This is a genomic window from Stenotrophomonas sp. NPDC078853 (assembly GCF_044901215.1).
In the GTDB taxonomy this organism is placed as follows: domain Bacteria; phylum Pseudomonadota; class Gammaproteobacteria; order Xanthomonadales; family Xanthomonadaceae; genus Stenotrophomonas; species Stenotrophomonas lacuserhaii.
Window position 1 is genome coordinate 1 of the sequence record NZ_JBJDOQ010000024.1, and the last position, 56,550, is coordinate 56,550.

Genomic DNA, 56,550 nt, shown 5'->3' on the forward strand with positions numbered 1-56,550 from the left:
CATCTGTGCGCGATGGACGCGCGAATGATTCGCTCTAGCATGGGGCGTCCTTAGTGGTCGTGGCTTGCGCCGGACTTTTCGATGTCGGCACGAATCAGGTAGCTCTGCTCGGACACGTAATGGGTTCCCGGCTTCAGTCCTTTCAGAACCTCCACGCGCTCGCCATCGCGCCTACCCAATTCAAGCATCCGCACCTCATAGCTGTCGCCCACCTGGGCGAACACCACGGTGAAGTCCCGGAAACGCTGCAGGCCCGATTCTTTTACCGTCAGCGGGACTTCCGTCTCTGCGATGACGACCTCGGCGGATACGGCCATTCCTGGTCGCCACTTGCCTTCGCTATTGGCAAGGGCCACACGTGCCACCACGGTCTGGCCCGCGCTGGCCAGCGGCAGGAGGCCCTGCAGCTTTCCCGTTGCTTCCAAACCACCTGTCGCCGAACGGATGGTCACTGCTTGGCCCGGCGACAGTCGCTCTGCATCGCTTCCCAGCGCACGCAGGTCCACCCAGACCTCGGAAAGGTCAGCAATCTCGAACAACGTGTTGTCGGCAGCGACATCGCCTACTGATGTGTTGCGTGCGAGCACCACGCCACTGAAAGGCGCCGTGACGGAGTAGGTCCGCATGCTGTCATTGCCCTCCACCGTGGCCAGCGTCTGGCCGGGCAACACGCGTTGTCCCATCTCGACCGCCACACTGCGGACCACGCCCGGGAAGCGTCCCTTCACCGCAGCAAATCGACCGGTGTCGACCGCGACGTTGCCCATGAGGGAAACGGTGTCCCGGATGACCCCTGGTTCAGCGGACTCAACCACGACACCTGCGTCGGCAGCCGCTTTCGGATCTATGGTGGTGCGCCCTTCGTACGAGGCGTAGGCCCAGGTGTAGTTTTTCCCACCCACCACCGCGTCGGCTTTGACGTCAAAGGAGTGCGGTTCGACCACCTCCCCGTTGCCCACCAGGTAATCGCTCTCCGGAGCAAAGCTGAAGTTGTTGACTTCGCCGTCCAGTCGCTTGAGTTGCATCGTCGCTTTGACTTCGCCAGGTGCAAGCGGCTTGTCGTTGCGATAGGCATACAGCCGGAACTGCGGCGGGGTATTGGTTTCGTAAACAGTCACTTCAAGGGCGAAGTCGCCGTCGCGAAGCATGCGCCCGCGATGCGGCCCTCGCTCGTAATCGCCTGCGGCCGCAGCAGTGGCTTCAGGCTTGTCGCCCTGCGCTGGTTCGTTGCCGCCACATGCAGCCAGGGCGAACGGGAGCAGGATCAGGAATACGTATCGGTTCATGGGCGGATGTCCAAGGCAGAAGCGGTGAGGCGGTCGGCCTCGACCAGGAGGCGGAGATAGCGGGCGGCGGATTCGACTTCCCGTTCGCGAAGGTCGAAGAGCCTCTGCTGCGCCTGGCTGAGCACCAAGAAGGAGAAGCGGCCTTCCTCAAAGCCCCTGCGGCTCTGGTCAAAGGCCTGCTGGGCCTTTGGCAACTGGCGCTGGCGCACTGACTCCACTTCGGATTGCGCTTGCTTGAGCTGCTGGTAGATGCCAAACAGCTCCTGACGCACCTCCAGCATCTGCGCCTCGCGCCTGTACTTGAGGGAGGTCAGCTCGTAGTCCGCTTCGGCGACGGAGAAGTCCGACCGCCGACGGCTCCCCACCGGGACAGAGACGGACATCACGAGGCCGCTGTCCTTGGTGGCCTCCAGTCGGCGAATGCCGAGGCCAACGCTGATATCCGGCTTAGCGCTGGCTCGGGCGATCTCACTTCTTGCACCAAGAACCCCGGCTTGAGCGTCCATGGCCCGCTGCTGTGGTGTCGTGGCGAGGCGTAGGCTCAGATGATCAAAATCATCCAGAGGGGGAAGGGTCTCGGTATCTCCTGCAACCGAGCCGAAGTCCGGGCTGGGTGCCCCCCACGTGGCCGCCAGTGACATCCGCGCGCCCTCCAGGGCCTGCAATGCCTGCTCCCGCCTCAGCTCGGCATCGAGCAGGGCAATCTCGGCGGATCTCAGGTCCGAGTCCGGATTGCGGGCGGCCGCTACCCAGCGGGCCACTTCACGGCGCATGGCTTGGGCCATTTTGATGCGCTCGTCGGCGTGCTCGACATGCTCCTGAGCGGCCAGCACGTCGACGAAGCGCCCCGCGGCCAGGGTGGCGATGGCGATACGGGTGACGTCCGCGCCGCTTCGGGCGGCGTCCACCTCCGCGCCACCGAGTGCTTGGCGCGCTGCCCGCTTCCCACCCAGTTCCAGCACCTTGGAGACGCGAAAGGTGGATTCGGCGGCGTCCAAGCCGCTCAGGCCACCTGAGCCAGCCACGTTCTCAAGCTCGCCGCCCAGCACAAGCGGCGTAGGCAATGCCTCCCGGCCCGCACGGCTTCTGACAGCTTCTAGTTGAGCAGCGTCTGCCTGCACGCTGGGATGGGTGCCCAGGGCACGGGCAACCGCATCCTCCAGACGCAGCACTTCAGCGGCGTGGCCAGGCACGGCCACACCGCAGGCGCCGGCAATAGCCAGCGCCCACAAACTACGTAATTTCACGGAAAATCTCCGACAAATAGTCATGACGATGCGCTGCCAGCCACCATTCGGTGGACAGCGCGCTCAGGCCGCTACAGCGCGGCAGGAGTCGTCAGACGATCGGAGGTCTGAAAGGTGAGCCGCGATGGCCAGAGGGCTCATCAACGGAGTGCAGACCGGGCAACAAAGATGCCGGGGGAACCGTAGCCAGGTTCAGATTCGAGGACACCAGCATGCCGGCAAAGCTCACATCGGCTTGGTGAAGGACGCTGTGGACGCCTGATGCATGCTTCGGATCTACGTTGTCGCCATGTCCAGGGGCGTGTGAGTGCCCATGCTCCGCCGTTGCAGCGATGTCGTGCTCGGCAGTGTGGAGCTCGCCCTGCTGGATCACAATCGGCCGAACAACAACGCTCAACAGCATCAGCACAAAAATGCTGAACCGGATGAGTCGACGGTGGCGGGCCGAGAAGGCGGACATGAAATGAAGAATAGTCGTACCGAACCTTGGTTGTCGAGAGCCTTGAGTTGGGGGGAGCGGGGCCTGCTCCAATATAGACTCGCCTCTCGAGGAACGCGTCGCTCACGCCCGCTCCGATCAACCTTGCCTCAGGCGTGGCCGCCCAAGATGTCCGGTTCTGGCCGAAAGCGGACACTGTTCAGTTGCGGATCAATAATGGAGACGGTTCTGTCGTCTGGGTGAAAAATCCATGGCAGGCTGGTCCGCGGAACACATCTGGTAACCAGCCAGACCGGCCCATACTTGCGGGTAAGAGGGAGTCAGGGCGTCAAAATGCGGCTAAAATGCGTCTTGGATGGCTATTAGTGAGGTGTCCTATGTCAGATGAACGCTCTCGACGGGAGGCTTTGGTTGCGGCGCAGGGATCTCTTCAAACGGAAGGATTGAGCTTCAGCAAGAAAGGACTTGCGTTGATGGAGTCTTGGGTTGCTGGAGACATCGACTCTGAGCAGCTTAGGGACCTCATGCTTCGGCTTTGGAGCAGGGTTTCAGATGAAGGCAAGTCTTCGTTGCCTGGATGAACGGACGGCATGTCGGCGGGAGGCTGAGTTGATGGAACTAGGAGCTCTTCGCAAGACTTGCCTTGGTTTCGGAGCGGCAGCCAATTTGACAGTTCGGTGAGGCAGATGGGGCAAGGTAGGCGCCTAGCGGGCCTCCAGGCGGAGCAGGAAAGCCATCTAAGCTCGATTAGTCGATCCAACGACCTTTCTTACTAGATGCAATGGAGCTCCGGACTCGTGGGCGACGAGTCTTGTGAATGTTTTGACCGTCAGCTGCTTTCCCCTCGCTTGCAAACGTTTCAGAGTGCTCTTGATGTTCTTAAGGTGTCTCTTAGACTCCCCTTCTTTCCAAGCGTGGTGCCTTCGACTTAGCTCAGCGGTCAGATCTGGGAATGTGTTTCTAGCAGAATCCACGTTGTAGTCTCTCGTTCGGCAGAGCTCGGCGGTGGATGCGTAGGGTGGCCCGGCAGCGATAGCCGCAATGAGTTGATCTTTCAGCCATAGAGTGCGGCTCTTCCTCAGGTGGGAGGACGGTCTGCGTACTCTGCGTGGGCTCGCGCTCCCAAGCTTCAGCACGGCTTGTTTGGCGGCCGCCTCGGGCTCCGTGAGCAATTGCATCAGGTCTACGTTGAAACATGTTGCTACAGCGATGAGAGACGTAAGTTGGGGGCGTGCGGGATGGCATCTGGCATGAAATATGTCGCCCAGTTCTTTCGTAAGTTGGCGATCCGTGACGTCAACGCTGCTCAAGAATCTGCTTAGAGGATTTTCAGCAGTTTCATGCAGGCTGGACAAATGGGCCACAAGCCACTCCGTCTGCACCTCCCCAAAAAATGGTTTCGCCACGTAGTCGCGCTTCGAAGGTTCAATGTTCAAGAGGTCACCACAAACGGCGCACATGTGGAGATCGACCCACGTTTTGTCTCGAAACTGGCTTGACCCACAATGTGCGCACGTTCTAGCTAACCTGAGCCGATGCACGCTGCAACGCTCAACGCCCTGAATGCGCCATAGCAAGCGATCATATGTTGGGGCCCCAGCCGCAATGTCCTCAGCAAAACAGCCGGGGCACCAGCTACGCTCGTGCTTGATCGAGCCGATGCAGTTTCCTGCGCACGCGTCCCGAAGGGCAATGAGAGTAGTGTTGGAAAGCGATTGACCCGTTGCGTGCTGCAATGCTCGGAGGGCGGTGGCCACGTTGGGGCTGTAACCATCCCATCGAAGTTCTTGGCACCTCGGTAAGTGCTCCCCGGTCTCAGCGACCCACCAGCGCTGGAGGTGGGAGACGAGCTGATATCGAGTCACACCGTGTGCCACAGCCAATCGATGAAGAAAGGAGGAGAGGCACTCGACTTGGAGAGTGCCCATGCCGATAGGCGTTAAAGGGAAGTATGGCCTCATGCGCCGTGATCCTGTTCTCCAACCCGGTCCCTTTTTGGCAGTCGCTTTCCCGGCCGCCTCTTCTGAAGTCTGCTGCCGCCTCCCTTTTCCGCTCTATCTACAAGGGGGCGCTCAGTGAGAGCTAGAAGACCCTCAATCGGCCTTAGCGCAGCCTCACCGAACTCGATGTCTGCGCAGATCTCTTCTAGTTGCTGTTCGTAGCGGGCCTGCTTGAAGTGATCCATACGCAGGCGTGATGCACCCGTCGCCGACATCCGCGCAAGAGCGAGCAGAGTCCAATTTCCGACGAGCCCGCAGGAGCCCAATGATCCTGCATATACAAATTCTCGCATGTCGAGAAGCGAGTGCCCTTTTGCCCAGGGGAGCAACATGTCGTAGGACGCGAGAATTCTATCGAAGCACTGGATGTCGGCTGCGTTCGTTCCGTATCTTGCCAGGTGTAGTATCGACAGTCGTCCATTCAGGTGGGCAGAGCAGAAGCACTCTTTCAGAAGCTCATATCCGCCAATCAACAATATCAACGCGCCGGTCTCGTTGCCCAAGCACTTCAATGACTCAAGCGCTGCTTCGCGTCCGGATCGACTCTTGACACGTAATAAATGGTGGGCTTCATCGATAATGATGAGCTTGGTCTGTCGATGCTCAATGGCTCGTCTTAGTTGAAGCCTTGCGTTGGTCTCGGTGAGGTTGAGGCGCAGAGAGTGCTGCCCGTCGCCATAGAAAGGGTGGCCGAGCTTCCCAAGCAGGTCCAACGTCAGGTATCGCATGGAAATGTGGCCTACGTCGGTACGACTGCAGTCCGCGATCACATAGGGGACAGTGTCTTCGGCTGCTCGCGGGTAGACCTCCTTAGCAGCCGCACGGCCTGCTGTACTCTTGCCGGCTCTGGGAGGGCCGACCATCGCGATCACCGATCCGGAGCCGCTGAAGGTGATCAGGCCTACGGCTGCCCTGACTGCGTCGACATAACGAGGGTGCGGAAAGCGTGCGTTATTGATGATGTCCCGCAGGCGCGCGCTCACTTGCTGTCTCCTGGCTGATAAGGCCTCACGTCAGCGTGCTTGGCGGGCAGTGTGATGCCTCCGCGTTTTAGACGTGCAGGCTGTCTCGGAGGCGATGCCGCGGTGGCCGGAGCTACATTGCGCCTGGTGAGCTTGGCTGTCTCGATCGCAGCGGCCTTGGCGAGCAGGGCTCGTCCCCTAGCACTTCCCAAGAATCGGATGGAGTCCAGTGCCGGTGTGAAATCGGTTGTAAGGTCAGCCGCGCGAATGGAGCCGTGGCGACAAGCGATGCGCTCCCCATCGATCAACACGTACAGCGTGTCGATGTCCCAAGGCTCTACATAGGCTTCCGCAGGTTTTTCATGGAAGCGATGCTGGAAGAGCAGAGGGTGCCTATACCACCGGCCGTTGTGCCTTACTCCGCGTGCTCGGTCTACCTTCAGGTGCCGAGGCAAGGGCAGGGCCGTGCATGCCAGAAGCTGAGGGTTGTATGGGGCGTCGACGCCACTCTCAGGAAATGCCTCCATGCGATCCGTGAAAATTCCTAGGCGGCTCTGAAGTCCATCACTGGCTGCATTTACGTTGTAGATGCCGAAGATGAACTCGTCTATCGCGCGATAGGCGTCGGGCAATGTCCACTGGGTGCGGTGATCTCCTCTGTGCTTTCTGCTCGAGCCCCGTCCGCGCGCATTGTTGTTTGTGCTGCCTCGTTGCTTGGTGAGGTACGCCTTCAGGGAGCGAAACCACCCTTCGATCTGACCGCCGAATCGGGGCTCGCCGGGTGGGCGACTCTGCTTTGAAACTGCCAGGCTGGCAAGCGTCGTTTCAAAGTAGGTGGAATTGAACTCTGCCCCGTTGTCTACCACGATCGTCTCCGGGAGTTTTCCCCACCGGCGCGCGCAATCACGCAGGAGTTGCAAGACGCTGTGGTTGCTAGGGCTGCTGAAGCTTAGGGAAGTTGCAAGGACCAGCCCTGTCGCTTGATCACGGAGAGCCGTGATCCACGGCTTACTGGTGAAAGGTGTCGCCGCGTCGCATACGATGACGTATAGATCACATAGGTAATGGTCGGTGTGCGCACGCTCGAACGCTCTGGCTGGCGCAAGGCTCGCTTGAGCGGGATCAACGGGGGCCACATGCGCCGCTGCGGCCCTTGGGCCACTCCTGGCGCCTGCGATATGGTCGGGTGGAAGTTGCTCGCACCTGCGCCGGAACGTCTCGTAGCAAACAGCACGTGAGGTTTGACGCAAGGTGCCACTATCCACGGCAAGCTGATGATCAAGCAGGTACTGGGCATGTGCCGCGGACCGGGCTATGCAGTCGGGATTGAGAAAATGCGTGTGGATCGAGTCATCTAGCACCTTCGTCTCTTCTGCACTTATTCGAGGCATGCGATTACCCTTGGAGCTATGCCTAGGACGTAGGCAGCACGGGTCTCCATGACTAGCCGTCATCTGCGCACGCCACCGCCTTTTCGTTCGCTCGCATCTGTCGGTCTGATGACCCTCCCGAATGACGAGAAGCCGGTGAGACACTTCGCTAGCCTCTTTGGCAGAGAGTTGCACCGGTCTCTTTGCTGCAGCTGCAATCTGATCTAGGCGAAGTAGGTGCGAGTCGACGACCTTTTGGGTCCTGGATACGAGGCAACCTGCTGGATCAGCAAGGCGGCATCGACGGAGATCGGTGAACAGCGTGCCGTTTTCAACCAGCCTGGCGATGCTGCTCCCGGTTGGGATGTCGGCCATCTGTAGGAGCTGGGCGGCGCTAAACACTTCTTCTTTGCCCAGTGAGACGACAGCTTTAGCGAGGCGCTCTATTTGCTTTTCGGGTGCTGCTGTCCGCTGGAGGCCGAGAAGCAGCAGACAATTCTCGGCAAAGATCTTGCGCTGGCTTCCATCCGCAACCACCCTGTGCTCTAGGCCAATGTCGCTGAAGTAGGCCTCTGCTGCCAGATCCGCAGCGACCGCACCATCCCACGTCCACCGATTGGGATTGCCTGCGGCAAGCTGGGCGCAATCCTTAGCTGTTTTGACCTGGGCTGCCCAGACTCTTTCCTGGCCCAAGACAAGAAAATCGGGAACGTAGCTAGCCCTTCTCATCCTTCCGCGTATGTCTGCAATGCTTAAGCTCACACGCGCAGGTTGTTCCCAATACTCAAGCACGGAGGTGTCGTACTCGAGCTGGGCAGCGTAGGTATGTTCCTCGGTACTCTCGAGAGCCAAAGCGAATTGCATCTTTCGACTCGGATACCTCCACACCGTGTTGTGGCGACCGAAGGACCCAACAGCTCGGGCGGGAAGGTTCTCCCGCGTCGTCGAAATGTAGTCAACTGCAGCCTTCTGAAGATGCAGCCTGCTTACGTAGGATTGGAACTCATCTGAGGAAAAAGGCATCAGACCTCCAATGCCGCGCCGTGGGACGGAGCGGCAGGCAAAAGGGAAGCGCGCGGCGCGGCCGCGGGGCTTGACTTTCCGGGAGGGCTAGGCTCAATATCAGGCAACGGACGCGAAAACCGTTTGCCATATCGAAGGCCGCACACTGCAAATGTGCGGCCTTTTCTATTGAGGGCCCAAGGGGAATCAACTCATTGGGCTGCCTCCTCTTTGTTCAGGGACTGGTGCAACCAACTGCACACCTCCTCACGGCGAGCGAACCAACCTCGCCGCCCGGGAATCTGAAACATCGCAATAGAGAGGCGCCCCGTGCGGCGGGCCTTCGCGAGCGCCTCGCGAGTGGGGAAGCCCATAAGGCGTGCTGTATCCAGTGCAGAAAGGATTGGACTGTCGGGAATGGAGACCCCCGGTGGGGACGGACTCCATAAGGCGGCGTTGGGGGGAACTGTTATCGTCTCTAACGCGCTGGACATGGCTAAGATCGCTCCATCCGGTATCGACACCTGAAGGTATAGACCTGTTTGAGCGATGACGCAAGTAATTGATATGTATGATATATCCATATCGAACTAGAGCGCCGTGAGTCGCTTTGCCACACTCGAGCGAATCTGACCGCACGCAGGACAAGCGCCCTTCCTCAAGTTTCCGAAGACCGGACGGCTTGCCCGTGGGTACGGAGCAACCCGCGTTCTGATGAAGGCGGCTAGCTGCCAATAGCTTGGAGCAGGCCGTTCGCTGAGGCATGGGTAGCTTTCAGACGCCTTTTCGCGCGCGCGGAGCCGCGACCATGGTCTTTCGGACTTGAAAGAGGCGGAGATCGAAGCGTTTACCAAAATGTTTGCGCACGTGAACAATGTTTTGAAGTGGTCGAGAGCCACTGTCGTGTGTCGTCGCATGACCTGCGACGACAACAGCTATGCACGGGCACCTGGCAGCCGGAATCCGCGCGATGCACTATTCCACCCAGTTGTACGCCGCTCCTGATGGGCTGAGCCGAGCATTGACTGCTTCTTGGCATGCATACAGGAGCAAAGGCTGGGGCTAGCTGATGTGGAAGGCTTGGTGGGGTGCAGGGCGCTCGTTCTGAACTTGAGCGTTCCGTCGATGTAGGACTATCCTGACAGACGAGGTGCTGCTACCTGACCCAGTATTGGGGCAGCCGCAAGCTGCGGTTTACAGAAAGGGGGGGGGGGCGTAATGGCAAATGCCAAGAAGGCGGTTGCAGAGAAAAAGCTTGCGGCTGAGGATCAGGTTGTTCCGCGGGCTCGAATGCATAGACTAGTAATTAAGAATTTCCGTGCCATAGGAAAGCAGGCTGTTGAAATCGAGTTGGACGACATCGTCGTTCTGGTAGGTGCCAACAACACCGGAAAGAGCTCTATCCTTCGCGCGTACCAGCTTGTAATGGAGTCTGGTGCGAAGGGAGATCTGTTAGCTGAGGACTTCCCTGGCGGCTACGTCGCTGATTCAGTCCTGAAAGACGAAGACATGCCGAGTATCGAGCTGGAGACCGTCCTCTTCGAGAATAGTAAGCCGCCGGCCGACAAATGGATTGATGTCCGACCAAATGGCGATCGACATGTGAGGGAGCGTTGGACCTGGCGTGTGCCAGGGAAGCCTGAGAAGAGAGGATTCAACGTTGATCTGAAGGCGTGGGATAAAGATCACGGACCTTGGGGAACTGCATCTGTTGCCCAGGCCAATCGGCCCGAGATGCACAGAATTGAGGCCTTCGACGATCCTAAGAAGCAAGCCGATAGTGTTATTTCCCTTCTGGAAGAGGCAACCAAGCAACGCGTCAAGACGCTTACGGAAGAAAAGGGTAAGGAGGGCGCATACTCGAAGCTCCTTGCTGGAGTTGCAGAGCTCCAAAAGACGGTGGCAGTTGAGGCAATGGAGGCGATTGAAGAAGTGCGTCTCGAGTTGGTAAGGGCTATGGCGGATGTGTTTCCCGGCTATAGCATTTCGCTGGATGCCCGCCCGGAAGACGATTTAAGCAAGAGCATATCTTTCTTCAAGGCGCCGCCAGTTCTTAGGATGGGACCGGCCGATGGACACCAGTCAGATTTGGAGCGGCAGGGTAGCGGAACTAGGCGAACACTCATGTGGAATGCGCTTAGGATCATTGCAGACCATAAGGCTGGCGCGAAGGGCACCGACAGGCCTCATGTGCTTCTACTGGATGAGCCGGAGCTGTGTCTTCATCCTGCTGCTGTTCGTGACGCGTGCAACGTGCTCTACTCGCTACCCGGCGGAAACGCTTGGCAGGTAATGGTGACTACGCACTCACCCGCCTTCATTGATCTCTCGCGGGACAATACGTCGATTGTAAGAGTCGAGCGATCTAACGCTGGAGCCGTCTCAGGGACAACAATTTTCCGTCCCGATAGGGCTAGACTGAGTGATAAAGACAAGGAGCGCTTGAAGCTCCTCAATATGTATGATCCCTATGTGGCTGAGTTCTTCTTCGGCGGTCGAACCGTAATTGTCGAAGGGGACACGGAATACGCGGCATTCCGTGAGGTGATCGCTAGTGATCCGGATCGGTTCCGTGATGTGCATATCGTGCGTGCGCGCGGTAAGTACACAATTATTGCGCTCTGCAAGATCCTGAACCAGTTTAAATGCGCGTACTCTGTGCTTCACGATGCTGATCTACAGAATACGAAGAACAGGAAGGGGAAGCTTGTCGCAAGCAGCGCATGGCCAGCTAATAGGCAAATTCTCGAAGAAGTAGGGAAGTCTCCAGCTGGCGTTCGCCTTGTTGCCTCAGTTCACACGTTTGAGGTAGCAATGTTTGGTGAGCTTGTATCCGGAGAGAAGCCGTATGCATCGTGGCTAAGAGTTCGGGAGGATGCAGCCGCCAGGAAGAAGGTCCTTCAGTTGCTGGAATTTCTGGTGAGGATCTCGGATGACTGCCCCGCAGGTGCGTTGGAGTGGAAAGATGAGGCTACTCTGTCGGCTGCCGTAGCCGCGTTCGAGCCCGTAGCTGACGAGGCTGACTGATCGTAAGTCTGCAAGCTCGATCGACCTCGAGCATCGTCCCGAGTGCTCGACCGGGCCGTTCCTGGGGCAGGCGTTGCGACGGGTTTCTGAGGACAACTTATGGTTGCGGCTCGCGGTCAACTTATGCCTGCAGGAACATCTCCCCGAAGTGCCTGATAAGAGCTGGCGGAACAATTGCCGGACAAATCAGCGGCGTCGTGGAGGTTTCACGACGGACAGAGCATGGTCGTAGCGCCCTGTCGTGGTCGGCGACTGATGACCCGCTGCATCCTGCTTGTCGCCGCGCTCGCGTGCGAACGCCAGCACCAGATCGAAGGCATCTGGCGTCGGCATCCGATGTTGTTTCGCCTCCTTTGCCTGTCGAACGCCCGCGGCTGGGTTGTGCGTGCAGTGTCCACTCCGCACACTCCAGGCCAGCGTGCGACGGCGGTAGCGGCAGTAGGTGATCGGCCTTGCCGGGCGTCGGCGGCTGCGCCGGCTGCTGACGATTGGACTGGCCGCACTGGTCGCGATGATGCTCATGGTCAGCATCGGCACCTTCAGCTGGCGCTCGCTGCGCGAGCTGGCCATTCATCCCAAGAGTTTTTCAGTTGTGATGACTGGCACGTTCATCGTGACCGTGGCTAACCACGACCTTGCCAAGGGCATGTTGACAGGCGTGATTCTGTCGGCGGTCTTCTTCGCCCGCAAGGTCGGCAGGATGCTGATCATCGACGACATCCAGTCGACACCGATTCGCGCGTCTACGTTGTGAAGCGGCAAGTGTTCTTCGCGTCTGCCGGGCAGTTCGTGAGCAGCCTCGACTATCTGGATGTTCTCAAGGCCGTCACCATCGATCTGAAGGACGCCCACTTCTGGGACCTGACCACCGTTGACGCGCTCGACCGGGGGGTAATGAAGCTGCGCGAGCATGGCGCGACCGTTGAGGTGTCCGGTCTCAACGATGCAAGTGAGACCTTGGTGGACCGCCCAGGAAAGCAGCGTACGCCGGGCGCCGCGTTGTCATCGACTCATTGAACGAATGAGCGAAGCAGGCACCGGAGGGTGCTCGCTTCCTGTCCGGCAGTCACCCAGGCTCAGCGGCTCCGTGCATCGGCAGGAAAGTAGCGTTTGCCCAGCCGCAAGGCGACGCGGACCAGCAGGATCAGCACCGGTACTTCCACCAGCGGGCCGATGACAGCGGCGAATGCGACCGGCGAAGACAGGCCGAAGGCCGCGATGGCCACCGCAATCGCCAGTTCGAAGTTGTTGCCTGCTGCGGTGAACGCGATAGCGGTGGTGCGGGGATAGTCTTTGGCGATCAGCTTGCCCATGAAGAAGCTGATGACGAACTGGATGATGAAGTACAGGGTCAGCGGGATTGCAATGCGTACCGCGTCCATCGGAATTCGCAGCACGTCGCCGCCCTTCAGGCTGAACATTGCCACGATGGTGAACAGCAGCGCAGCCAGGGTGATCGGACTGATTGCAGGCAGGAATTTCTCTTCGTACCAGCGCAACCCATTACGCGCCTTCAGCCATCGACTGGTGAGGAAGCCGGCCAGGAACGGAATGCCCAGGTAGATCAGCACTGCCTCGGCAATGGTCCAGAAGCTGACGTCGATCACGCTGCCCTGCAGGCCGAACATCGGCGGCAGCCACGACAGGAAGAACCACGCGTAGACGCTGAACAGTGCGATCTGGAAGATCGAGTTGAATGCCACCAGGCCGGCCACGTACTGGCTGTCGCCGCGTGCCAGCTGGTTCCACACCAGGACCATGGCGATGCAGCGGGCCAGCCCGATCAGGATAAGGCCAGTCATGTACTCGGGGTAGTCGCGCAGGAACAGCACGGCCAGGCCGAACATCAGGAACGGACCGACAATCCAGTTCTGCAGCAACGAGAGCATCAGCACCCGCTTGTCCGCGAAGACCGTGGGCAGTTCCTCGTACTTCACCTTCGCCAGCGGTGGGTACATCATCAGAATCAAACCGATCGCAATCGGGATGTTCGTTGATCCAATTGACAGGCTGTTGAGCGCGCTGGGCACGCCCTCGAACAAAGCGCCCAGGCCGACGCCGAGCGCCATGGCGGCGAAGATCCACAGCGTCAGGTACCGGTCCAGAAAGGACAAGCAGGAGGTGTCAGTGGTCATGGAATTTTCCGGGAGGACGGTCAGTGCATCTGCACGAAATCGCCAGACGCAACCGGGCACGCAGAACACGACGGGTCATTTTGGCGATCCCTGGGGTAAGGACTCAGCAGCCTGCGGGCCGTTCACAGGCCTGTTCGTCGGCACAGCAGTTTTCAGTCAGGTAGGCCACCAGCTCGTTCATCGCCACGAACTCGGCCCGGTAGCAGATGGTCCGGCCACGTTGCTCGGCGCTGATCAGTCCCGCAGCCAGCAGTTCCTTCAGGTGGAAGGAGAGTGTGGCGCCAGGCAAGCAGAGCGCTTGGGCAATGTCGCCGGCCAGCTTGCCGCCACCGCCAGCCTGAACCAGAAGGCGGAAGATCGACAGGCGAGTGGCATGACCCAGGGCTGCCAAGGCGTGGGTTGCGTCCTTATGTTCCATGATTCTAGAATAATGGAATAGATATCGCAGGACAACCCCGTGCAGCAGATCCCCAACGTGGTCCCGGGTGCCTTGGACATCCCGACGGCCACCAAGCTCAACGATCCGGCCGCGCAGCCACATCGGCCACGCATCCTTATCCTGTATGGCTCGCTGCGACCTCAGTCGTTCAGCCGCAAGCTGGCGCTGGAGGCTCAGCGGCTGTTGGAACAGCTCGGGGCGGAAACCCGCCTGTTCAATCCACACGAGCTGCCGATGCTTGACTCGGTACCGGCTACCCACCCAAAGGTGCAGGAGCTTCGGCAAGCCTCGCTGTGGTCGGAGGGCCACGTATGGGTCAGCCCGGAACGCCACGGCACCCTTACCGCGGTATTCAAGAACCAGATCGACTGGCTGCCACTGGAAGAGGGGAGCGTGCGCCCTACCCAGGGTCGCACGCTGGCCGTGATGCAGGTCTGCGGCGGCTCGCAGTCGTTCAACGTGGTCAACGCGCTGCGCGTGCTCGGCCGATGGATGCGGATGGTGACGATCCCCAACCAGTCGTCGGTCGCCAAAGCGTGGCAGGAGTTTGACGACGAAGGTCGCATGAAGCCTTCAGCGTATTACGATCGCGTGGTGGATGTGATGGAGGAACTGGTCAAGTTCACCCTGCTGGTGCGCGGGCGCAGTGACTATCTGGTCGACCGCTACAGCGAGCGCAAGGGCGCCGTTGAAGCGGCGGCGCTGGCGGCTGCTGCAGACGTGGTCGAGACCGTTCTGAATCGGGAGGAAAGTGCGTGAACGCTGTCATCTACCACAACCCCAGGTGCGGGACCTCGCGCAACACACTCGCGCTGATCCGCTTCGCCGGGATCGAACCGGAAGTGATCGACTATCTGGCCCACCCGCCCAGCCGTGCGCGCCTGGTCGAGCTCATTACGGCGGCAGGGTTGAGCGTGCGCGATGCCATCCGGCAGAAGGGAACGCCGTATGACGAGCTGGCACTGGGCGATGCAGCACTGAGCGACGACGCGCTGCTTGATGCGATGCTGGCTCACCCGATACTCATCAATCGTCCTTTCGTACAAACCGACAGGGGTACTCGTCTGTGTCGGCCTTCGGAAGTGGTGCTGGACATCCTGCCGCCGCTGCCCGGACCGTTCCGAAAGGAAGATGGAGAGTTGGTGACCGGGCACGCCGGCAGCTCGACGCCGTGATCCCGGTGCCGGGCTGGGCTTGCCACCGTTGAGAGCCAAAGGAGGTCATGCCCCATGTCGTCGCTCGATCCCACAAGAAGCGACAGCGCGTGGCGCGTCTTCCTGGTGTTCCTGCGACTGGGGCTGACATCGTTCGGCGGCCCGATCGCCCACCTGAGCTACTTCCGCCTGGAGTTCGTCGAACGCCGACGTTGGCTGACGGACCGTAGCTACTCCGATCTGGTGGCCCTGTGCCAGCTGCTGCCAGGGCCGGCCAGCAGCCAGGCAGGCATGGCGCTGGGCCTTCGTCGCGCCGGCTGGCCTGGCCTGCTGGCTGCTTGGGCTGGCTTTACGCTGCCGTCGGCCGTGCTGATGATCCTGTTCGCCTTGGGCGTTGCCGAATACCAGGGCATCGTCGAATCCGGCTGGCTGCATGGCCTGAAGATCGTGGCAGTTGCCGTGGTGGCCCAAGCAGTATGGGGAATGGCCCGGTCCCTGTGCCCGGACCGTCTGCGGGCAGGGATAGCGTTTCTTGCCGCGGTGTTGACCTTGGCCATGCCCTCGGTCGTCGGTCAGATCGTGGTGATCATCGGCAGCGGCCTGCTCGGTCGCTGGATGCTGAAGATTGAACCGGCCCCGGGCCAGTCAGCCTGCAGCTATCCTGTCTCGCGAAGAACCGGCACGGTAGCGCTGACGCTGTTGGTGCTGCCGCTTGTTCTGCTGCCTGCGTGGGCGGTGGCCAGCGGCTCCCCGTTGGCTATGCTGGTGGAGGGCACGTACCGCGCTGGCGCCCTGGTCTTTGGCGGCGGCCATGTCGTGCTGCCATTGCTGCAAACCGCGGTCGTCCAGAGCGGCATCGTGAGTACGGCGGATCTGCTCGCCGGGTACGGTGCGGCGCAGGCGGTGCCGGGCCCTCTCTTCTCCTTTGCAGCATACCTGGGGGCCATGGCCGAGGGGCCGCTGGGTGGCTGGGCAGGGGGTTTTGCCCTCTTGGTGGTCATTTTCCTGCCAGCCGTTCTCGTGCTTGTGGGGGTGCTGCCGTTCTGGGAATCCCTGCGCCACCGCAGGGACCTGCAGGCATCGATTGCAGGGGTCAACGCCGGGGTGGTTGGTATCCTGCTGGCGGCGTTGTACGACCCGGTGTGGACGAGTGCGATCCATGACCGATGGGATCTCGCGATGGCACTGGTTGCGTTCGGACTGCTGGCCGTCGCGCGCACACCGCCGATCGTAGTGGTGTTGTTGGCTGCGATGGCGGGCTGGGCGATGGCGTGGTAACGCCATCAGGTCGGTCAGGCGCGGTTTGAACCTGCCCCCCCACAAAACGGTCGCGCCAAAGCGGGTTCAAGCAGCGAGCTTTCAGCTGCTTGGCGAACTCGTTGGGCGATTTGTATCCCAGCGAGGAGTGCATACGTCCTGAATTGTAGAAGCCGTGGCTGTAGCGCCGATCCCTGCACGGGCATCTTCTTCGGTGAGATACGGACGGGAGGCTTCTTCAGACTTCAGAGTGGAGAAGAAGCCCTCTGCCACTGCGTTGTCCGAGCAATTGCCCTTACGACTCATGCTGGCCGAAAACCCATGGACGACGGGTAGCGTTGTCAGCCATGTGAACCTCCAGTTGCGATCAGATTCCCGCCCTTGGTGTCCGATATCAGGGCGCAGGTTCAGGATTGCTGTGGCGCTCAGCAGGTCGATTCACGCGCCTCACGTCCAGCGGAATCTACTGCATATCGCCTGGCAGATTCTGACGGTGGTTGGCCAAGATTCAATACTGCGGCAGCGGAAAGCCATGAAGAGGCCGACTGGATAAACGCCTTGCGCGCGGTTATCTCCCAGAGCTATGAACATGGATCAGGGCATAGATCATCAGCCCGTTTACCACGTAGCCGCAGATGCTTATTGCCGTCGCCGCGACCATGCAGCGCCAAAGTCTCAGTGAGGTGTGCCGTTTTACCCACGCGATCTGGGCAATCCAGAACCAGCATGCTGCCGAGAGCGTTGCCAGTACGCCGATCAGCAACGCCCTTGGCTGTTCCGTGGAGATCAGGGTGACACCGATGGAGAAGACCAGCGCGAAAGGTGCGACCAGGTAGCACTGCTCGTAGAACGGATACCGGAGCGTTTCGCGGTTCACCGGGCGGCTGGTTCGCAACAAGTAATAAAGTGATCCAGCCAGCGACCAGATACCAAACGCGATGGTCCGGTACAACAAGAGGTTCTGTTCCGATGCCAGCAGGTCGGCTGCCAATGTGCCGTCCAGGTTGTCGGCGTGGGTGTGCATCGACATGTCGACCCCGTGGGCGATGAGGACGCACAGGATGAGCAATAGGGGTGGGCTGATGGCCTCGCTGAATCGGGTTTCGTTCTCTGATCGCAGTTCGCCAGCCGCATAGTCCGCCATGACCACTGGTGAGCGGAGAATTCGAAGAAGCGTGTAAGGGAGCAGCACGATCCATGTAAGTGCTTCGAACACGAGCTCTTCCAGGGACTTGAGGATCTTGAGGAAATCCATTCCGGCTCCGTGATGATGGTCATGGATTGAGGGAGAACGTTTTACGCGCGGCTGCGCGATGAACCGGTTCTTGTCAGGTGGCTGACCAGATGCCTCCGGCGCACCAGGGCATTCCAAGCCGCCTGCTGAAGATGGTAACGCTGTGTAACGGTTTATATGGCAGTCTGTGTTCCAGGCGGCCTGAACGGCCAACATCACGGAGATCTGCCATGTCGGTCCTGCAACGCAATACCCTTGCTATCGCAACTGTCCTATCCATGCTTCTCGTGTCGACCGGCGTGGTTGCCCAGGATGCAGCCCCCGGCTTGGCCGACCTTCAGGGTCAGAAGGATAGCGAAGCATCGCGCACGCTGGGCGCGCGCGGCTACACGATGGAATCGGAATCGGGCGGGTATGGCAACTGGTGGAGCCGAAGCGATCAGCGTTGCGTGACGGTGCGCAGCGAGCGAGGCCGTGTGGCGTCGGTAGTGACTTCACCCGCCCCGGACTGCGGCCAGCGCGCTGGAGGAAAGAAGGATGGCATCAGTGACGGGGCCAAGGTGGCTGTCGCGGCTGCGGCTATTCTGGGCATCGCAGCGCTGGCTCATCAGGCACATCATCATGATGACGGTGGCCATGACGACGATGCGCGCCATGAAGCGGATTATGAACGTGGTTACCGTGATGCCGTGCACGGTTACAGCGCAGAGGCGGACAGCGGCACCTACAGTGATGGCTATGGTGCCGGCCTCAGGGAACGTTCGAAGCAGGTTCCTTGGCGCTCGGAAACAGGCCGTGGTGGGCAGGGCGAATTTGCAGACCTGGTCGGCGCCCGCGCAGCGGGTGCAGAAACGAATCTGCGTTCGCGCGGCTTTACCGATCGCGACGCGCAGCAACGGGACGGGCGCTCTGTCGTGACGTGGTGGAATGCTCAGACCCAGCAATGCTTGCACGTCTCAACCGAAGACGGCCGAGTCGCAACGGTTCGGTCCGTTGGCGCTGAAAACTGTAGGTAAGCTGCATCTGCCAGCCAAGTCTGCCGGATGGGTTCGGCCGCTTCGGACAACTTATGAGGGTAAAAAGGGTAAAAGATGGCCACACGCGTAGAACCAGGCCCTGTCCTTCACTGAGTCTGCGGGGCGATAAGCGCGAGGGCACATCAGGCGCGGCAATCCTGGGGGCATCAGAGCCGCGAGGCAGGATCAGAAGGTTGCAGCTTTTTAGAGCCGTCCGTGATATCGGGGCAGAACCCAATCAACCGAGAAGCTGCGAAGGCTGCCCGTCATCGTTGTGAGGCCTGTTCACCGCCCGGCTGACTCGGCATGCCTCCATAGAAGTGGGGGCTCGCTGGCCAGCAGCATCGCCATGGCGTCGGCGTCGGCGTCGTCGTCGCCGCTCGGCGTCCATCCAGTTATCGACCTAGCCAAGCTGCAGCCACACCGGCATCCTGTCGTGGACATCGGCTGACACGCCGCTGCTGCCGTCGGTGATGACGGTGAAGGTGCCGAGGCCGCCATTGCGCATTCGCTTGACCGAACAAGCCGCGCCACCTAGATTTCCTGATGAAACCCACTATCACGCCGTAACCCCAAAGACGGCCCACATGCCGAGTCGGCCCCTATGACCATGCAGCCATGACCAAGACGACGCACCTCGTTGGCGTTGATCATGCCGGCTTTACGGTTTCCTCCTTGGATGAATCCATCCACTTTTGGACCCAGGCGCTGGGTTTCGAGCTGCAACGCCAATCGGAGATGGGAGGCGATTTCCTGTATCAGGTTACAGGCGTTGATGATCCGAACGTGCGCACGGCAATCGTCTCGGCGCCGAATGGGTTCATGGTTGAGCTGCTGCAGTACTCTGGAGGTCGCCAGCATGGAGCCGCGCCGGACAGTGCCGGTGCGATCGGAGCTGCACACCTGGCTTTGACCGTGGAGGATATTCACTCCGCCATCGCCCGGGTAGAGGCGGCGGGATGGAAGGCGAAGGGCAGTCCACAACCCATTCCAGGCGGTCCACGCAAGGGGACACTAGCGGCCTACGTCTCCGGCCCCGATCACATCACAATCGAGTTCATGCAGCCGCCAAGCAGGTGATGGGTGTGCAGAGGAAAGTGAACTGGCATCACTGTCAGGTGCGGCCATGCAAACACGCGCTCTTGGCGGGTGTTATCGCCAGTTCTTCGTTGGGTTATCGACCCATGTCTGGCAGGGCAATGTCGGCCTGGTGCACGGCGCGCTCGAACTGCGGCCGACCGAACCAATAGCCCTGCATCAGGCGGATGCCGAGATCCGACAGACACTGCGCCTCATCGCGGGTTTCTATGCCTTCGGCAATGACCTCAATAGCCAACTGCCCGCACATGGATACCACGCCGGCAACGATCGCGCGTCGTGCAGGGCTGTGGTCGATCCCCCGGATCAGCGCCATGTCCAGCTTGACCATGTCCGGTTGGAAGTCGGCCAGCAGGTTCAACCCCGCAAACCCGGCACCGAAATCATCGATCGCCGTCTTGAAGCCGATTCGTTTGTACTCGCTCAGGATCTCGGCCAGCCACTTGCCATCGCTGACCTGCTCTCCCTCGACGGTTTCAAAAATGATCCGTTCGACCGGAAAACCATGCCGGGCTGCGGCCTGGAGCGTAGAGCGTATGCATACCTCTGGCCGGTAGATCGCGTTGGGCAGGAAGTTGATTGAAAGGTGTGATTCCAGATTCAACGACGCCGCGATCCGGATGGCTTTCTCACGGCAGGCCTGGTCGAACGAGTAGCGGTTGTCCGCCGTGACACGTGACAGTACCGAGCTTGCCGGCTCGCCAGCCGGACCACGCACCAGCGCTTCGTGCGCGAACACCCGGCGAGCCTGCACATCGACGATCGGCTGGAATGCGTAACTGAAGTCGAACTGCAGCGGATCCGCATCGCGGCATAGGCTGCATCCAGCGCGCAGATCGGTGGGGGGCATGCGGTTGAATCCGTGCTCGGGTCGAGGCAATGAGAATAGCCGACGCCCATAACGGTCATGTGGACGCCGACGCCCTTCACTCAACCTCCGCTGCTTGACCTGATCTGCGCGGTCAGCAGGCGGGTCAGGTTGCGGCGGGCAAAGTAGCCCTGCAGCTGTCGTGCCTTGATGGTCATCGCTTGCAGCCGGGGTTGGGCGTCTGGCCGATGCTCCACCCGGTAGCAACGCGACGCCCCACACAGCTCGGCCTGGCTGGCGGTGACCAGGATCACCGTGACCTCCAGGCTGGAGAAAGCCGCCTCGGTGGCGATGTCCGGATTCTCCAGGCTGGCGCGCTCGATAAGCGTGCGGAATCGTCCCAGGTCGCGTTCGCCGCCGCTGATGAGCGCCCCCACGGTGGTTGCGCGGCGGAGGTCATCGTCATCGCCGGGAGCAGCCTGGCGCCAGCGCTCCGTGCGTTCGGGAATGACAGCGCGAACGACCCTGCCGGTGGGCTCGATCAGGTCGATGACTACATCGAGCAGGTAGACCGGTTCCAGCCCCAGGTTGGTCACCAAGCAGTGCGCATCCAGGTCTTTCCCGGCGCCGGACGTGATCAGGATGGAAGGGCGCTGCTGGCGACGATAGCTGCGCAGGAAGAAACTCAGGTAGACGACCCAGATCAACGCCGTCACGCAGGTCATGGCTGCGGTTATCAGGGGGGCGAAATGGAGAAGCTTCTGAAGCACGGTGAAATTGATCCAGTCGAGTCGACGCACGCCAGCGCGCTGACGCGCATCATCGCCCTTGAACAGCCTGCATCCTGTGAAGCATCCACCAGCAGGGCCGGGGCAGCATGCGCGTGTCGACGCCATCATCACGATTCTTTATTCGCCTCCGGGCTAAGCTCAGTCTCCGCCTCCGGAGAACGCCGTGCCGCTCCATGCTCTTGTCTATGCAAGCCAGATGGCCGCCGACCTTCCGGCCGGACGACTCGAAGGGCTCGTCCAGGATGCGGCGAGGTTCAATCATCTGGCAGGAGTGACCGGGCTGCTGCTGTTCGATGGTGAGCGCTTTCTGCAGTACCTGGAGGGCCCGGAGCAGGGCGTGCATGCAGCCTACGGGCGGGTGCTCGCCGCATCGAGCCATGTCGACATCCTGCAGCTCGCGCGGGGGCTCGTCGGGACCCGGCTATGCCCCTTCTGGTCCATGACGCGGGTGGACACGGAGCGGCGGGACCTTGGAAAGGTGGCAACGGCCGACTGGAACAGCTTCGTACGCCGGGGAACTGCGGTACGGCCCACAGCGGTCGACCATCTGGACGGTATCGTGGCCCGGCACCGGCAGCAAATGCGCACTCCGGGCTGAAGCGATCCGAGCCCGGGCGCTTCAGTCATCCGCCTCGACGTCCGCCGCGCTTTCGCATTTCTGCTTGTTCGGCGCACACAGCCGATCCAACAGCGCCAGCGTGACCCCGTTGCTCCAGCCGAAGCCATCCTGCAGCGGGTACTCGCCCCCGCCGCCACCGCCGGCCGATCCATCCACCACGTACTTTTCCACCAGCTTCTGCTCGCGGTCATACACCGATTGCACGGTGCGCAGGAAGCGTGTGCCCAGCTGCCGTGCCAGCCTGTCCTGGCCGTAGCGCTGCAGGCCATCCACGGCCACCCACTGCAGCGGTGCCCAACCGTTGGGCGCGTCCCACTGTTGGCCGGTACGGAGCGTGGTGGTCAGCAAGCCGCCTTCTTTTACCAATTGAGTTTCCACGGCGGCGGCGGTGCGTCGTGCCTGCGGCTTGCTGGCGATGTCCAGCCACAGCGGGAACAGTGCGGCGGCGGTGAGGGCAGGGCGGGTGTGGCCGGTCTGCAGGTCGCGGTCCACGTACCAGCCCTGCGCCTGGTCCCACAGATGGGTATTGATGGCGCGTTGGCGTGCCTGTGCCTGGCGCTTGAAGTCACGGCGTGCCTGCGTGTCCTTGGCCACGTCGCTGGCGTGGGCAAGCGTGCGTTCCAGATGGAACAGCAGGCTGTTCAGATCCACCGGCAGGATGTCGGTGGTGCGGATGCTGGACAGCGCGGCCGGGTCATCCAGCCAGCGCGAGCTGAAATCCCAGCCGGACTCCGCGCCCGCGCGCAGGTCGCGGTAAACCTGCGACGGTGCGCGCTGCGGTGCCTGCGCCGCCGTGGCCAGGTCATCGGTCCAGGATTCGGTGCGTGGCACTGCGCGGGCATCGTAATAGCGGTTCAGCACGCTGCCATCGGCCAGCCGCACCACGCGTGCATGCGCCTGCCCCGGCGCCAGCCCGTCGGCACCGCTCATCCAGAATGCATGTTCCGCGCGCAGCTGGGGCAGGTAGCGCCGATACGCCTCATCGCCTTCGTGGGTGGCCAGCAGGTCCACCATCAGGCTGAAGAACGGCGGCTGCGAACGGCTCAGGTAATAGCTGCGGTTGCCATTGGGAATGTGGCCGTGGGTGTCGATCTGGTAGGCGAAGTTGTCCACCATGTCGCGCACCTGCTGCCACTGGTCGCTGGCCGCCAGCCCCAGCAGGGTGAAGTAACTGTCCCAGTAATACACTTCGCGGAAGCGCCCGCCAGGCACCACGTAGGGCTTTGGCAGCGGCAGCAGGGAACCATTCGGATCGACCGTGCCGGTCTGGCGGGTCAGTACCGGCCACAGGCTTTCGATATGTGCGCGCAGGGTTTCACCTGCCGGTGGCACGTAGGGCGCTGCGTCGCTGGGGATATCGAAGTTGTCGTTGACGAAGGCGTGCAGCGAAAAACCGGACTGGGTGTGCTCGCGATGCCAGGCCTGCACGATCGCCTCGGGCGCGCGGCGTGGTACCGCATCGGCGAAGGTCTTCTGGTCCGCGAACAGATGCGCACCCTGCACCTGCTGGAACAGCGGCTGCAGGCGCTGGTCCGGTGGCGTGGGGTCTGCGGCGTGTAGCGCCGTACTCCACACCATCGGGACCAGCAGCAGAGTGGCCAGGCAGTTGCGTGCGCGCATGTGAGAGCCTTGGGATGAGCGTGGCCTCAACTCTAGTACAGCGACGCGCGTCGGGCAGGTGATGGCCGTTGGTCGTGATTGTCTTTGTCTGTACAGTCCATCACAGGGAACCCCTCGAGGAAGCAGGTTGGCCATGGACCGCACAACGCCCCGGAACGCCCGTCGCCTGCTGATCGGGGCCGTCGTGGTGGTACTTGCGGCCATCGCCGCGCTGCTGTGGCCTGAGCGTCCGCATGCGCCTGAAGCAGCTGGCGCGGCCAGCTTCGACGCGGTGCCACCGAACGAGCCGCCGCCAGCCGCCGCCACCCCGTCCGACACGCCACCTGCGGTGGGTCAATCCGCGCAGGCACGCATGCTGGCGCTGCGCCGGGACGCCGCCGCCGGGATCCCGGCGGCGATGCGCGATCTCGCCGATGTGATGCAGCGCTGCGGATTCGGCAAGCTGCACGGCCCGCTGTTCGAAAAACATGTGGACGAGATGGCGGCGCAGATGAAGCCTGACCAGGTGCACCTGCTGCGTGCCGCTGCGGCGCGGCGGCAGGCGCTGTGCGAAACCATCCCGGGCACCTTTGACGAGCAGGTTCAGCAGCAGCGGCAGCTGTTGCAGGATGCCGCGGGCAAAGGCGACCTGTTGGCACGGCTGCGCCAGCGCACCCGTGCGTTTACCCAGCAGGCCAAGGCGGGGTTGCCGGATGATGCCGATGCGCTGATCGACGAAGCCTTGATGTCCAGCGATCCGCGCGCGCTGTTCGAGCTGGCGAGCCTGCATAACACGTCACCGGAACTGCTGGCCGAGGCCGGCATGCGTACCACCAGCAGCGATGGCGCTGCCTTGGTCCTGGTGGCTTGTGAGCGCGGCCTGGACTGTAGCGCGAGCTCTGAATTCGGCGATGATCTGTGCATTACCAGTGCAATGTGCACGGAGGATCTCGATACAGTGGTGTTGAACGCCGCTGCTGCCGAGGGCAGGACGGAGGAGGTCCAGGCCCGCATGCAATGGATGCGCACGATGCTCGACGAAGTGGATCGCGCGCGCTGAAAATGGCACGGCGCTACCGGTTGCTGATCGGCTTGACCGCCGTGCTGCTTGCGGTCATCGCCGTCCTGCTGTGGCCCAGGCCTGCGGCGACGTCCGTAGTCCCTGCGGTGCCGGCTGCCGAAGCCGCTGTGCAGCGTAACGACAGGCCACGCCCTGCGGCGCCACGCGAGATCCAGGCAGCGCCTGCCAAGTCCGGCGCAGAGCGCGTCCTGGCGCTGCGTCGTGATGTTGCGGCCGGCGATCCAGTGGCGATGCGCGATCTCGCCGAACTGATCCTTCGCTGCGGCTTCGGCACCTCGCACGGTGCAGGACTGTGGTCGCAGGTCGATTTTCTGGCTGGGCATATGAGGACGGACCACGTGCCGCTGCTGCGCGCCGCCGCCGCCCGGCGTGGTGCGCTATGCGAGAACATCCCGGGTGACCGCAGAGCCCAGGCGCTGCAGTACCGCCAGTTGCTGCAGGATGCAGCGAAGCAGGGTGATTTGTTGGCGCGCCTGCGGCAGCGCAGCCGGGCCTGGGATGCCGAGCGCGAAACCGCCCTGCCTGACGATGCCGCGGCGCTGGTTGAGGATGCGCTGATATCGGACGACCCGCGGGCGCTGTATGAAATGGCGTACCTGTACACGCTGATGCCGCGTGCACCCGTGCAGGCAGGCATCGGGTCCAGCCGGCATGACCACACCGCATTGGTGCTGCTGGCATGCGAGCGCGGGCTGGACTGCGGCGTAGGGTCGGACTATGCAGACGATATATGTCTGAACAGTGGCGACTGTGCAGGAGGCTTGGATTCGCTTCTGTGGCGGGCGGCTGGCGCAGAAGGTGCCACGAAGGACGTGCAGGCGCGCATGCAGTGGCTGCGCACGCTGCTTGACGAAGTGGATCGCGCGCGCTGAGCTGCGTGGGTCAAGCCGCCGAGCGTGGCTCGGCGCTACCGGGGATCATGGTTGCTGATCGTGTGGTGGCAGCTGCCTGGCAGATGCGCGCTTCTGTGAGTAACGCACGATCAGCCACACCAGCAACGCGATGCCTGCCGGTATGCAGAACAGGACCAGCAGGATCAACCCGTGCCAGATGCTGAAACTTCCCATTTGGTTCTGCCTTGATGATGGTGCACCGATGCTAGCATCGGTCACCGAACAGGACGCAGGGAGGCGCGCAGGCGTGGTGGAACGCGGCGCAGGATCACGATCAAGGGCGGCGCTTGTCGCTGCGGTGGCGCTGCTGGCAGCAGTTGGAGGGGGGTTGTCACGTAGCGGTGACGAGGCCGCACCGGTGCAGGATTTCACCGGGGTATCCGCAACTCCCGGTTCTGCCGGGCAACGTGCCGCGCTGTCTGGAACGCAGCCGCCGCAGGTGACCCGCGGGCTGTCCGAAGTCCATCGCCTATGGGCCGTGAAAACCGCTGCCGATGGCGGGGATGCCGCCGCCATGCGCGAGATAGCCTTCACCAGTGCACGTTGTGCGGGCATGGGACACGGCAGGCAGGGGATCCAGCACACGCTGGATGGAGCATCGGCCAACCTGGAAATGCACCGCCCCGAAGCAGCGGCAGCGTATCGCAGCGCTGGGCAGAGGCTGGAAGCGCAGTGCGAAGTACTGAGTACCTGGAGCAGTGACCTGCGTGCCTTCGGGCGACTCTGGCGCGATCGTGCCGCCGAGGCGGGGGATCTGACGGCGACCATCCGCAACACGCTGTATGAGGCGCAACGCGATCCACAAGTTGCGGCAGAACTGTTGGACCGCGTCATTGCCAGCGGCGATGCAGCGGCGATCGCCGAGATGGGGGCGCTGCTGTTCCAGATGGGCAGGGGCGGGCAGTCATTGCCGGGATATGAAGGGATGGCATTCGACGTATTCGACTTCTACGCGATGCAGGTGATTGCCTGCCAGCGCGGTCTTGCGTGCGGCGAAGGGTCGGTGATGCTGGATGACATCTGCCTGACGGGAATGCAATGCACGTTTGCCGATTTTCCTGCGTTGTTGTGGCACAACGTTGAAGAGGACGGCGAGGCGCATCAGCTTGAGCAGGCAATGAAGAAGATGCGCGGTCTGCTGGAGGGCTGAGGTTTCGCCGAGCATGGCGCGGGGTTACCGGGAGTCCATGCCGCACTTCGCGGTCGAGGCCGGGTTCACACGTCGAACAAGTCAGCGCACCCGCATCCCTTCAATGCCCGGGATGCTTTCGCGTATCGCATCCAGGAACAGCTGCAGGCGTGCGGGCCGGTGGCGTCCGGCCGGGAACACCAGGTGCACCGGCAATGGCGCGGCTTCCCAGCCGGGCAGCAGCTGCACCAGCCGACCGCTGCGCAGCTCTTCGGTCATCATCCAGGCCGATCCGATGCCCACGCCGATTCCATTGCAGACCGCCTGGTGCAGCACGAACAGGTTGTCGGTGAGCAGGCGGGGCTGGATCGCGATGCGCTCCTGGGTCTTGCCGATGCCGGCGCCCTGGCAGCGCTGCAGCTGCACGCTTTCACGATAGAAATTGGTCAGGGACACCCACGGCAGCGTTGCCAGCGCGGCGGGCGTGGTGGGCAGCGGATCGGGCGCGCTCGACGCGGCGCACACCACGATCCGGGGAACCTCGGCTACCTGCACGGCCACCACGTCCTGCTGTTCCAGCGGGCCTACGCGGATGGCGCAGTCGATGCCTTCGGCGACCAGGTCGGACAGGCCATCGTGCAGGCGCCATTCCAGGCTGATCTGCGGGTAGCGGCGCAGGAAGGCCAGCATCGGCGCCATCAGCTGGCCTTGCCCGAACGCATGCGGCACCAGCACGCGCAGGCGTCCACTGGGCTGCTGTGCGGCACCGCGCAGGTCCTGTTCGATGCCTTCCCAGCTTTCCAGCAGCTCACGTGCATGCTGCAGGCAGCGTTCGCCATCGTGGGTGAGCTGCATGCCATGGGTGGAGCGCTGCAGCAGGCGCAGGCCGAAATGCTTTTCCAATGCCTGCAGGCGGCGGCTGATGGTCGGCTGGGTGGTGCCCAGTTGTACGGCTGCGGCGGACAGGCTGCCGGCATCCACGATGCGCACGAAGGTGCGCAGCAGGTCGATGCGGTCTGCATTGGCGGGGGCGGAAGAATGGCTCATGCGCAGTACGTATGGGGCTGATGCGGCCGAGCCTACTACACCGGCCGCCCTGGCAGGAGGAAACTGCGCGCCATCACACCAACAAGGCTCCTCCCATGTCTACTGCGCATGACGCAACCCTGCCACTACCGCCGCCCGCCTTGCCCGGCCTGTTGGTTCCGGTCATGGCCGCCGGCGCTGGCTTCAGCGTGGCCTCGCTGTACTACGCCCAGCCGATGCTGGGCGCGATGGGGGCTTCGCTGGGTGCCAGCGACGCGTCCATCGGCTTGGTGCCGACCCTGACCCAGCTCGGCTATGCGGCCGGCATTGCGTTGCTGGCCCCGCTCGGTGACCGCTTCGAACGCCGGCGCATCATCCTGGTCAAATCATTGCTGCTGGGCGCAGCGCTGCTGGCCGCCGGCCTGGCTGGGCAGCTGCCCGGGGTGCTGCTGGCCAGCCTGCTGGTCGGCCTGATGGCCACCGTGGCGCAGGATGTGGTGCCCGCCGCCGCCACCTTGGCACCGCCGGAACACCGCGGTGCGCTGGTTGGCAAGGTAATGACCGGCCTGCTGCTGGGCATCCTGCTGTCACGCGTGGTCAGTGGCGTGGTGGCCGAACAGTTCGGCTGGCGCGCGATGTTCATCGCCGCCGCAGTGTCGGTGGTGCTGATGGGGCTGCTGCTGCGTGCCACGCTGCCGCGCTTTGCGCCCACCACCACGCTGGGCTATGGCGCGCTGCTGCGTTCAATGGGCGGGTTGTGGATGCAGTTGCCGCCGCTGCGCCGTGCGGTACTGGCCCAGGCACTGTTGGCAATGGGCTTCAGTGCGTTCTGGTCGACGCTGGCGTTGATGCTGCATGCCCGCTTCGGCATCGGCAGTGCGGGCGCCGGGGCATTCGGAATCGCCGGCGCGGCCGGTGCACTGGCCGCGCCGCTGGCCGGGCGTTTTTCCGACCGCATCGGTACCCAGCGGGTGGCCCGGCTGGCCATTGGCATCGCCCTGCTGGGCTTTGCCAGCCTGCTGCTGGATGGCCTGTTCCCGGTGTCGCTGCAGCTGGTGCTGCTGGCGGTGAGTGCGGTGATCTTCGACTTCGGTTTCCAGGCCGCGCTGGTGTCACACCAGACGCTGGTCTACGGTCTGCAGCCGCAGGCGCGCAGCCGCCTGAATGCCCTGCTGTTCACCGGCGTGTTCGTGGGCATGGCCGCAGGCGGTGGCTCGGGCGCCATGGCGCTGGCCCAGGGGGGCTGGCATGCGGTGGTGCTGCTGGCCTGCGCGACCAGTGCACTGGCGCTGTGGGTGAGGCGGTAAAAAGCCGTTCTCGCTGAACATGGCCGAGGTCGCTTTTCTGAAAGCGGGGGTGTACAAATGTACACCATGGATCCCATCGACCTCCCTCCCCAACGTGCGGCCGTGCTGGCCTGGCTGCGCCAGTCACTGGCTTCGGGCCAGTCGCCCAGCCTGGCCGACATCGCCGCCGCCTTCGGTTTCGCTTCGCGCAATGCCGCGCAGAAACACGTGCAGGCGCTGGTCGAAGCCGGCCTGCTGGACCAGGCGCCGGGCCGCAAGCGCGGGCTGGCCCTGCCCGGTGGCCCGACCGAGCTGCTGCCGCTGGCGGTGCTGGGCCGGGTGGCGGCCGGCCAGCCGATCGGCGCGGATATCGGCCTGGACCAGCAACTGTGGCTGGACCGGCGGATGTTCTCCCCGCGTCCGGATTACCTGCTGAAAGTGCAGGGCGATTCGATGATCGACGACGGCATCCTCGATGGTGACCTGGTCGGCGTGCACCGTACCCCCAGTGCCCGCGACGGCCAGACCGTGGTGGCGCGCATCGATGGCGAGCTCACCATCAAACGCCTGCAGCAGACCACCGATGGCGTGCGCCTGCTGCCGCGCAATCCGGCGCATGCGCCGATCGTGGTCGAGGCTGGCCAGGACTTCGCCGTGGAAGGCGTTTACTGCGGCCTGGTCCGGCAGGGCTGAGATGAACACCGCGCCCGAACTGCAGCAGCTGCTGTCCGCCCAGACCCTCTGGCATGCGGGACGGGGCAGTGCGAAGGAGGGCGTGGAAGGCCAGTCCACCGGGCATCCGGCACTGGATGGATTGCTGCCGCAGCGCGGCTGGCCGCGTCGCGCGCTGACCGAGCTGCTGCTGCCCGCCGATGGCGTGGGCGAACTGCAGCTGCTGCTGCCCACGCTGGCGCGGCTCAGCCAGGCTGGCGCGGCGGTGGCGGTGATCGCCCCGCCCTACCTGCCGTATGCACCGGCGTGGCAGGCGGCCGGGGTGTCCCTGCAGCATCTGCAGTTGATCGACGCGGCCCCGCGCGATGCGCTGTGGGCGTTCGAACAGTGCCTGCGCAGTGGCGCCTGCGCGGCAGTGCTGGGCTGGCCGAAACAGGCCGATGCCCAGGCGCTGCGCCGGCTGCAGGTGGCCGCAGATACCGGCCAGTGCCTCGGCTTTGCCCTGCGTGACCGCAAGCATGCGGCCAATCCATCGCCGGCCGCGCTGCGCCTGGAGGCGGTGCGTGACGGCCAGGCCACCCAGTGGCAGGTGCGCAAGTGCCGTGGCGGCCCTGCGCCGTCGCAGGCATTCGCGTTGAGGGCCGGGTGAGATACGCCGATGCTCTGGGCCTGTGTACTGCTGCCGCAGCTGGCGCTGGATGCCGTCCTTCGCCGCCACCCTGATCCGGATACGCCGCTGGCGTTGGTCGGCGGGGCGGTGCAGCTGCGCACCCTGCATGCGGTGAATGCCGCCGCCGCGCAGGCGGGGCTGCAGGCCGGCATGCGGCTGACGGCTGCGCTGGCGCTGCTGCCGGACTTCCAGATGGTGGAACACGATGCCCAGTCCGATGCGCGCTGGCAGCGCTTCCTGGCTGCCTGGGCATACCGGCACAGCTCGCTGGTGAGCGCGCAGTGGCCGGGCTGCATCGTGCTGGAAGTGCGCGCCAGCTTCCAGCTGCTGGGCCCGTGGCCGGTGCTGCAGGCGCGCCTGCGCGAGGAACTGCAGGCACTGGGCTTCCAGCACCGCATCGCGCTGGCGCCGACGCCGCGTGCGGCGATGGTGCTGGCCGGCATCCGCGATGGCCTGGATGTGCAGGACATCGCGGCGATGCAGGCGCTGCTGGACCGCGTTCCGGTGCGCCGTGCGCGGCTGCCCGATGACGGCGGCACGCGGCTGCAGCAGATGGGCATCGGCAGCCTGCAGGCGCTGCGTGCGCTGCCGCGCGATGGCCTGCGCCGGCGCTTCGGATTGCCGCTGCTGGAACACCTGGACCGGCTGTACGGCCAGGCCGATGAGCCGTTGGCCTGGTATGCGCCGCCGGACCATTTCGATTCGCGGGTGGAGCTGGGCTATGAGGTGGAAAACCACATGGCCCTGCTGTTCCCGTTGCGTCGTCTGATCGGCGATCTGTGTACCTGCCTGTCGATCCGCGATGGCGGCGTGCAGCGCTTCGTGCTGCGGTTGGAACACGAAGAAGGCCATACCGACGTGGAGGTGGGCCTGCTGGCCGCCGAACGCGATGCCACGCTGCTGTTCGAGCTCACCCGCAACCGGTTGGAGCGCGCCAGCATCGACCAGCCGGTGGTCGCCGTGCGCCTGCTGGCACGTGAACTGCCGACCTTCGTGCCGGCCAGCCGCGATCTGTTCGATACCCGCAACCAGCAGCAGCTGCCGTGGCCGCAGCTGCGCGAACGCCTGCGTGCGCGGCTCGGTGATGGCTCGGTCTATCGCGTGGGGCCGGCCGGTGACCCGCGCCCGGAGCGTGCGTGGCAGCGCGTGGAAGGCGATGGCATGGCCATTGCCGAAGCCCCGCTGCGTCCACCGCGTCCGTGTTGGCTGCTGCCCACGCCGGTGCCGCTGCGCGATCCGCGCGCGCGCATCGTGTCCGGTCCGGAGCGGCTGGAAAGCGGTTGGTGGGATGGCCAGGAAGCACGGCGTGACTATTACGTGCTGGAGACTTCGCAGGGCCAGCAGGCCTGGGCCTTCGCCATGCCGGGCCAGCAGGGCGACTGGATGCTGCACGGCTGGTTCGCATGAGCCGTATCGAAGAACGTGATGATGCCCCGTGCAAGCGCATGCCGCGTGCGTGGGAAACCCGCGAGCGACTGGCCGCGGCCAACGACGATGTACAGCATGAAGACACGCTGCCGGCGTATGCCGAGTTGCACTGCCTGTCTGATTTCTCGTTCCTGCGCGGCGCGGCCAGTGCCGAAGAACTGTTCACGCGTGCGCACCAGTGCGGCTACGAAGCCCTGGCGATCACCGATGAGTGCTCGTTGGCCGGGATCGTGCGCGCGCTGGAAGCCTCGCGGGCCACCGGCGTGCCGCTGATCGTCGGCAGCGAGTTCGTGCTGGAGTGCGGGCTGAAGCTGGTGCTGCTGGTGGAGAACCAAAGCGGCTACGTGCGCCTGTGCGAACTGATCACCACCGGGCGGCGTGCGGCAGGCAAGGGCAGTTACCGGCTGGCCCGGCAGGACGTGGAACGGGTGCTGGGCGATGCGTCCGGTGAAGGGCTTGGCCTGTTTGCGCTGTGGGTGCCGGGTGCACAGCCTGATGCCGCGCAGGCAGTCTGGATGCAGCAGGTATTCGTGCAGCGCACCTGGCTGGCCGTGCACCTGCACCGCGAACGCGACGATGCCGCACGCCTGGCCCAGCTGCTGGCGCTGGCCACGCAGCTGGGCATCGACGCACTGGCCTGCGGTGACGTACACATGGACGTGCGCCGCCGCCGCGTCCTGCAGGACACCATGACCGCGATCCGCCACGGGCTGCCGCTGGCAGAATGCGGTGCGTTCCTGTTCCGCAATGGCGAACATCACCTGCGCACCCGGCGTGCACTGGGCAACATCCATCCGCATGCGCTGCTGCACACCGCCGTGGTGCTTGCCCGACGCTGCCGGTTCCGGCTTGACGAGGTGCGCTACCAGTATCCGGCCGAGCTGGTGCCCGATGGACATACGCCCAGCAGCTGGCTGCGCGAGCTGACCCTGCGCGGCATGCGCGAGCGCTGGCCGGAAGGCGTGCCGGACGCGGTGGCCATGCAGATCGACAGTGAGCTGGCGCTGATCGCCGACATGAAGTACGAAGCCTTCTTCCTCACCGTGGAAGACATCGTGCGCTTCGCGCGTTCACGCGACATCCTGTGCCAGGGACGGGGGTCATCGGCGAACTCGGCGGTGTGCTTCGCATTGGGCATCACCGTGGTCAACCCGGCCGAAAGCCGCTTGTTGATGGCGCGCTTCCTGTCCAAGGAACGCGACGAGCCGCCGGACATCGACGTGGACTTCGAACACGAACGGCGCGAGGAAGTGCTGCAGTACGTGTATGGAAAATACGGGCGCGAACGCGCGGCGCTGGCCGCCACGGTGATCCGTTACCGTGGGAAAAGCGCAGTGCGCGACGTGGCCAAGGCGTTCGGGCTTCCGTCGGACCAGGTGGCGCTGCTGGCCGAATGCTTCGGTTGGGGCAATGGCGAAACCCCGATGCAGCAGCGACTGGCCGAGGCCGGTTTCGATGCGGAAAATCCGCTGCTGCAGCAGGTGATGGCGGTGACCGAGCAGTTGCGCGACCATCCTCGGCATCTGTCCCAGCACGTGGGCGGCTTCGTGATCAACGATGCACCGTTGAGCACGTTGGTGCCGGTGGAGAACGCCGCGATGGCCGACCGCACCATCATCCAGTGGGACAAGGACGATCTGGAAACCATGAAGATGCTCAAGGTCGATTGCCTGGCGCTGGGCATGTTGACCTGCATCCGCAAGGCAGTGGCGCTGATAGAAAAGCATCGCGGCCATCGCATCGACCTGGCTCGCCTGCCGATCGATGATCCCCCCACCTTCGCGATGATCCGGGCGGCCGACACCGTCGGCGTGTTCCAGATTGAATCGCGTGCGCAGATGAGCATGCTGCCGCGCCTGAAGCCCACCACGTTCTACGATCTTGTGATCCAGGTGGCGATCGTGCGGCCCGGGCCGATCCAGGGCGGCATGGTGCATCCGTTCCTGCGCCGCCGCCAGGGCCATGAAGCGGTGACGTACCCGTCCGAGGGCATCCAGGACATCCTCGGAAGTACCCTGGGCATTCCGTTGTTCCAGGAGCAGGTGATGGAGCTGGTGATCCATGCCGGTTACGAGCCGCACGAGGCCGACCACCTGCGCCGCTCCATGGCGGCTTGGCGCAGCGGGGGTGACATGAACCCGCATCGCGAGCGCATCCGCGGATTGATGGAGAAGAAGAACTACAGCTCGGAGTTCATCGATCAGATCTTCGAACAGATCAAGGGCTTTGGTGCCTATGGTTTCCCGCAGAGCCATGCCGCCTCGTTCGCCAAGCTGGTGTACATCAGCTGTTTCCTGAAGCGGCATGAGCCGGCCGCGTTTGCCTGCGCGCTGCTCAATGCGCAGCCGATGGGCTTCTATTCGGCCAGCCAGATCGTGCAGGACGCGCGCCGTGGCAGCGCCGAGCGGGGCGGCGTGGCCGTGCTGCCGGTGGATGTATGCATCAGTGATTGGGACAACACCCTGGAAGGCGGCGATGCCCGCACCCAGCCGGCCATACGGCTGGGGCTGCGGCAGCTGGCCGGCTGCAGCGAAGCGGCGGCACGGGCGGTGATGGCGGCCCGTGCGCAGGCTCCCTTCGCCGATGTGGCCGACCTGTGCCGCCGTGCACGGCTGGATGCAAAGGCCCGCCAGGTATTGGCCGATGGCGGGGCACTGGCCGCGCTGGCCGGCAACCGCAATGCCGCGCGCTGGGCGGTGGCCGGCATCGAACGCGCGATGCCGCTGCTGCAGGGCAGTCCGGACGAGCAGGACATCGTGCTGCCGGCGCCCAACGTGGCCGAGGAAATGCTGTCCGACTACCGTGCCAGCGGGCTGACACTGGGTGAACATCCACTGGCGCTGTTGCGCACGCGGCTGCAGCAGGAGCGCGCGCTGGACTCGCGCCAGCTGCGCGCCACCGCGCATGGGCGCGGCGTGCACACCATCGGGCTGGTGACCCAGCGACAGAAGCCCGGCACGGCCAACGGCACGGTGTTCGTCACCCTGGAAGACGAGCACGGCATGGTCAACGTGGTGGTCTGGTCGCACCTGGCGCTGCGCCGGCGCAAGGCGCTGCTGGGGTCGCGGCTGCTGGGAGTGCGCGGGCGCTGGGAGTGCGTGGACGGGGTGCGCCACCTGATCGCCGGCGACCTGCACGACTACAGTCACCTGCTGGCCGGGCTGAACGCACCATCGCGCGACTTCCGGTAGTGACGGCCGCTGGCCGTCAACCGCCTTGCTGACGGCCAGCGGCCGTCACTACCGGACACAGCGCGGCCGTCACTACCGGGCGGGGTTGCGCCCTGCACGCAACAGTCACGGTTTTAGGGTAGCGTGCGCAATCCGTCGGCCCTGTGCCCCGCTGCCCGGGCCCGCCGGATTGTCCTTGGAGGATGCATGAGCAAGTCCGCTTCAGTGGAAACCACCCCCGGTCCGGTGCTGCTGCCGACCCCGGAAGTACAGCAGGCGCAGCACCTGCTCGCCCGCCAGCAGATCGCGGTGGCGATGGAGCGCGCCCGACGCGCGGCCGACGCCGATATCGCCGAACGCCAGGCCGTACTGTCGCGCTGACCTGCGCGTGATGGAGGCGATGACGGCAACGGTCGTCACCCTCTGATTGAATCTTCATGCCGTGGCCGCCACGGCACGGCCTGCCCCACCCTCTCAAATGGTAACTGTTATCATTATCATCAGGCTTCGGGGGAGTGCGCCGGCGCGTGTCGCGGTCTATCCTGAATGGGGGAAAACCCCGGCGAGACCCTTTCGCGCTCGGCTTACACGCAGCGACCTAGACTGAGGCGCAATTTTTGAATCTACCGGGTGAGCGATTCGTGGGCTCCTGTAATGAGAGAGATCGGTTGCGGGCCCTGAAGCGCGATGTGCGGAACGGGGAAGCGTGGGATGGATCGTGTTGCGCAGGCAGCACGGCAGGCCTGCGCGTTGACGCGAGGTAACCTGGATGACTGAGACCCCCACCCGCGTCCGGCTTGATGCAGGCTTGGCGATGCTGCCCGATGGCGGCTCGCCGCTGCCCATGCCCGAACAGGAACTGCACCGGGGCGAGCTGAAGATCCGCCGCCACCGTACCTCGCCGCGCCTGATCGGGCTGCGCCGTGCCTACCTGTTCGGCGGCACCGCACTGATGACCGCAGCGGCCACCGTGATGATGTGGCGGGTGCTGTCGCCGAACGGGGTCAGCGTGCTGGAGGCCTGCCTGCTGGTGCTGTTCGTGGGCCTGTTCGGCTGGATCGCGCTGGCCTTCGCCAGTGCCGTGGCCGGCTTCCTGACCGCGGTGTTCGATCGCGGCTACCGGCTGGGCATCGACCCGGACGAGCCGCTGCCGCAGCTGCATACGCGTACCGCGTTGCTGATGCCCACCTACAACGAAGACCCGCGGCGGCTGCTGGCCGGCCTGCAGGCGATCTACGAATCGGTGGCGGCCACCGGCCAGCTGGCCAACTTTGATTTCTACGTGCTCAGCGATACGCGCCGCGAAGACATCTCGCATGCCGAAGAGCAGGTATTCGCCGAACTGCGCGAAACGCTGGATGCGCACGACCATCTGTTCTATCGCCGCCGCGCCGACAACGGCGGGCGCAAGGCCGGCAACATCGCCGACTGGGTGCGCCGTTTCGGTGGCGACTATCCGCAGATGCTGATCCTGGATGCCGACAGCCTGATGACCGGCGACACCATCGTCCGCCTCGCCGCGGGCATGGAACACAACCCGGACGTGGGCATCATCCAGACCCTGCCGGTGGTGGTCGGCGGCCGCACGCTGTTCTCGCGCATGCAGCAGTTCGGCGGCCGCGTGTACGGCCCGGTGATCGCCCGCGGCGTGGCCTGGTGGCACGGCGCGGAGAGCAATTACTGGGGCCACAACGCGATCATCCGCACCGTGGCCTTCGCCGAGAATGCCGGCCTGCCCGCGCTGCCCGGGCAGGAGCCGTTCGGTGGCCACGTGCTCAGCCACGACTTCGTGGAAGCGGCGCTGATGCGTCGCGGTGGCTGGGCCGCGCACATGGTGCCCTACCTGAAAGGCAGCTACGAAGAAGGCCCGCCGACGCTGACCGACATGATGGTGCGCGACCGCCGCTGGTGCCAGGGCAACCTGCAGCACGGCAAGATCGTCGGCAGCCGCGGCCTGCACTGGATCAGCCGGGTGCACATGCTGATCGGCATCGGCCATTATTTCACCGCCCCGATGTGGGCGATGCTGATGCTGATCGGCATCGCCATCCCGCTGTTCCAGGAGGGTATCGACCTCAACGGCGTGCTGCACCTTTCGCCCAGTGTCTACTGGCGCACCCAGGACGAAACCCACGTGGTGCGGCTGTTCGCGGTGACCATGGGCGTGCTGCTGATGCCGAAGATCCTCGGCTACCTGGCCACCCTGCTTGAGCCGGCCTGCCGCCGCGGCTGTGGCGGTGCGGTGCGGATGTTCATCGCCATGCTGCTGGAAACCGTGCTGGCCGCGCTGATGGCCCCGGTGGTGATGTACGTGCAGTCGCGCGGCGTGGCCGAAGTGCTGGCGGGCAAGGATTCGGGCTGGGATGCCCAGCAGCGCGACGATGGCCGCGTGGACTGGTTCGCCCTGGTCAAGGCCTACGGTGGCCTGAGCCTGTTCGGCGCCTTCATGGGCGTGCTGGCCTGGGCGGTTTCGCCGGCGCTGGCGGCCTGGATGGCCCCGGTGGTGATCGGCATGATGCTGTCCATCCCGGTGGTGGCGCTGACCTCTTCGCGCGGTCCGGGCAGCTGGCTGCGCCGGTTGAAGCTGATGGACATCCCGGAAGAACGCGACCCGCCGGACGTGCTGGTGCGTGCCGCGCAGCTGCGCCGCGAAGCGCTGTCGAAGCCGCCGCTGTACTGAGTCGCGCATAATGCGGCTTCGATACAGAGGAGCCGCAACATGCTGCAGACGGTGGAACAGGAAACCGGCGCATCGCCGCAATGGGCAGTCATCTGGCTGCATGGACTGGGTGCGGACGGCAACGACTTCGCCCCGATCGTGCCCGAGCTGGTGCGTCCGGGCTGGCCGGCGCTGCGCTTCGTCTTCCCGCATGCGCCGGTACGTCCGATCACCATCAACAACGGCGTGCCGATGCGCGGCTGGTACGACATCGTCGGCATGGACTTCCGTTCGCGTGCGGACATGGACGGTGTGCGTGCCTCGGTGGTTGAACTGGATGCGCTGATCCAGCGCGAGATCGACCGTGGCATTCCGGCCGAGCGCATCTTCCTGGCGGGCTTCTCGCAGGGCGGGGCGGTGATCCTGACCGCTGCCCTGCAACGTACCGCGCCGCTGGCCGGGCTGATCGCGCTGTCCACCTACCTGCCCGAAGCCGAAACCGCCGCGCGCATCGATGGCGCCGTGCAGGTGCCGGTGTTCATGGCGCACGGCACGCAGGATCCGGTGATTCCGCTGCAGGTGGCCGAACACACCGCCGCCACGCTGCGCACGCTGGGCGTGGAGGTGCAGTGGCAGTCCTATCCGATGGCCCACCAGGTGTGTGGCGAAGAGATCAGTGCACTCGCAGACTGGCTGCAAACCCGCCTGCAGGCTGGCTGACCCATGAGCACGCCTGCCGCCACCCCCTGGATGCCTGAACTGTGCCGCCTGCCGCGGCTTGCCGCGATGTGCGGGCTGGCGTTGCTGGTGGTGGTGGTGCTGGCGCTGGCGCCTGACGATGGGCGCCACTGGAGCGTGGGCCGGCTGCTGTCGGCGAGTGGTTTTGCGCTGTGGCTGGCGCTGGCGGTCACCGTGGCGCTGTGTGGGCTTCGCAAGCTGCTTTCGACCCTGCCTGCGCTATCGGGATCGGTGGCAGCCATCGCGCTGACGGCGGTGATCGCGGTCATCGGCGCGGGCATCATCCATGCCCTGTATGCGGCACTCGGTGATGACTTCGCCAACGGCATCGGCTTCTGGCGGTTCACCCTGGGCAGTGCGGCCACCACCGCACTGATCAGCGCGGTGGCGCTGCGCTACTTCTATGTCAGCGACCGCTGGGCGGCCCAGGTGCAGGCGCAGGCCCGTGCCGAAGCCGATGCCCTGCAGGCACGCATCCGCCCGCATTTCCTGTTCAACAGCATGAACCTCATCGCCAGCCTGGTACGGCGCGATGCCGTGGTGGCCGAACGCGCGGTGCTCGACCTTTCCGATCTGTTCCGCGCCGCGTTGGGTGCGGGCGAGGGCGATTCGACGCTGCATGAAGAATGCGAGCTGGCCGAGCGCTACCTGTCCATCGAATCGCTGCGGCTGGGCGAACGTCTGCAGGTGCGCTGGCAGCGACCTGCCGAACTGCCCTGGCAGCAGCCGATGCCGCGCCTGGTGCTACAGCCGCTGGTCGAAAACGCGGTGTTGCACGGCATATCGCGATTGCCCGAAGGGGGCCTGATCGAACTGGAGCTGGCCTGCGTGGATGGCGTGCTGCAGATCCTGATCCGCAATCCGGCACCGGATCCCAGCGCACCGGCCTTGTCGCTGTCACGCGGCACCGGGCACGCCCTGCACAACATCGCCCACCGGCTGGCCTGGCGCTTCGGTCCGGCCGCGCGGATGACGGCAGGCTGGAGCGGGGGCTACTATGAATGCCGCATCGCCATACCGGTTCGATGAGGGGAGCGCGCCGTGAGGGTAGTGATCGCAGATGACGAACCGCTGGCGCGTGAGCGCCTGCAGTCGCTGCTGGCCGATCTTCCCGATGTTTCCGTGGTGGCTGAAGCGGCCAATGGCGAGCAGGCGCTGCACGCCTGTGCGGAGCTGCAGCCGGACCTGGTGCTGCTGGATATCGCCATGCCCGGGCTGGATGGGCTGGAGACCGCGCGGCATCTTGCGACCTTCGAACCGCGCCCGGCGGTGGTGTTCTGCACCGCCTACGATGCGCATGCGTTGTCGGCCTTTGAAGCGGCGGCGATCGACTACCTGATGAAGCCGGTGCGGCCGGAACGGCTGGCGGCAGCGATCGAGCGCGCACGTGTTTTCCTGGCCGGGCGCGGCGACGCGCAGGGCAACGGCGATGGCCGTGCACGCACCGTGTTGTGCGCGCGCCTGCGCGGTGGCCTGCGTTTGATTCCGGTGGAAGACATCCACTATCTGCAGGCCGAGGAAAAGTACGTGGTGGTACACCATGCACGTGGCGAAGACCTGATCGAGGAATCGCTGAAGTCGCTGGAAGAAGAGTTCGCTGCGCGTTTCGTGCGCATCCACCGCAATTGCCTGGTGGCGCGGCACGAGCTGATCGAACTGCGCCGCGGCACGGCCGGGCAGGTGCAGGCGGTACTGCGGCACGGCAAGCAGCCGTTGGAGGTAAGTCGTCGCTGCGTGGCGACCCTGCGGCAGGATCTGCGTCACCTTTAAGAACATCAACGTCAACGTCAAAAGCTGCAGGGCTGTGTGTTGGCGGGGCGGGGTGGCCATGGAACATGCGGCCCTGGTAGCGCCGACCCATGGTCGGCGGAATGTTTCAGGTGAACGGATAAAGAGCCGCCGACCATGGGTCGGCGCTACCGCTTTTCCTTCTTTCATTACGTGGCGGCGGCCCCCGGAATCTGTCCGGGCGCCGGGCGGAGGGGCTGGGCGGGGGCGTTGAGCGCCATGGATGGCGCGAAACGAGGCCCGCATGGGTGAGGGCGCTTTGCTTGCGAAGCACGGCTTCGCAAGCGCCCGAACGCACAGCCGCCCAGCGGCTGGGCCGGACCCCGGAGGGGCAGTTTTTGCCGTCCCCCGACCAGCCCCACCACCCGGCGCCAGGCACGCACCCTGCTTTTCGCAGTAGCCCGCCACGAGGGGGTCTCACCCGTTCGCCCCCCATCCCGATGCGCGATAATGACCGCATGGATACCCTGCGCATCGCCACCCGCAAGAGCCCGCTCGCCCTCTGGCAGAGCGAATACGTCGCTGACCGGCTTCGCCACGCCCATCCCGGCCTGCATGTCGAACTGATCCCGATGAGCACCCGCGGCGACGAAGTGCTGGACCGCTCGCTGGCCGCCATCGGCGGCAAGGGTCTGTTCCTGAAGGAGCTGGAGCTGGCGATGCTGCGTGGCGAAGCGGACTGCGCGGTGCATTCGCTGAAGGACGTGCCGATGGAACTCGATGCGCCGTTCGTGTTGCCGGCGATCCTGCCGCGGCATGACCCGGCCGACGGCTTCGTTTCCAATCTGTATGCCTCGCTGGATGCGCTGCCGCTGGGCGCGCGCGTGGGCACCTCCTCGCTGCGCCGGCAGGCCCAGCTGCGCGCGCTGCGCCCGGACCTGGAACTGCTGGACCTGCGCGGCAACGTCAATACCCGCCTGGCCAAGCTGGACAACGGCGGCTACGACGCCATCGTGCTGGCCGTGGCGGGACTGGAGCGGCTGGGACTGGGGCAGCGCATCGTGGCACGCCTGCAGCCGCCGCACTGGCTGCCGGCACCGGCGCAGGGGGCGGTGGCCGTGGAATGCGATGGCGGCAATGCCGAGCTGCTGCGCTTGTTCGCGGCGCTGGACGACGCACGCACCCGCAGCTGCGTGGAGGCCGAGCGCGCAATGAATCGCACGTTGCATGGCAGCTGCCATGTGCCGGTGGCGGCGATCGCGCTGTGGCAGGGCGAGGACCTGCACCTGCAGGGGCTGGTCGGCGGCGTGGCCGATGGCACTGCGGTGCGTGCCGAAGCCGTGGGCCCCGGCACTGATCCCGAGGCGCTGGGCAGGACCGTGGCGCAGTTGCTGCTGGATGGCGGGGCAGGCGAACTGCTGGCGTAGCGCCGGGCGTCGTGCCGACCTTGGTCGGCATGCATGACGGTGCCGACCAGGGTCGGCACGACGTCGCCTTACTTGAACTTGTAGACCACGTTCATGGTGGTCAGCGTGTCGGTCTTCTGCTTGTCGTCGGCCACGTCGCTGTTGTGGCGCGCCTGCCAGGCGGCCTTCAGCGCGAGATGTTCGTTCATGCTTACCGACACGCCGAAATCGTTCTGCGCGAAGGTGTTGTACGAACCGGATTCGACCAGCAGCGTGTTGACCAGGTCGGTGTTGGGGGTCAGCGAATACTTGATGTCGAAGAAGCCACGACCGATCAGGCCGGTGCGGGTCTGATCGTCTTCGGTGCTGTGGGTGCGGCGCACACCGGGGCCGACCTGGGCATCCAGCGAGAAGCGGTCATTGCCCCACAGCCGGGTGCCGTAACCCAGACCGAACGAGCTCTGCCGATCATAGGTGGCGAAATCGTCGCGCTCGTAACGGACCGTGGCGGTGATCTGGCGGTGCTCGCCCAGCTGCAACGCGCTGCCGGCACTGCCGGTGTAGCGGTTGGCGGTGGTGTTGCTGACCTTGCTTTCAGTGCCGTCATCGTTGGTCTGGATCGATTCCGAACGCGAACGCAGGCCGAACAGGTCCATGCTGTGCACCCAGTCGTCATCGGTGTAGCGCAGGCGAAGGCGGCCGTTGGCGCTCTCGGTTGTGCTGTTGCCGCGTGCAGAAGCGAAGCCGAGTTCACCGCCGCTGCCGCTCCAGGGAGAGGTCATCGCCGCCAGTTCGGCGGGGTCCTGGGCGAATGCCGCAGGAGCGGCCAGCAACAACGGAACCAGCAGGGAAACACGCAGGGACATCAGGAATTCTCCGGGGGGGCGGGGATCGAGCGCAGTGCGTGATGATAGCGTTAACCCCTCGCTGCCTCGACCGCAGACGACGCCGCGCTTCAGTCGGCGTTTCTACAAATCCCCATTCAGGACAGGGGAAGCTGCATCTCCGGGCGGCGGGACCTGCAGCGACGGATCATTCAAGCGCGAATAGCGCAGGGTGATCCGGTAGGGCTGCTGCTTGTTGAAGCCATCGCGCTGGATCTGCCGCGGAAGACCGTCGCCGCCGATCCAGTACTGCAGCGTTTCGCCACTGCCGGCCGGGCCGTCGATCCGGTACACGCGCGTGGCCGTGCCATCGATGTCGGCCGGCCCACGGTCTTCCACCCGCAGGTCCTGCAGGCGCGCTTCAGAGGGCAGCGGGCTGCGCCATTGTTCCAGGGTGCCAGCTGGCAGCGGCACCTGCTGCATGCGGCCCTCCGCCTGCAGGAAGAAGGTGTCGCCGATGATCGTCTGCACGCCGGCCGGTGTCTCCAGCCGATAGCGGTCCGGGGCCACGAAGTCCATCCCGCTGCGGACCACCTGGCCCGCCTGTGCACCGTGCAGTGTCATCTCGGCATGGAAGCTGCGCAGGCTGGCGAAACGTCGGCTGGCCTCCAGCACGGCCGACGCCGGGTCCGCCGCCGGCGCTGCCGCCGGGTGGGCGGCATCGGCCGATGGCACGCTGGCCGGCGGTGGGCTGGGTTGTTGGCAACCCGCCAGCAACGCGGTCGCCAGGATCAGGGAACACAGGGGAAGCAGGCGCATGCGGGGCAGGCCGAGGCGTGGGGATCGACACGATAGCCGATCATGGCCGCCACAATGGCCGCGAGTCGGACATAATCGGGGTCATGGACCGATACGAACGCATCACTGCCCTGCATCGTCTGCTCAAGTCTGCCCGCTATCCGGTCACGGTGGCGACGCTGCAGGACAAGCTTGGCTGTTCCCGTGCCACGGTCTACCGCGACCTGGCCTTCCTGCGGGATGCGCTGATGGCACCGATCGAAGGCGACGGCGAGGCGGGCTTCCGCTACATGGCCGATGAAAGCGACCGCTTCGAGCTGCCCGGGCTGTGGCTGAGTTCGGAGGAACTGCACGCATTGCTGGCCTCCCAGCATCTGCTCGCACGCACCGGTGGTGGGGTGCTGTCCTCGGTGCTGGCCCCGCTGCAGCAGCGCATCGAAGGGCTGTTGGCGGCCCAGGCCGGCGTCTCCAGCTGGCCGGTGGACCGGGTCCGGGTGATTCCGCACCGGGTACGCAAGTTCGACGAAGGCAGCTTCCGCAGCGTGGCGTCGGCGGTGCTGGAACGGCGCCAACTGGCGTTCGAATATCGCGCGCGTTCCACCGACGAGGCCACCCGCCGCACGGTATCCCCCCAGCGCCTGACCCACTACCGCGACAACTGGTACCTGGATGCCTGGGACCACGACCGCGATGCCCTGCGCAGTTTCGCCGTGGACCGCATCAACAAGGCACGGGTGATCGATGCGCCGGCCACCGATGTCGATGACACCGTGCTGGACGCCCAGCTGGGTGCCAGCTATGGCATCTTCTCCGGCGCCCCGAAAGGCTGGGCGACGATCCTGTTCAGCGCCAAGGCCGCCCGATGGGTGGCCGACGAGCACTGGCACGCCAACCAGCAGGGCCGCTACCTGGCCGATGGGCGCTATGAACTGAAGGTGCCCTACAGTGTTTCCCGCGAATTGCTGATGGATGTGCTGCATTACGGTTCCGATGCCGAGATCATCGAACCGGTGATGCTGCGCGAACAGGCCAAGAGCCTGCTCGCCCTGGCCCTCAGCAATTACGAATGACCCTCTCCCCCGAGACCCTCCCATGATGAAGAAGTCCCTGTTGTTGTCCCTGTTCGCTGCCGTGGCCCTGGCCGCCTGTGGCAAATCCGGCGAACCCTCGCAGAAGCTGATCGTGGCCGCCACGGCGGTGCCACACGCGGAGATCCTCGAGGTGGTCAAGCCGATGCTGAAGGAGCAGGGTGTGGACCTGGATGTGCGCGTGTTCAACGACTACGTGCAGCCCAACGACCAGCTGGTGCAGAAGCAGGTGGACGTCAATTACTTCCAGACCGAGCCCTACCTGGACGCGTACAACCGGGATCGCAAGTCCGGGCTGGTGACCGTGGCCGGCGTGCACATCGAGCCCTTCGGTGCGTATTCGCGCAAGGTCAAGTCGCTGGATGAACTGCGCGAAGGCGCCGACGTGGTGATCCCCAACGATCCCAGCAACAACAGCCGCGCGCTGATCCTGCTGCACAACGCCGGGGTCATCCAGCTGCAGGACCCGAAGAACGCCCTGGCCACCCAGCGTGACATCATCGCCAACCCGAAGAACCTGAAGTTCCGCGAGCTGGATTCGGCGATGCTGCCGCGCGTGCTGGACCAGGTCGACCTGGCGCTGATCAACACCAACTACGCGCTGGATGCCGGCCTCAATCCCACCCAGGATGCGCTGGCGATCGAGAGCAAGGATTCGCCGTACGTGAACTTCCTGGTGGCGCGTCCGGACAACAAGGACGACCCGCGCGTGCAGAAGCTGGCCAAGGCGTTGACCAGCCCGCAGGTGAAGGAATTCATCGCGCAGAAGTACAAGGGCGCGGTGCTGCCGGCGTTCTGACCCATCGGTCCGCCGGGCATGGCCCGGCGCTGACAGAACCCCGCATCACCAGGCGAGGGCCGCATTGACGGCCCGTTGCCAGCCCGCATACAGCGCCTCGCGCTGGGCCGCGGACATCGTCGGCTCGAAGCGCCGGTCCACGCCCCACTGGGCCGCGATCTGCGCACGGCTCTCCCAGAAGCCGGTCGCCAGCCCGGCCAGGTAGGCCGCGCCAAGCGCGGTGGTTTCCGCCACCTGCGGGCGCAGCACCGGCACGCCCAGCAGGTCGCTCTGGAACTGCCCCATGAAGTCATTGGCGATCGCCCCGCCGTCGGCGCGCAGTTCCTTCAATTCGATGCCTGCGTCGGCCTGCATGGCGGCCAACACGTCGCGGGTCTGGTAGGCAATGGATTCGACCGCCGCGCGGATGAAGTGTTCTTTGGTGGTGCCGCGGGTGACCCCGAACATCGCGCCGCGCGCGTCGCTGCGCCAGTACGGCGCGCCCAGCCCGACGAAGGCGGGAACCAGGTACACGCCGCCGGTATCGGGCACGCGTTCGGCGTAGGCCTGGCAGTCGCTGGACTTGCCGAACATGCGCAGCCCGTCGCGCAGCCACTGCACCACCGATCCGGCGACGAAGATCGAACCTTCCAGCGCATATTCCACCTGGCCGTCCACATTCCACGCGATGGTGGTCAGCAGGCCGTTGGCTGAATTGACCGCCTGGCGGCCGGTGTTCATCAGCATGAAGCAGCCGGTGCCATAGGTGTTCTTGGCCATGCCCGGTTCGAAACAGGCCTGCCCGAACAGCGCCGCCTGCTGGTCACCGGCGATGCCGGCGATGGGAATCCGTCGATCGAAAAAGAACTGCGGCCGCGTATGGCCGTACACCTCGCTGCTGCTGCGCACGTCCGGCAGCATCGCGCGCGGTATGTCCAGCAGCGCCAGCAGCTCCTCGTCCCAGGCCAGTGTGTGGATGTTGAACAGCAGCGTGCGCGCGGCGTTGGTCATGTCGGTCACGTGCACCGCGCCGCCGGTGAGGTTCCAGATCAGCCAGCTGTCGATGGTTCCGAACAGCAGCTCGCCGCGTTCGGCCCGCGCCTGCGCACCGTCCACATGGTCCAGGATCCAACGGATCTTGGTGGCGGAGAAGTAGGCATCCACCACCAGCCCGGTCCGGCTGCGGATCAGCGCCTCATGGCCGTCGGCCTTCAGCTGCTCACAGATCGCCTGGCTCTGGCGCGACTGCCAGACGATGGCGTTGTGGATCGGCTGGCCGGTCGCCTTGTCCCAGACGACCGTGGTTTCGCGCTGGTTGGTGATGCCGATGGCGGCGATGCGGCGCGGATCGACCTGCTGCTGGTTGAGCAGTTCGGTCAGGGTGGTATAGACGCTGGTCAGGATCTCGCGCGGATCGTGTTCCACCCAGCCGGGCTGCGGGAACAGCTGGGCGAACTCACGTTGCGCGCTGCCCGCGATACGACCATCACGGTCGAACAGGATGGCGCGGGAACTGGTGGTGCCCTGGTCGATGGCAAGGATGAAATCAGGTTCCATGAAGGTGTCCTGGTCGGTTCGTTGGACGCTGCGGCAGCGACGCGCGCGGCAGGGAGTTCATTGTGCGCCGCAGTCGCTCGCAACGACCGTGGAATCTGCCAGCGCACGCTGGCGCGCCGGAAGGAACGGCAGGATGAGCCAGCGGTAGGCGGCCCCGCCGAGCGCGCCGCCGATCAGCGGGCCGACGATGGGGACCCACCAGTAATGGTGTTCGGCCGGCAACGCGGCGCGGTCCCAGCCGGCGAGCCAGGCGAACACGCGCGGACCGAAATCGCGGGCGGGATTGATCGCCCAGCCCTCCAGATAGCCCATCGATGCGCCGATGCAGGCCACCAGCAGGCCGATCATCAGCGCGCCGCCGTTCGCCCCCGGTGCGGCTTCGTTGTAACGCTCGGTGATGGCGAAGATGCCGAACACCAGGAACGCGGTCAGGATGACCTCATTGCGCAGCGCATGCAGCGGCGTGACCGCCAGTCCCGGCGCAGTGAGGAACACCCCGGCCGCGCCCCCTTCAGCGCGGGTCATCCCGTGCAGGTCGTTGTAATGGTCGAGGACCGGGCCATACAGCAGCAGCACGATCGCCGCGCCGACGATACCGCCCAGCACCTGCGCCGCCCAGTACGGCAGCACGCGTGGCCACGGAAAACCGCGATACAGCGCAAGGGCCAGGGTCACCGCCGGATTGGCGTGGGTGCCCGATACCGACGCCGTGGCGTATATCGCAACGGTGACCGCCAGTCCCCAGGTGATGCACAACCCCCAGTAGGCATGCTGGTAGGGACTGGGGTCGTACAGCAGGTACATGGCGGCCGCAGAGCAGCCGATGCTGATGATGATCGCCACCGCGACCGCTTCGGAAATCAGTTCGCCTGCAAGCTGCCGTCGTGACATGCGGTGTTCCTCATCGTGCAATCAGGGAGAGCCCAGGGCACGTCGGCCGGTGGGTGCGTGGGTGTCCAGCCAGCGGGCCAGCCGATGCTGCTGCGCAGCGTCCAGCGCCAGGCCCAGTCGGGTCCGTCGCCACAGCACGTCATCTGCCTGGCGGACCCATTCGCGCGCACACAGGTAGCGCACCTCGGCTTCATACAGATCGGCGCCGAAGTGCGTGCCGAGCGCGTCCATCGAATCGGCCTGGCCGAGGATCAATGCGGCCCGCGCGCCATAGGTGCGGGCCCAGCGCGCCGCGAGCGACGGCGGCAGCCATGGCCATTGCGTTGCCAGCCAGGCCGCGCCCTGCGCTGGCGTACCGCGTTCGGCCCCGGGCAGCAGCGCGCCGGTGGCTGTCCATGCAGGCGCTGCATTGCCGCCAAGGCGCGCCAACAGGTCAACCGCCTCTTCGGCCAAGCGCCGATACGTGGTCAGTTTGCCCCCGAGTACGTTCAGCAGCGGCGCGCCCTCGGCATCCAGCTCCAGCCGGTAATCACGGCTCACCGTGCTGGCCTCCGCGTCCGCGTCATCCAGCAGCGCGCGCACCCCGCTGAACTCCCACACGATGTCGCGCGGGCTGGTCTGCTGGCGGAAACTGCGATTGGCCGCCGCGCAGAGATAGTCACGCTGGGCGTCGTCCACGTGCACAGCGCCGGGATCGCCATCGAAGTCCACGTCGGTCGTGCCGATGAGGGTGTAGCGGTCTTCGAAGGGAATGGCGAACACGATGCGGCCATCGGGTTGCTGCAGCAGGTAGGCATGGTCATGCGGGTACAGCGCCGGCACCACGATGTGGCTGCCCTGTACCAGGCGCAGCGGGACGCTCCGGGTCAGGCTGATGTCGTCGACGAATGCGGGCACCCAGGGGCCGGTGGCGTTGACCAGCATCCGCGTGCGCACGCTGCGCTGGCTGCCATCCGGGTCGCGCAGGTCGACCGACCAGCCATCGGCCTCCCGCCACGCCTGCTCGCAGCGCGTGCGCGTCCATATGCGGGCACCACGCTCGGCGGCATCGATGGCGTTGGCCACCACCAGCCGGGCGTCCGGCGCCTGCGCGTCGCTGTAGGTGAATCCACGGCGCAGGCCATCGTGCAGCGGTGCGCCAAGCGGATGGGTGGACAGCCGCAGTGAACGCGATCTTGGCAGCAGCGACGATCGTCCACCCAGGTGGTCGTAGAGCCACAATCCCAGGCCGATCAGCCACGCGGGCCGAAGGTGGGACTCATGCGGCAGTACGAAGGGCAGCGGCTGCACCAGGTGCGGCGCGATCCGCAGCAGGACCTCGCGCTCTTTCAACGACTTGCGGACCATGCCGAACTGGCGGTGTTCCAGGTAGCGCAGCCCGCCATGGATGAGCTTGGAGCTCGCGCTGGAAGTGTGCGAAGCCAGGTCGTGCTGTTCGCACAGGGCGACCTCCAGCCCGCGTCCCGCCGCGTCGCGGGCGATCCCGGTTCCATTGATCCCACCGCCCACCACCAGCATGTCGAGCATCTGCGGTCGCCCTCCGGCAGGCATCTGCCGTCTCTGGGCCCGAGCCTAGCGCACTGCAGCTGGCGGAAACGTGGCATGCGCACCGTTACGCGTGCGCGGTGAAATGACAACGGGCCCCGAAGGGCCCGCTGCGGTGAAACGATGTTGCCTGCGACGTGCTTAGAAGCGCGCGCCGATACCGAAGCCGACAGTCCACGGATCCAGCTTGGCGTCTGCGCCGGTACCTTCGCCGCCGACCTTCACTTCCGGACGTGCGTGCATGTAGCGCGCATCGGCGCGGGCGAACCAGGTGGAGTTGATGTTCATGTCCACGCCGACGGTGCCGATGGCGCCCTTGGCGGTTTCCAGACCGATGTGCTCGGTGACGCCCGGAGCGGTCAGGTCTTCATTGCTGAAGTTCGACTCGTAGTAACCGACGCCGACGAACGGACGGAACACGTTGTCCGCCTGACCGAAGTGGTACTGGCCGCTCAGTGCGATCGGCTGCTGTTCCACCGTGCCCAGGCGCTCGTTGCCGACGCCGCGCACGCGGTGATTGAACTTGTCGGCTGCGCCCCACAGTTCAACGGCCCAGTTGTCGTTGATGTAGTAGCTCAGGCTCAGGGTCGGTGCCGGGCCGCCGTCGAACTTGCGGATGCCTTCAACCGGATCGTTCTTCGGCTGCAGCAGCGCAACGCCGCCGACCACGGCGAAGTGCTTGCCCGAAGCCGTGTCGGTGCTGCTGTCAGTGGCCGAATAGTCCTGCGCGAAGGCGCTCGGAGCAAACGCGGCGGCGGTCAGCAGGGAAAGGCTCAGGATACGGATGGAGCGCATGGGGGAATCTCCTCGGGGTTCTTGTTATGGGTCCCCTGTCGGGGCGCAGCCAACGTATTCCCGTGAACATGAATCGAGTCCGACGCGCGTTAAAAAATAGTTGGATGCGTTCAGCAAAACGCGGGAAATGCCTACTGCGATGTAGAGTTGCCTCAATGAAAGATGTTCATGCAGATCGTCGGGATGTGACTGGAAACGACATATGCATCGGGTTGCCTGCGCAGCTCGATGCGCAGGCGCGGGTGCTGGTGCTGGGTTCGATGCCGGGGGTGGCGTCCCTGCGCGAGGCCCGTTACTACGCCCATCCACGCAACCGCTTCTGGCCGCTGATGTCGCTGTTGGCGGGGATCGATGCGGGGCTGCCGTACGCAGCGCGGGTGGCTGCGCTGAACGACGCCGGCATCGGCCTTTGGGACGTGATCGGGCGATGCCGCCGGCGGGGCAGCCTGGATGCGGACATCGTGCGTGGCAGCGAGGTGCCCAATCAGCTCGCGGAGGTACTGGCGACGCTGCCGGCACTGCAGCTGGTGGCGTGCAATGGTGCCGCCGCACACCGCGCGTTCCAGCGCTTCATCGTTCCGGGCCTGCAGCGGCCGCTGGACGTTCCGGTTCTGGCGATGCCCTCGACCAGTCCTGCCAATGCGGCCGCCTCGCTGCCGGCCCTGCAGCACGCCTGGCGGGCGGTCGGTGAGTCACTGGCGCGTCTGTAATGAAGGGACAATACGCCACCGACTGGAAGCGGCTGGCGCCATGCCCTCGCAGCGCAAGCGCGCTGCTACAACAGCGTGTCCCGGGACAGTGCGGACTGAAAACGCCATCAACGGTTGGCGAGGGGGCCATGCTGGCCGCACAATAGAGGATTCCCTACACCAGATTGCCGGAGTTATCCCCATGGCCGAAATCAAGGAAGCCCTCGTCCCCGATATCGGTGACTACAGCGATATCCCGGTAATCGAGGTGCTGGTCGCCGTCGGCGACACGGTCAAGAAGGACCAGGGGCTGGTCACGCTGGAAAGCGACAAGGCGACGATGGAAGTGCCGTCGTCGGTCGCAGGCGTGGTCAAGGAGATCAAGGTAAAGGTCGGCGACAACCTGTCTGAAGGCAAGGTCGTGGCGCTGATCGAGGTCGCTGAAGGTGACGCAGCGGCCGCCAAGCCGGCCGCCGCCGCTGCCGCACCTGCGCCGGCCAAGGCTGCCGCTGCGCCGGCGCCGGCCGCCCAGCAGAGCGCCCCGGCCGCTGCCGCCCCGGCGCCCGCCGCTGGTGGTGGCGCGGTGGAAGCGCTGGTCCCGGACATCGGCGATTACTCGGATATCCCGGTCATCGAGATCCTGGTCGCCGTGGGCGACACGGTGAAGAAGGACCAGGGCCTGGTCACGCTGGAAAGCGACAAGGCCACGATGGAAGTACCCTCGTCGGTTGCCGGCGTGGTCAAGGAAATCAAGGTCAAGGTCGGTGACACCCTGTCGCAGGGCAAGGTCGTGGCGATCATCGAAGCCGAAGGCGCGGCCAATGCCGCTCCGGCGCCGACCAAGGCCAATGCCGCGGCCAACGAAGCGGCCGAAACCGCCACCAAGGTCGAGCCGGTCGCCGTGCCGGCACAGCCGGACAAGCTGGCTGCCCGTGAGATCGCCAGCGCCCCGTCCGCAGGGGCGCCGAGCAGCCCGCCGGTGCAGTTCAACGCCGACAGCGTGCTGCCGGCCAAGGTGCCCTATGCGACCCCGGCGGTGCGCGTGTTCGCCCGCGAACTGGGCGTGGACCTGCTGCAGATCAGCGGTACCGAAAAGGGCGGCCGCATCACCAAGGGCGACGTGCAGAAGTTCGTCAAGGCCGCACTCACCGGCGGCGGCGCTGCTGGCACGTCCGCACCGGCTGCTGCCGGCGGTGGCCTGAACCTGCTGCCGTGGCCGAAGGTCGACTTCAGCAAGTTCGGCGAGGTCGAGGTCCAGCCGCTGTCGCGCATCAAGAAGATTTCCGGTGCGAACCTGGCGCGCAACTGGGCCATGATCCCGCACGTCACCCAGTTCGAACAGGCCGACATCACTGAGCTGGAAGCCCTGCGCGTGGCGCTGAACAAGGAAAACGAGAAGGCCGGCATCAAGCTGACCATGCTCGCCTTCCTGGTCAAGGCCAGTGCCGCAGCGCTGAAGAAGTTCCCCGAGTTCAACGCCTCCCTGGATGCCAGCGGAGAGAACCTGACCCTGAAGAAGTACTTCAACATCGGCTTCGCCGCCGACACCCCGAACGGCCTGGTCGTTCCTGTGGTGCGCGATGTCGACAAGAAGGGCGTGGTGCAGATCGCGCAGGAAAGTGGCGAGCTGGCCAAGAAGGCACGTGACGGCAAGCTGGGTCCGGCCGACATGAGCGGTGGCTGCTTCTCGATCAGCTCGCTGGGCGGCATCGGTGGCACCGCGTTCACGCCGATCGTCAACGCGCCGGAAGTGGCGATCCTCGGTGTGTCCAAGTCGTCCATCCAGCCGGTCTGGAATGGCAAGGAGTTCGCGCCGAAGCTGATGCTGCCGCTGTCGCTGAGCTACGACCACCGCGTCATCGACGGTGCACTGGCCGCACGCTTCACCACCTACCTGTCGCAGGTACTGGCGGACATGCGCCGCGTACTGCTCTGATCGAGCCGGCAAGCCCCCTCCGTGTGGCCGCCGCCCTGCGCGTGGCCGCGTGACGAACTGCAGCAGACGCCCGCCGGCCATTCCGCGCGGGCATGAAGGAAACCACCATGGCCACGATTGAAGTCAAGGTTCCCGACATCGGTGATTACAGCGATGTGCCGGTGATTGAAATACTGGTCGCCGTCGGCGACACGGTGAAGAAAGACCAGGGTCTGCTGACCCTGGAATCGGACAAGGCAACGCTGGAAGTGCCGTCCTCGGCCGCCGGCGTGGTCAAGGAGCTGAAGGTCAAGCTCGGCGATACGCTGTCCGAAGGCGCTGTCGTGGTGCTGCTGGAAGCCGAAGGCGAGGGCGCCGCACCGGCCGCGCCGGCCAAGGCGGCCGCACCCTCGGCGGCTGCCGCCCCCAACAGCAAGCCGCCGGTGACCCCGTCGCACCGCGCCCCGGCCGAGCCGGTCGCGCCGAAGCCTGCGCTGTCTTCCGGCAAGGCCGCCGACATCGAATGCGCGATGGTCGTGCTGGGCTCCGGCCCGGGCGGCTACACCGCCGCGTTCCGTGCCGCCGACGTCGGCCTGGATACCGTCATCGTGGAACGCTACGCCAGCCTGGGCGGCGTCTGCCTCAACGTCGGCTGCATTCCGTCCAAGGCGCTGCTGCATGCCGCGGCGGTAATCGATGAAGTCGCCCATGCCGGCGATTTCGGTGTGGAATTCGGTGCGCCGAAGATCACCCTGGACAAGCTGCGCCAGTACAAGGAAAAGGTGGTCGGCCAGCTGACCAAGGGCCTGGCCGGCATGGCCAAGCAGCGCAAGGTGCGCAGCGTGCAGGGCGTGGGCCGCTTCGTGTCGGCCAATGAGCTGGAAATCACCGCTGAAGACGGCAGCACCCAGCTGCTGCGCTTCCAGCAGTGCATCATCGCAGCGGGTTCGCAGGCGGTGAAGTTGCCGAACTTCCCGTGGGACGACCCGCGCGTGATGGACTCCACCGATGCGCTGGAACTGGCCGATGTGCCGGGCTCGCTGCTGGTGGTCGGTGGCGGCATCATCGGCCTGGAGATGGCCACCGTGTATGCCGCACTGGGCAGCAAGGTCACCGTGGTGGAGTTCATGGACCAGCTGATGCCGGGTGCCGACAAGGACCTGGTCAAGCCGTTGGCCGACCGCCTGAAGAAGCAGGGCGTCGAAGTGCACCTGAAGACCAAGGCATCCGGCGTCAGTGCCGACGCCAAGGGCGTCACGGTCACCTTCGAAGCCGCCGCGGAAGGCGAGACGCCCGCGCTGCAGCAGGGCACCTTCGACCGCGTGCTGGTGGCCGTGGGCCGCTCGGCGAACGGTGGCAAGATCGGTGCGGAAAACGCCGGCGTGCAGGTGTCCGATCGCGGCTTCATCCCGGTGGATCGCCAGATGCGCACCAACGTGCCGCACATCTTCGCCATCGGCGACATCGTCGGTAACCCGATGCTGGCGCACAAGGCGACCCATGAAGGCAAGCTGGCTGCCGAAGTGGCTGCCGGGCACAAGAAGGAATGGGTCGCACGGGTGATTCCGTCGGTGGCCTACACCAATCCGGAAATCGCCTGGGTCGGCGTGACCGAAACCGAAGCGAAGGCCAAGGGCCTGAAGGTCGGCGTGGCCAAGTTCCCGTGGGCGGCCAGTGGCCGTGCCATCGGCATCGGCCGTACCGAAGGCTTCACCAAGCTGATCTTCGACGAAGAGACCCATCGCATCATCGGCGGCGCCATCGTTGGCGTGCACGCCGGCGACCTGCTCGCGGAAATCGGCCTGGCCATCGAGATGGGCGCCGAAGCCGAGGATATCGGCCACACCATCCATGCCCATCCGACGCTGAGCGAATCGGTGGCGATGGCATCGGAAATCTACGACGGCACGATCACCGACCTGTACATGCCGAAGAAGAAGTAAGCCGCCAGGCGCCGCGCGGAGCCCGGGTGATGTTTCCCGGCACAAAAAAAACCCCAGGCATGCCTGGGGTTTTTCGTCTGCGCAGTGGGGATCAGAACGACAGGCTGACGCCGGCCACCGGACCCTTGAACTCCTGCTTCAGGCCGATCACGCCGTCGCTGCCCTTCTGGTCGACGTCCAGCTTGAACCAGTCGTAGCCGGCGAAGAGGCCGAAGTTGTCGGTCAGGCGGTACTCGACGATCGCGTTGGCGCGGCTCAGGTCGCCTTCGTAGTCATCGAAGCTGCCCCAGCTGGTGTTGAGGTACTGGCCCTGCAGGTTGATCATCCAGCGATCAGCCGGGTTGAAGGTCAAGCGTGCACCGACCACCGGCGCCACGCCGTTTTCCTTCTCATCCAGGAAGCGGCCGTTGTAGACGTTGCCCAGGTCGGCATAGCCCTTGGCGCTGATCTGCGCCCATTCGGCACCGATCTGCAGGCCGAGGTCGAAGCGGTCGGTGTCCACGACCGAGTAGTCATAGACCAGGGTGGCGACCTGGTACTTCAGCTCAGCCTTGACGAAGCTGCCTTCCGGAACGTTGATCTCGCCGAAGGCGATGCCGTCGTTCAGCGTCTCACGGCGGTCCTTGTCCCACTTGAAGTAATCGAAGATCAGGCGCTGGCGGTCGCTGAAGCGGAACACGCCATCCACGCGCGGCTCCCATTCCTTGCCGCCCATGGTGAAATCTTCATTGAGATTCACGTCCTGGCCGGCAACGGTGGTGCTGCCGCGGATCGTGTTATCGGTATCGATGTTCATCGCACCCAGGCGCAGCGTGAAGCGGTCATCGCCTTCGGCAGCATGCGCGTTGGAGGCAAAGCCGGCGCCGACGGCGGCCAGCGAAAGAGCAAGCAGGGTGGTAACGGGGCGCATCGGCAGGAATCCTTGCAGTGGTTCAACGAAAGTTGCGCCACTATCGCTATCTCCGCGTCCACCATTCGTGAGCGTATTGTGTAGGCGGCGTCTTCACAGGTCGCTATCAAGTGTGACGACCAACGGTCGTCACCCACCGAAGCACGGTCGTCACCCACCGAAGCACGGTCGTCACCCACCATGGCACCGTAGCGCCGAGCCATGCTCGGCGAGCGCAGCGGCAGACAAAAAAAGTCCCGCCGGGCAGCGGCGGGACCCCGTGCAGACCTGCGCAACTGCGCCGACGAGGATGAGAGAGTGCAGGTCGAGGGGTTGGACACACCGCCGCGACGAAAGTTCAATGCTGCATCGCCGCAGGGGCGGGAGCCCCGCTGGGCCTGATTGTCCCGCCCCCGGCCGGAAAAATGCCGGTCATCCCGCAACTTGCATCGATCCGGGATGAACACGCAGCGGTTGTCTCGCAAATTGTCCCATTGCTATAATTTGGCGGCTCGACGAGGCACCACGCTGCTGCCTCATGCCTATCACTCCAAATGTGCGGGACGTCTCTGTGCTGAATTCCGTTGATCCGGGTCGGCGACTGATGCTGCGCGCCGCGGTCTACCCGCTGGCCGCGGTGATTGTCCTGGCCCTTGGCTTCCTGCTGGTGAGTCCGAAACATGCGCTTGGCGCACTGCTTTCCGGGCTCGCGGTTTCGGCCGGTGGCTGGGTGGCGGCACGGATGGCGCTGGGCGGTGGGGTACAGGCAGCTGGCTCGGCAATGGCAAGGCTGATCATCGCCGTCGTTGCCAAGTGGGCCGTGGTATTTGGCGTGTTGATCGCAGGCATCCTGGTGTTCAGGCTGCCGGCGGTGGCACTGCTGGCCGGTATCGCGGTCGGCTTGATGTTCCAGGTCCTGGCTCTGGCCAGGCGTTGATCGAATTTCTTAATAACTAAGGTTCCGGACACATGGCAGGCGAGGCGCTGACACCCACCTCCTATATCCAGCATCACCTGCACAACCTCACCGTTGGGCACGGCAGCCCGTGGGCGCTGCACCTGGATACCATCGCCACGTCGGTCCTGATGGGTCTGGTGATGGTTTTCGCCTTCTGGATGGCGACCCGCAATGCCACGGCCGGCGTGCCGGGCAAGTGGCAGGCCTTCGTGGAGATCTGCCTGGAGTTCGTTGACCGCCAGGCCAAGGACACCTACCACGGCACCAGCAAGCTGGTGACCCCGATCGCGATCACGATCTTCTTCTGGATCCTCCTGATGAACCTCATCAAGATGATCCCGGCCGACTTCATCGCCATCCCGCTGGAAATGCTGGGCGTGCCGTACTGGAAGCCGGTGCCGACCGCCGACGTCAACGCCACCCTCGGCATGTCGATCAGCGTGTTCTTCCTGATGCTGTTCTTCGCGCTTCGCTCGAAGGGCATCGGCGGCTTCACCAAGGAATTCCTGAC

Annotated in this window: 49 protein-coding genes and 1 pseudogene (1 of these 50 only partly in view); 30 read left to right on the top strand and 20 right to left on the bottom strand. The window is 64.6% G+C overall.

Annotated features, from left to right (window positions below):
- Positions 1–50: 50 nt before the first annotated feature.
- The 3 genes from ACI2JH_RS18210 to ACI2JH_RS18220 all read right to left on the bottom strand — a co-directional run bounded on the left by ACI2JH_RS18210 (position 51) and on the right by ACI2JH_RS18220 (position 2,993).
- Positions 51–1,286 carry an efflux RND transporter periplasmic adaptor subunit gene (locus ACI2JH_RS18210; protein ID WP_404736866.1) on the bottom strand — a complete coding sequence of 412 codons (1,236 nt, stop codon included), beginning with the start codon at positions 1,284–1,286 and terminating at the stop codon, positions 51–53.
- Positions 1,283–2,533 (bottom strand): TolC family protein, encoded by a 1,251-nt coding sequence (locus tag ACI2JH_RS18215; protein ID WP_404736867.1) that lies wholly within the window; start codon positions 2,531–2,533, stop codon positions 1,283–1,285. The genes ACI2JH_RS18210 and ACI2JH_RS18215 overlap by 4 nt, the downstream gene beginning before the upstream one ends.
- Before the next feature lie 91 nt (positions 2,534–2,624).
- Positions 2,625–2,993 (bottom strand): hypothetical protein, encoded by a 369-nt coding sequence (locus ACI2JH_RS18220; protein ID WP_319623682.1) that lies wholly within the window; start codon positions 2,991–2,993, stop codon positions 2,625–2,627.
- A gap of 356 nt (positions 2,994–3,349) precedes the next feature.
- Between ACI2JH_RS18220 and ACI2JH_RS18225 the strand changes: the two genes are divergently transcribed.
- Positions 3,350–3,553 carry an antitoxin VbhA family protein gene (locus tag ACI2JH_RS18225; protein ID WP_404736868.1) on the top strand — a complete coding sequence of 68 codons (204 nt, stop codon included), beginning with the start codon at positions 3,350–3,352 and terminating at the stop codon, positions 3,551–3,553.
- Between the two features lie 156 nt (positions 3,554–3,709).
- Here ACI2JH_RS18225 and ACI2JH_RS18230 read toward each other — a convergent pair whose 3' ends face one another.
- Genes ACI2JH_RS18230 through ACI2JH_RS18240 form a run of 3 tightly spaced genes read right to left on the bottom strand, consistent with a single transcriptional unit; the run spans position 3,710 to position 8,168 of the window.
- On the bottom strand, positions 3,710–4,933 hold the full coding sequence (locus ACI2JH_RS18230) for a TniQ family protein (protein ID WP_404736869.1): 1,224 nt from the start codon (positions 4,931–4,933) through the stop codon (positions 3,710–3,712).
- Entirely contained in the window at positions 4,930–5,955 is a 1,026-nt protein-coding gene (locus ACI2JH_RS18235; RefSeq protein WP_404736870.1) for an AAA family ATPase, read from the bottom strand. The genes ACI2JH_RS18230 and ACI2JH_RS18235 overlap by 4 nt, the downstream gene beginning before the upstream one ends.
- Positions 5,952–8,168 carry a hypothetical protein gene (locus tag ACI2JH_RS18240; protein WP_404736871.1) on the bottom strand — a complete coding sequence of 739 codons (2,217 nt, stop codon included), beginning with the start codon at positions 8,166–8,168 and terminating at the stop codon, positions 5,952–5,954. The genes ACI2JH_RS18235 and ACI2JH_RS18240 overlap by 4 nt, the downstream gene beginning before the upstream one ends.
- A 1,356-nt stretch (positions 8,169–9,524) precedes the next feature.
- Here ACI2JH_RS18240 and ACI2JH_RS18245 point away from each other — a divergent pair.
- On the top strand, positions 9,525–11,333 hold the full coding sequence (locus ACI2JH_RS18245; RefSeq protein ID WP_404736872.1) for an ATP-dependent nuclease: 1,809 nt from the start codon (positions 9,525–9,527) through the stop codon (positions 11,331–11,333).
- A 487-nt stretch (positions 11,334–11,820) separates the two neighbouring features.
- Positions 11,821–12,350 (top strand): annotated as a pseudogene (locus ACI2JH_RS18250) (STAS domain-containing protein); the annotation flags it as partial.
- A gap of 59 nt (positions 12,351–12,409) precedes the next feature.
- Here the strand turns inward: ACI2JH_RS18250 and arsB are convergent.
- Entirely contained in the window at positions 12,410–13,468 is a 1,059-nt protein-coding gene (gene arsB / locus ACI2JH_RS18255) for an ACR3 family arsenite efflux transporter (protein ID WP_404736873.1), read from the bottom strand.
- 103 nt (positions 13,469–13,571) lie between these two features.
- Positions 13,572–13,886 carry a helix-turn-helix transcriptional regulator gene (locus ACI2JH_RS18260; protein ID WP_182657460.1) on the bottom strand — a complete coding sequence of 105 codons (315 nt, stop codon included), beginning with the start codon at positions 13,884–13,886 and terminating at the stop codon, positions 13,572–13,574.
- A 39-nt stretch (positions 13,887–13,925) separates the two neighbouring features.
- Here ACI2JH_RS18260 and arsH point away from each other — a divergent pair, with 39 nt between their 5' ends.
- Genes arsH through chrA form a run of 3 tightly spaced genes read left to right on the top strand, consistent with a single transcriptional unit; the run spans position 13,926 to position 16,339 of the window.
- Positions 13,926–14,666 (top strand): arsenical resistance protein ArsH, encoded by a 741-nt coding sequence (arsH, locus tag ACI2JH_RS18265; protein WP_404736874.1) that lies wholly within the window; start codon positions 13,926–13,928, stop codon positions 14,664–14,666.
- Positions 14,663–15,082, top strand: coding sequence for an arsenate reductase (glutaredoxin) (gene arsC, locus ACI2JH_RS18270; protein ID WP_404736875.1), 420 nt, complete (start codon positions 14,663–14,665; stop codon positions 15,080–15,082). Before arsH ends, arsC begins: the two co-directional genes overlap by 4 nt.
- 54 nt (positions 15,083–15,136) lie before the next feature.
- Positions 15,137–16,339 (top strand): chromate efflux transporter, encoded by a 1,203-nt coding sequence (gene chrA, locus ACI2JH_RS18275; protein ID WP_404736876.1) that lies wholly within the window; start codon positions 15,137–15,139, stop codon positions 16,337–16,339.
- Between the two features lie 547 nt (positions 16,340–16,886).
- Here chrA and ACI2JH_RS18280 read toward each other — a convergent pair.
- Complete coding sequence (locus ACI2JH_RS18280; RefSeq protein ID WP_182657465.1) at positions 16,887–17,573, bottom strand: hypothetical protein; 687 nt, start codon at positions 17,571–17,573, stop codon at positions 16,887–16,889.
- Between the two features lie 209 nt (positions 17,574–17,782).
- Here ACI2JH_RS18280 and ACI2JH_RS18285 point away from each other — a divergent pair, with 209 nt between their 5' ends.
- A complete protein-coding gene (locus ACI2JH_RS18285; RefSeq protein WP_182657466.1) occupies positions 17,783–18,568 on the top strand; it encodes a hypothetical protein in 786 nt (261 codons plus the stop codon).
- A 618-nt stretch (positions 18,569–19,186) separates the two neighbouring features.
- Positions 19,187–19,648, top strand: coding sequence for a VOC family protein (locus ACI2JH_RS18290; protein ID WP_404736877.1), 462 nt, complete (start codon positions 19,187–19,189; stop codon positions 19,646–19,648).
- Between the two features lie 94 nt (positions 19,649–19,742).
- Here ACI2JH_RS18290 and ACI2JH_RS18295 read toward each other — a convergent pair whose 3' ends face one another.
- Both ACI2JH_RS18295 and ACI2JH_RS18300 read right to left on the bottom strand, forming a co-directional pair.
- Complete coding sequence (locus ACI2JH_RS18295; protein ID WP_182657468.1) at positions 19,743–20,516, bottom strand: EAL domain-containing protein; 774 nt, start codon at positions 20,514–20,516, stop codon at positions 19,743–19,745.
- A gap of 80 nt (positions 20,517–20,596) precedes the next feature.
- Positions 20,597–21,376, bottom strand: coding sequence for a hypothetical protein (locus tag ACI2JH_RS18300; protein ID WP_404736878.1), 780 nt, complete (start codon positions 21,374–21,376; stop codon positions 20,597–20,599).
- A 52-nt stretch (positions 21,377–21,428) separates the two neighbouring features.
- Between ACI2JH_RS18300 and ACI2JH_RS18305 the strand changes: the two genes are divergently transcribed.
- Positions 21,429–21,863 (top strand): BLUF domain-containing protein, encoded by a 435-nt coding sequence (locus ACI2JH_RS18305; protein ID WP_349998826.1) that lies wholly within the window; start codon positions 21,429–21,431, stop codon positions 21,861–21,863.
- 21 nt (positions 21,864–21,884) lie between these two features.
- Here the strand turns inward: ACI2JH_RS18305 and treA are convergent, their stop codons facing one another.
- Positions 21,885–23,504 carry an alpha,alpha-trehalase TreA gene (gene treA, locus ACI2JH_RS18310; RefSeq protein ID WP_404736879.1) on the bottom strand — a complete coding sequence of 540 codons (1,620 nt, stop codon included), beginning with the start codon at positions 23,502–23,504 and terminating at the stop codon, positions 21,885–21,887.
- A gap of 352 nt (positions 23,505–23,856) precedes the next feature.
- Here treA and ACI2JH_RS18315 point away from each other — a divergent pair, with 352 nt between their 5' ends.
- The 3 genes from ACI2JH_RS18315 to ACI2JH_RS18325 all read left to right on the top strand — a co-directional run bounded on the left by ACI2JH_RS18315 (position 23,857) and on the right by ACI2JH_RS18325 (position 26,607).
- Complete coding sequence (locus tag ACI2JH_RS18315; protein ID WP_404736880.1) at positions 23,857–24,543, top strand: hypothetical protein; 687 nt, start codon at positions 23,857–23,859, stop codon at positions 24,541–24,543.
- Positions 24,544–24,545: 2 nt separating this feature from the next.
- Entirely contained in the window at positions 24,546–25,436 is an 891-nt protein-coding gene (locus ACI2JH_RS18320; protein ID WP_182657473.1) for a hypothetical protein, read from the top strand.
- A gap of 223 nt (positions 25,437–25,659) precedes the next feature.
- Positions 25,660–26,607 (top strand): hypothetical protein, encoded by a 948-nt coding sequence (locus ACI2JH_RS18325; RefSeq protein ID WP_404736881.1) that lies wholly within the window; start codon positions 25,660–25,662, stop codon positions 26,605–26,607.
- Between the two features lie 81 nt (positions 26,608–26,688).
- On the opposite strand, the gene ACI2JH_RS18330 is transcribed toward ACI2JH_RS18325, so the two are convergent.
- Positions 26,689–27,633 carry a LysR family transcriptional regulator gene (locus ACI2JH_RS18330; RefSeq protein ID WP_182657475.1) on the bottom strand — a complete coding sequence of 315 codons (945 nt, stop codon included), beginning with the start codon at positions 27,631–27,633 and terminating at the stop codon, positions 26,689–26,691.
- A 164-nt stretch (positions 27,634–27,797) separates the two neighbouring features.
- Here ACI2JH_RS18330 and ACI2JH_RS18335 point away from each other — a divergent pair, with 164 nt between their 5' ends.
- The 11 genes from ACI2JH_RS18335 to hemC all read left to right on the top strand — a co-directional run bounded on the left by ACI2JH_RS18335 (position 27,798) and on the right by hemC (position 41,390).
- The gene (locus tag ACI2JH_RS18335) at positions 27,798–28,919 is read left to right on the top strand and encodes an MFS transporter (RefSeq protein WP_404736889.1); all 1,122 of its coding nucleotides are present in this window, start codon (positions 27,798–27,800) and stop codon (positions 28,917–28,919) included.
- A gap of 66 nt (positions 28,920–28,985) precedes the next feature.
- Positions 28,986–29,591: a transcriptional repressor LexA gene (lexA, locus tag ACI2JH_RS18340; protein WP_101101479.1), complete on the top strand. Its 606-nt coding sequence runs from the start codon at positions 28,986–28,988 to the stop codon at positions 29,589–29,591.
- Position 29,592: 1 nt separating this feature from the next.
- Complete coding sequence (imuA, locus tag ACI2JH_RS18345; RefSeq protein WP_101101239.1) at positions 29,593–30,219, top strand: translesion DNA synthesis-associated protein ImuA; 627 nt, start codon at positions 29,593–29,595, stop codon at positions 30,217–30,219.
- Between the two features lie 9 nt (positions 30,220–30,228).
- Entirely contained in the window at positions 30,229–31,647 is a 1,419-nt protein-coding gene (locus tag ACI2JH_RS18350) for a DNA polymerase Y family protein (protein WP_191769463.1), read from the top strand.
- Positions 31,644–34,859: an error-prone DNA polymerase gene (locus ACI2JH_RS18355; RefSeq protein WP_404736882.1), complete on the top strand. Its 3,216-nt coding sequence runs from the start codon at positions 31,644–31,646 to the stop codon at positions 34,857–34,859. Before ACI2JH_RS18350 ends, ACI2JH_RS18355 begins: the two co-directional genes overlap by 4 nt.
- Before the next feature lie 186 nt (positions 34,860–35,045).
- Positions 35,046–35,219 (top strand): hypothetical protein, encoded by a 174-nt coding sequence (locus ACI2JH_RS18360; RefSeq protein WP_182657727.1) that lies wholly within the window; start codon positions 35,046–35,048, stop codon positions 35,217–35,219.
- Positions 35,220–35,607: 388 nt separating this feature from the next.
- Positions 35,608–37,518 carry a glucans biosynthesis glucosyltransferase MdoH gene (gene mdoH / locus ACI2JH_RS18365; RefSeq protein WP_101101235.1) on the top strand — a complete coding sequence of 637 codons (1,911 nt, stop codon included), beginning with the start codon at positions 35,608–35,610 and terminating at the stop codon, positions 37,516–37,518.
- Positions 37,519–37,557: 39 nt separating this feature from the next.
- Complete coding sequence (locus ACI2JH_RS18370) at positions 37,558–38,217, top strand: alpha/beta hydrolase (RefSeq protein WP_101101233.1); 660 nt, start codon at positions 37,558–37,560, stop codon at positions 38,215–38,217.
- A gap of 3 nt (positions 38,218–38,220) precedes the next feature.
- Positions 38,221–39,264 carry a sensor histidine kinase gene (locus ACI2JH_RS18375; RefSeq protein ID WP_404736883.1) on the top strand — a complete coding sequence of 348 codons (1,044 nt, stop codon included), beginning with the start codon at positions 38,221–38,223 and terminating at the stop codon, positions 39,262–39,264.
- A 12-nt stretch (positions 39,265–39,276) separates the two neighbouring features.
- A complete protein-coding gene (locus tag ACI2JH_RS18380) occupies positions 39,277–40,005 on the top strand; it encodes a LytTR family DNA-binding domain-containing protein (RefSeq protein ID WP_057507507.1) in 729 nt (242 codons plus the stop codon).
- A gap of 476 nt (positions 40,006–40,481) precedes the next feature.
- Positions 40,482–41,390 (top strand): hydroxymethylbilane synthase, encoded by a 909-nt coding sequence (hemC, locus tag ACI2JH_RS18385; protein WP_101101473.1) that lies wholly within the window; start codon positions 40,482–40,484, stop codon positions 41,388–41,390.
- A gap of 68 nt (positions 41,391–41,458) precedes the next feature.
- Here the strand turns inward: hemC and ACI2JH_RS18390 are convergent, their stop codons facing one another.
- Positions 41,459–42,235, bottom strand: coding sequence for a YdiY family protein (locus tag ACI2JH_RS18390; RefSeq protein WP_042614557.1), 777 nt, complete (start codon positions 42,233–42,235; stop codon positions 41,459–41,461).
- A gap of 102 nt (positions 42,236–42,337) precedes the next feature.
- A complete protein-coding gene (locus tag ACI2JH_RS18395; protein WP_101101231.1) occupies positions 42,338–43,012 on the bottom strand; it encodes a hypothetical protein in 675 nt (224 codons plus the stop codon).
- 83 nt (positions 43,013–43,095) lie between these two features.
- On the opposite strand from ACI2JH_RS18395, the gene ACI2JH_RS18400 reads away from it, so the two are divergent.
- On the top strand, positions 43,096–44,061 hold the full coding sequence (locus ACI2JH_RS18400) for a YafY family protein (RefSeq protein WP_101101229.1): 966 nt from the start codon (positions 43,096–43,098) through the stop codon (positions 44,059–44,061).
- A gap of 25 nt (positions 44,062–44,086) precedes the next feature.
- On the top strand, positions 44,087–44,878 hold the full coding sequence (locus ACI2JH_RS18405; protein ID WP_101101471.1) for a MetQ/NlpA family ABC transporter substrate-binding protein: 792 nt from the start codon (positions 44,087–44,089) through the stop codon (positions 44,876–44,878).
- Positions 44,879–44,923: 45 nt separating this feature from the next.
- On the opposite strand, the gene glpK is transcribed toward ACI2JH_RS18405, so the two are convergent.
- The 4 genes from glpK to ACI2JH_RS18425 all read right to left on the bottom strand — a co-directional run bounded on the left by glpK (position 44,924) and on the right by ACI2JH_RS18425 (position 49,645).
- On the bottom strand, positions 44,924–46,414 hold the full coding sequence (gene glpK, locus ACI2JH_RS18410) for a glycerol kinase GlpK (RefSeq protein ID WP_404736884.1): 1,491 nt from the start codon (positions 46,412–46,414) through the stop codon (positions 44,924–44,926).
- 57 nt (positions 46,415–46,471) lie between these two features.
- The gene (locus ACI2JH_RS18415; protein WP_349998840.1) at positions 46,472–47,305 is read right to left on the bottom strand and encodes an MIP/aquaporin family protein; all 834 of its coding nucleotides are present in this window, start codon (positions 47,303–47,305) and stop codon (positions 46,472–46,474) included.
- Positions 47,306–47,326: 21 nt separating this feature from the next.
- Positions 47,327–48,832, bottom strand: coding sequence for a glycerol-3-phosphate dehydrogenase (glpD, locus tag ACI2JH_RS18420; RefSeq protein ID WP_319278713.1), 1,506 nt, complete (start codon positions 48,830–48,832; stop codon positions 47,327–47,329).
- 159 nt (positions 48,833–48,991) lie between these two features.
- Positions 48,992–49,645, bottom strand: a complete 654-nt coding sequence (locus ACI2JH_RS18425) for an OmpW family protein (RefSeq protein ID WP_101101220.1) — start codon at positions 49,643–49,645, stop codon at positions 48,992–48,994.
- Positions 49,646–49,800: 155 nt separating this feature from the next.
- Here ACI2JH_RS18425 and ACI2JH_RS18430 point away from each other — a divergent pair, with 155 nt between their 5' ends.
- The 3 genes from ACI2JH_RS18430 (at position 49,801) to lpdA (ending at position 54,192) form a co-directional block, all read left to right on the top strand.
- Positions 49,801–50,355, top strand: coding sequence for a DNA-deoxyinosine glycosylase (locus tag ACI2JH_RS18430; RefSeq protein ID WP_404736885.1), 555 nt, complete (start codon positions 49,801–49,803; stop codon positions 50,353–50,355).
- Between the two features lie 181 nt (positions 50,356–50,536).
- Entirely contained in the window at positions 50,537–52,270 is a 1,734-nt protein-coding gene (gene aceF, locus ACI2JH_RS18435) for a dihydrolipoyllysine-residue acetyltransferase (protein WP_404736886.1), read from the top strand.
- A gap of 107 nt (positions 52,271–52,377) precedes the next feature.
- On the top strand, positions 52,378–54,192 hold the full coding sequence (gene lpdA, locus ACI2JH_RS18440; protein WP_404736887.1) for a dihydrolipoyl dehydrogenase: 1,815 nt from the start codon (positions 52,378–52,380) through the stop codon (positions 54,190–54,192).
- Positions 54,193–54,283: 91 nt separating this feature from the next.
- On the opposite strand, the gene ACI2JH_RS18445 is transcribed toward lpdA, so the two are convergent.
- Positions 54,284–55,102 carry a hypothetical protein gene (locus tag ACI2JH_RS18445; RefSeq protein ID WP_404736888.1) on the bottom strand — a complete coding sequence of 273 codons (819 nt, stop codon included), beginning with the start codon at positions 55,100–55,102 and terminating at the stop codon, positions 54,284–54,286.
- 550 nt (positions 55,103–55,652) lie between these two features.
- On the opposite strand from ACI2JH_RS18445, the gene ACI2JH_RS18450 reads away from it, so the two are divergent.
- Complete coding sequence (locus ACI2JH_RS18450) at positions 55,653–56,018, top strand: hypothetical protein (RefSeq protein ID WP_182657364.1); 366 nt, start codon at positions 55,653–55,655, stop codon at positions 56,016–56,018.
- A gap of 32 nt (positions 56,019–56,050) precedes the next feature.
- On the top strand, positions 56,051–56,550 hold the 5' portion of the coding sequence (atpB, locus tag ACI2JH_RS18455) for a F0F1 ATP synthase subunit A (RefSeq protein WP_101101214.1). The gene runs 289 nt beyond the window's last position; the window shows 500 of its 789 coding nt (coding positions 1–500); it begins with the start codon at positions 56,051–56,053; the stop codon falls past the right edge of the window.

What these genes read in the sequence shown, in the direction of transcription:
- ACI2JH_RS18210 (WP_404736866.1), bottom strand. Translation starts at nt 1,286, where the DNA reads ATGAACCGATACGTATTCCTGATCCTGCTCCCGTTCGCCCTGGCTGCA.
- ACI2JH_RS18220 (WP_319623682.1), bottom strand. Translation starts at nt 2,993, where the DNA reads ATGTCCGCCTTCTCGGCCCGCCACCGTCGACTCATCCGGTTCAGCATT.
- ACI2JH_RS18225 (WP_404736868.1), top strand. Translation starts at nt 3,350, where the DNA reads ATGTCAGATGAACGCTCTCGACGGGAGGCTTTGGTTGCGGCGCAGGGA.
- ACI2JH_RS18230 (WP_404736869.1), bottom strand. Translation starts at nt 4,933, where the DNA reads ATGAGGCCATACTTCCCTTTAACGCCTATCGGCATGGGCACTCTCCAA.
- ACI2JH_RS18240 (WP_404736871.1), bottom strand. Translation starts at nt 8,168, where the DNA reads ATGCAATTCGCTTTGGCTCTCGAGAGTACCGAGGAACATACCTACGCT.
- ACI2JH_RS18245 (WP_404736872.1), top strand. Translation starts at nt 9,525, where the DNA reads ATGGCAAATGCCAAGAAGGCGGTTGCAGAGAAAAAGCTTGCGGCTGAG.
- arsB (WP_404736873.1), bottom strand. Translation starts at nt 13,468, where the DNA reads ATGACCACTGACACCTCCTGCTTGTCCTTTCTGGACCGGTACCTGACG.
- ACI2JH_RS18260 (WP_182657460.1), bottom strand. Translation starts at nt 13,886, where the DNA reads ATGGAACATAAGGACGCAACCCACGCCTTGGCAGCCCTGGGTCATGCC.
- chrA (WP_404736876.1), top strand. Translation starts at nt 15,137, where the DNA reads ATGTCGTCGCTCGATCCCACAAGAAGCGACAGCGCGTGGCGCGTCTTC.
- ACI2JH_RS18280 (WP_182657465.1), bottom strand. Translation starts at nt 17,573, where the DNA reads ATGGATTTCCTCAAGATCCTCAAGTCCCTGGAAGAGCTCGTGTTCGAA.
- ACI2JH_RS18285 (WP_182657466.1), top strand. Translation starts at nt 17,783, where the DNA reads ATGTCGGTCCTGCAACGCAATACCCTTGCTATCGCAACTGTCCTATCC.
- ACI2JH_RS18290 (WP_404736877.1), top strand. Translation starts at nt 19,187, where the DNA reads ATGACCAAGACGACGCACCTCGTTGGCGTTGATCATGCCGGCTTTACG.
- ACI2JH_RS18295 (WP_182657468.1), bottom strand. Translation starts at nt 20,516, where the DNA reads ATGCCCCCCACCGATCTGCGCGCTGGATGCAGCCTATGCCGCGATGCG.
- treA (WP_404736879.1), bottom strand. Translation starts at nt 23,504, where the DNA reads ATGCGCGCACGCAACTGCCTGGCCACTCTGCTGCTGGTCCCGATGGTG.
- ACI2JH_RS18315 (WP_404736880.1), top strand. Translation starts at nt 23,857, where the DNA reads ATGCTGGCGCTGCGCCGGGACGCCGCCGCCGGGATCCCGGCGGCGATG.
- ACI2JH_RS18320 (WP_182657473.1), top strand. Translation starts at nt 24,546, where the DNA reads ATGGCACGGCGCTACCGGTTGCTGATCGGCTTGACCGCCGTGCTGCTT.
- ACI2JH_RS18325 (WP_404736881.1), top strand. Translation starts at nt 25,660, where the DNA reads ATGCTAGCATCGGTCACCGAACAGGACGCAGGGAGGCGCGCAGGCGTG.
- ACI2JH_RS18330 (WP_182657475.1), bottom strand. Translation starts at nt 27,633, where the DNA reads ATGAGCCATTCTTCCGCCCCCGCCAATGCAGACCGCATCGACCTGCTG.
- ACI2JH_RS18335 (WP_404736889.1), top strand. Translation starts at nt 27,798, where the DNA reads ATGGCCGCCGGCGCTGGCTTCAGCGTGGCCTCGCTGTACTACGCCCAG.
- lexA (WP_101101479.1), top strand. Translation starts at nt 28,986, where the DNA reads ATGGATCCCATCGACCTCCCTCCCCAACGTGCGGCCGTGCTGGCCTGG.
- imuA (WP_101101239.1), top strand. Translation starts at nt 29,593, where the DNA reads ATGAACACCGCGCCCGAACTGCAGCAGCTGCTGTCCGCCCAGACCCTC.
- ACI2JH_RS18350 (WP_191769463.1), top strand. Translation starts at nt 30,229, where the DNA reads ATGCTCTGGGCCTGTGTACTGCTGCCGCAGCTGGCGCTGGATGCCGTC.
- ACI2JH_RS18355 (WP_404736882.1), top strand. Translation starts at nt 31,644, where the DNA reads ATGAGCCGTATCGAAGAACGTGATGATGCCCCGTGCAAGCGCATGCCG.
- ACI2JH_RS18360 (WP_182657727.1), top strand. Translation starts at nt 35,046, where the DNA reads ATGAGCAAGTCCGCTTCAGTGGAAACCACCCCCGGTCCGGTGCTGCTG.
- mdoH (WP_101101235.1), top strand. Translation starts at nt 35,608, where the DNA reads ATGACTGAGACCCCCACCCGCGTCCGGCTTGATGCAGGCTTGGCGATG.
- ACI2JH_RS18370 (WP_101101233.1), top strand. Translation starts at nt 37,558, where the DNA reads ATGCTGCAGACGGTGGAACAGGAAACCGGCGCATCGCCGCAATGGGCA.
- ACI2JH_RS18375 (WP_404736883.1), top strand. Translation starts at nt 38,221, where the DNA reads ATGAGCACGCCTGCCGCCACCCCCTGGATGCCTGAACTGTGCCGCCTG.
- hemC (WP_101101473.1), top strand. Translation starts at nt 40,482, where the DNA reads ATGGATACCCTGCGCATCGCCACCCGCAAGAGCCCGCTCGCCCTCTGG.
- ACI2JH_RS18390 (WP_042614557.1), bottom strand. Translation starts at nt 42,235, where the DNA reads ATGTCCCTGCGTGTTTCCCTGCTGGTTCCGTTGTTGCTGGCCGCTCCT.
- ACI2JH_RS18395 (WP_101101231.1), bottom strand. Translation starts at nt 43,012, where the DNA reads ATGCGCCTGCTTCCCCTGTGTTCCCTGATCCTGGCGACCGCGTTGCTG.
- ACI2JH_RS18400 (WP_101101229.1), top strand. Translation starts at nt 43,096, where the DNA reads ATGGACCGATACGAACGCATCACTGCCCTGCATCGTCTGCTCAAGTCT.
- ACI2JH_RS18405 (WP_101101471.1), top strand. Translation starts at nt 44,087, where the DNA reads ATGAAGAAGTCCCTGTTGTTGTCCCTGTTCGCTGCCGTGGCCCTGGCC.
- glpK (WP_404736884.1), bottom strand. Translation starts at nt 46,414, where the DNA reads ATGGAACCTGATTTCATCCTTGCCATCGACCAGGGCACCACCAGTTCC.
- ACI2JH_RS18415 (WP_349998840.1), bottom strand. Translation starts at nt 47,305, where the DNA reads ATGTCACGACGGCAGCTTGCAGGCGAACTGATTTCCGAAGCGGTCGCG.
- glpD (WP_319278713.1), bottom strand. Translation starts at nt 48,832, where the DNA reads ATGCTCGACATGCTGGTGGTGGGCGGTGGGATCAATGGAACCGGGATC.
- ACI2JH_RS18425 (WP_101101220.1), bottom strand. Translation starts at nt 49,645, where the DNA reads ATGCGCTCCATCCGTATCCTGAGCCTTTCCCTGCTGACCGCCGCCGCG.
- ACI2JH_RS18430 (WP_404736885.1), top strand. Translation starts at nt 49,801, where the DNA reads ATGAAAGATGTTCATGCAGATCGTCGGGATGTGACTGGAAACGACATA.
- aceF (WP_404736886.1), top strand. Translation starts at nt 50,537, where the DNA reads ATGGCCGAAATCAAGGAAGCCCTCGTCCCCGATATCGGTGACTACAGC.
- lpdA (WP_404736887.1), top strand. Translation starts at nt 52,378, where the DNA reads ATGGCCACGATTGAAGTCAAGGTTCCCGACATCGGTGATTACAGCGAT.
- ACI2JH_RS18445 (WP_404736888.1), bottom strand. Translation starts at nt 55,102, where the DNA reads ATGCGCCCCGTTACCACCCTGCTTGCTCTTTCGCTGGCCGCCGTCGGC.